Annotated in this window: 49 protein-coding genes (1 of these 49 only partly in view); 28 read left to right on the top strand and 21 right to left on the bottom strand. The window is 68.8% G+C overall.

The features are described 5' to 3' along the window. Nucleotides 1-120 precede the first annotated feature (120 nt). The 4 genes from NBRGI_RS35050 (at nt 121) to NBRGI_RS35065 (ending at nt 4,711) form a co-directional block, all read left to right on the top strand. Nucleotides 121-1,263, top strand: a complete 1,143-nt coding sequence (locus NBRGI_RS35050; protein ID WP_029901463.1) for an epoxide hydrolase family protein — start codon at nt 121-123, stop codon at nt 1,261-1,263. A gap of 340 nt (nt 1,264-1,603) precedes the next feature. Beyond that, on the top strand, nt 1,604-1,912 hold the full coding sequence (locus NBRGI_RS47795; protein WP_082031885.1) for a hypothetical protein: 309 nt from the start codon (nt 1,604-1,606) through the stop codon (nt 1,910-1,912). A gap of 492 nt (nt 1,913-2,404) precedes the next feature. Beyond that, a complete protein-coding gene (locus NBRGI_RS35060; protein ID WP_029901465.1) occupies nt 2,405-3,577 on the top strand; it encodes an acyl-CoA dehydrogenase family protein in 1,173 nt (390 codons plus the stop codon). Nucleotides 3,578-3,586: 9 nt separating this feature from the next. Further along, the gene (locus tag NBRGI_RS35065; protein ID WP_029901466.1) at nt 3,587-4,711 is read left to right on the top strand and encodes an acyl-CoA dehydrogenase family protein; all 1,125 of its coding nucleotides are present in this window, start codon (nt 3,587-3,589) and stop codon (nt 4,709-4,711) included. A 44-nt stretch (nt 4,712-4,755) separates the two neighbouring features. Here the strand turns inward: NBRGI_RS35065 and NBRGI_RS45680 are convergent, their stop codons facing one another. Then, entirely contained in the window at nt 4,756-5,280 is a 525-nt protein-coding gene (locus tag NBRGI_RS45680; RefSeq protein ID WP_051728264.1) for a hypothetical protein, read from the bottom strand. A gap of 292 nt (nt 5,281-5,572) precedes the next feature. Here NBRGI_RS45680 and NBRGI_RS49395 point away from each other — a divergent pair, with 292 nt between their 5' ends. Then, nucleotides 5,573-5,890: a hypothetical protein gene (locus NBRGI_RS49395; protein ID WP_235211207.1), complete on the top strand. Its 318-nt coding sequence runs from the start codon at nt 5,573-5,575 to the stop codon at nt 5,888-5,890. A 118-nt stretch (nt 5,891-6,008) separates the two neighbouring features. Continuing rightward, on the top strand, nt 6,009-6,842 hold the full coding sequence (locus NBRGI_RS45685) for a GNAT family N-acetyltransferase (protein WP_051728265.1): 834 nt from the start codon (nt 6,009-6,011) through the stop codon (nt 6,840-6,842). A gap of 7 nt (nt 6,843-6,849) precedes the next feature. On the opposite strand, the gene NBRGI_RS35085 is transcribed toward NBRGI_RS45685, so the two are convergent. From NBRGI_RS35085 to NBRGI_RS45690, 3 genes are read right to left on the bottom strand one after another with little or no spacing between them, the layout of a single operon-like run. Then, nucleotides 6,850-8,520, bottom strand: coding sequence for a serine/threonine-protein kinase (locus NBRGI_RS35085; RefSeq protein WP_029901469.1), 1,671 nt, complete (start codon nt 8,518-8,520; stop codon nt 6,850-6,852). Between the two features lie 53 nt (nt 8,521-8,573). Further along, nucleotides 8,574-10,376, bottom strand: coding sequence for a serine/threonine-protein kinase (locus NBRGI_RS35090; RefSeq protein ID WP_029901470.1), 1,803 nt, complete (start codon nt 10,374-10,376; stop codon nt 8,574-8,576). Then, the gene (locus tag NBRGI_RS45690; RefSeq protein ID WP_051728266.1) at nt 10,360-11,943 is read right to left on the bottom strand and encodes a serine/threonine-protein kinase; all 1,584 of its coding nucleotides are present in this window, start codon (nt 11,941-11,943) and stop codon (nt 10,360-10,362) included. The genes NBRGI_RS35090 and NBRGI_RS45690 overlap by 17 nt, the downstream gene beginning before the upstream one ends. Nucleotides 11,944-12,073: 130 nt before the next feature. Here NBRGI_RS45690 and NBRGI_RS35100 point away from each other — a divergent pair, with 130 nt between their 5' ends. The 6 genes from NBRGI_RS35100 to tuf all read left to right on the top strand — a co-directional run bounded on the left by NBRGI_RS35100 (nt 12,074) and on the right by tuf (nt 18,875). Next, nucleotides 12,074-12,844 carry a deoxyribonuclease IV gene (locus tag NBRGI_RS35100; RefSeq protein ID WP_029901472.1) on the top strand — a complete coding sequence of 257 codons (771 nt, stop codon included), beginning with the start codon at nt 12,074-12,076 and terminating at the stop codon, nt 12,842-12,844. Between the two features lie 300 nt (nt 12,845-13,144). Then, the gene (locus tag NBRGI_RS35105; RefSeq protein WP_029901473.1) at nt 13,145-14,074 is read left to right on the top strand and encodes a TauD/TfdA dioxygenase family protein; all 930 of its coding nucleotides are present in this window, start codon (nt 13,145-13,147) and stop codon (nt 14,072-14,074) included. Nucleotides 14,075-14,378: 304 nt separating this feature from the next. Then, entirely contained in the window at nt 14,379-15,599 is a 1,221-nt protein-coding gene (locus tag NBRGI_RS35110) for a CaiB/BaiF CoA transferase family protein (RefSeq protein WP_029901474.1), read from the top strand. A 151-nt stretch (nt 15,600-15,750) separates the two neighbouring features. Next, the gene (locus NBRGI_RS35115) at nt 15,751-16,674 is read left to right on the top strand and encodes a hydroxymethylglutaryl-CoA lyase (RefSeq protein WP_029901475.1); all 924 of its coding nucleotides are present in this window, start codon (nt 15,751-15,753) and stop codon (nt 16,672-16,674) included. Nucleotides 16,675-17,114: 440 nt separating this feature from the next. Next, the gene (locus NBRGI_RS35120) at nt 17,115-17,357 is read left to right on the top strand and encodes a hypothetical protein (protein ID WP_148311075.1); all 243 of its coding nucleotides are present in this window, start codon (nt 17,115-17,117) and stop codon (nt 17,355-17,357) included. Nucleotides 17,358-17,696: 339 nt separating this feature from the next. Next, nucleotides 17,697-18,875: an elongation factor Tu gene (tuf, locus tag NBRGI_RS35130; RefSeq protein WP_029901477.1), complete on the top strand. Its 1,179-nt coding sequence runs from the start codon at nt 17,697-17,699 to the stop codon at nt 18,873-18,875. 19 nt (nt 18,876-18,894) lie between these two features. Here the strand turns inward: tuf and cqsA are convergent, their stop codons facing one another. From cqsA to NBRGI_RS35150, 4 genes are all read right to left on the bottom strand, one after another. After that, the gene (gene cqsA, locus NBRGI_RS35135) at nt 18,895-20,118 is read right to left on the bottom strand and encodes an alpha-hydroxyketone-type quorum-sensing autoinducer synthase (protein ID WP_051728267.1); all 1,224 of its coding nucleotides are present in this window, start codon (nt 20,116-20,118) and stop codon (nt 18,895-18,897) included. A 222-nt stretch (nt 20,119-20,340) separates the two neighbouring features. Further along, complete coding sequence (gene fmdA / locus NBRGI_RS35140) at nt 20,341-21,594, bottom strand: formamidase (protein WP_029901479.1); 1,254 nt, start codon at nt 21,592-21,594, stop codon at nt 20,341-20,343. 17 nt (nt 21,595-21,611) lie between these two features. Next, nucleotides 21,612-21,890 (bottom strand): FmdB family zinc ribbon protein, encoded by a 279-nt coding sequence (locus NBRGI_RS35145; RefSeq protein WP_029901480.1) that lies wholly within the window; start codon nt 21,888-21,890, stop codon nt 21,612-21,614. A gap of 94 nt (nt 21,891-21,984) precedes the next feature. Further along, nucleotides 21,985-23,079, bottom strand: a complete 1,095-nt coding sequence (locus NBRGI_RS35150; protein ID WP_029901481.1) for a substrate-binding domain-containing protein — start codon at nt 23,077-23,079, stop codon at nt 21,985-21,987. Between the two features lie 51 nt (nt 23,080-23,130). On the opposite strand from NBRGI_RS35150, the gene NBRGI_RS35155 reads away from it, so the two are divergent. From NBRGI_RS35155 to NBRGI_RS35170, 4 genes are all read left to right on the top strand, one after another. Further along, the gene (locus tag NBRGI_RS35155; RefSeq protein WP_029901482.1) at nt 23,131-23,568 is read left to right on the top strand and encodes a MarR family winged helix-turn-helix transcriptional regulator; all 438 of its coding nucleotides are present in this window, start codon (nt 23,131-23,133) and stop codon (nt 23,566-23,568) included. Nucleotides 23,569-23,648: 80 nt separating this feature from the next. Continuing rightward, nucleotides 23,649-24,425, top strand: coding sequence for an ABC transporter ATP-binding protein (locus NBRGI_RS35160; RefSeq protein ID WP_051728268.1), 777 nt, complete (start codon nt 23,649-23,651; stop codon nt 24,423-24,425). Next, nucleotides 24,425-26,956 (top strand): ABC transporter permease, encoded by a 2,532-nt coding sequence (locus tag NBRGI_RS35165; RefSeq protein ID WP_029901484.1) that lies wholly within the window; start codon nt 24,425-24,427, stop codon nt 26,954-26,956. Before NBRGI_RS35160 ends, NBRGI_RS35165 begins: the two co-directional genes overlap by 1 nt. 215 nt (nt 26,957-27,171) lie before the next feature. Continuing rightward, entirely contained in the window at nt 27,172-27,942 is a 771-nt protein-coding gene (locus NBRGI_RS35170) for a phosphatase PAP2 family protein (protein ID WP_029901485.1), read from the top strand. Between the two features lie 255 nt (nt 27,943-28,197). Here NBRGI_RS35170 and NBRGI_RS35180 read toward each other — a convergent pair whose 3' ends face one another. From NBRGI_RS35180 to NBRGI_RS35195, 4 genes are read right to left on the bottom strand one after another with little or no spacing between them, the layout of a single operon-like run. After that, a complete protein-coding gene (locus NBRGI_RS35180; RefSeq protein WP_029901486.1) occupies nt 28,198-29,364 on the bottom strand; it encodes a VWA domain-containing protein in 1,167 nt (388 codons plus the stop codon). Continuing rightward, a complete protein-coding gene (locus NBRGI_RS35185) occupies nt 29,361-31,721 on the bottom strand; it encodes a DUF5682 family protein (protein ID WP_051728274.1) in 2,361 nt (786 codons plus the stop codon). Before NBRGI_RS35185 ends, NBRGI_RS35180 begins: the two co-directional genes overlap by 4 nt. Nucleotides 31,722-31,759: 38 nt before the next feature. Continuing rightward, on the bottom strand, nt 31,760-32,860 hold the full coding sequence (locus tag NBRGI_RS35190; RefSeq protein ID WP_029901488.1) for an ATP-binding protein: 1,101 nt from the start codon (nt 32,858-32,860) through the stop codon (nt 31,760-31,762). Then, nucleotides 32,857-35,730, bottom strand: coding sequence for an SWIM zinc finger family protein (locus NBRGI_RS35195; protein WP_029901489.1), 2,874 nt, complete (start codon nt 35,728-35,730; stop codon nt 32,857-32,859). The genes NBRGI_RS35190 and NBRGI_RS35195 overlap by 4 nt, the downstream gene beginning before the upstream one ends. Nucleotides 35,731-35,987: 257 nt before the next feature. Here NBRGI_RS35195 and NBRGI_RS44575 point away from each other — a divergent pair, with 257 nt between their 5' ends. From NBRGI_RS44575 to NBRGI_RS35230, 7 genes are all read left to right on the top strand, one after another. Further along, a complete protein-coding gene (locus tag NBRGI_RS44575; RefSeq protein ID WP_051728269.1) occupies nt 35,988-36,191 on the top strand; it encodes a hypothetical protein in 204 nt (67 codons plus the stop codon). Nucleotides 36,192-36,914: 723 nt separating this feature from the next. Continuing rightward, complete coding sequence (locus NBRGI_RS35205; protein ID WP_148311076.1) at nt 36,915-37,982, top strand: terpene synthase family protein; 1,068 nt, start codon at nt 36,915-36,917, stop codon at nt 37,980-37,982. A 47-nt stretch (nt 37,983-38,029) separates the two neighbouring features. Beyond that, nucleotides 38,030-39,073: a polyprenyl synthetase family protein gene (locus NBRGI_RS35210; RefSeq protein WP_029901491.1), complete on the top strand. Its 1,044-nt coding sequence runs from the start codon at nt 38,030-38,032 to the stop codon at nt 39,071-39,073. Between the two features lie 529 nt (nt 39,074-39,602). Further along, complete coding sequence (locus NBRGI_RS35215; RefSeq protein WP_081878362.1) at nt 39,603-42,095, top strand: AAA family ATPase; 2,493 nt, start codon at nt 39,603-39,605, stop codon at nt 42,093-42,095. Nucleotides 42,096-42,108: 13 nt separating this feature from the next. Continuing rightward, nucleotides 42,109-42,585, top strand: a complete 477-nt coding sequence (locus NBRGI_RS35220; protein ID WP_029901493.1) for a hypothetical protein — start codon at nt 42,109-42,111, stop codon at nt 42,583-42,585. Nucleotides 42,586-42,611: 26 nt separating this feature from the next. Further along, nucleotides 42,612-43,001 (top strand): YchJ family protein, encoded by a 390-nt coding sequence (locus NBRGI_RS35225; protein WP_029901494.1) that lies wholly within the window; start codon nt 42,612-42,614, stop codon nt 42,999-43,001. 16 nt (nt 43,002-43,017) lie between these two features. Next, nucleotides 43,018-43,293, top strand: coding sequence for a SelT/SelW/SelH family protein (locus NBRGI_RS35230; RefSeq protein WP_029901495.1), 276 nt, complete (start codon nt 43,018-43,020; stop codon nt 43,291-43,293). Nucleotides 43,294-43,311: 18 nt separating this feature from the next. On the opposite strand, the gene NBRGI_RS46875 is transcribed toward NBRGI_RS35230, so the two are convergent. Next, the gene (locus NBRGI_RS46875; RefSeq protein ID WP_370627900.1) at nt 43,312-43,560 is read right to left on the bottom strand and encodes an FmdB family zinc ribbon protein; all 249 of its coding nucleotides are present in this window, start codon (nt 43,558-43,560) and stop codon (nt 43,312-43,314) included. Nucleotides 43,561-43,683: 123 nt separating this feature from the next. On the opposite strand from NBRGI_RS46875, the gene NBRGI_RS35240 reads away from it, so the two are divergent. Beyond that, nucleotides 43,684-45,282, top strand: a complete 1,599-nt coding sequence (locus NBRGI_RS35240; protein ID WP_029901497.1) for a carboxylesterase/lipase family protein — start codon at nt 43,684-43,686, stop codon at nt 45,280-45,282. A gap of 9 nt (nt 45,283-45,291) precedes the next feature. Here the strand turns inward: NBRGI_RS35240 and NBRGI_RS35245 are convergent, their stop codons facing one another. The 4 genes from NBRGI_RS35245 to rfbD all read right to left on the bottom strand — a co-directional run bounded on the left by NBRGI_RS35245 (nt 45,292) and on the right by rfbD (nt 48,844). After that, a complete protein-coding gene (locus tag NBRGI_RS35245) occupies nt 45,292-45,624 on the bottom strand; it encodes a hypothetical protein (protein ID WP_029901498.1) in 333 nt (110 codons plus the stop codon). Between the two features lie 151 nt (nt 45,625-45,775). After that, complete coding sequence (locus NBRGI_RS35250) at nt 45,776-46,855, bottom strand: sugar phosphate nucleotidyltransferase (protein ID WP_029901499.1); 1,080 nt, start codon at nt 46,853-46,855, stop codon at nt 45,776-45,778. A gap of 182 nt (nt 46,856-47,037) precedes the next feature. Next, nucleotides 47,038-47,979: a glycosyltransferase family 2 protein gene (locus tag NBRGI_RS35255; RefSeq protein WP_051728271.1), complete on the bottom strand. Its 942-nt coding sequence runs from the start codon at nt 47,977-47,979 to the stop codon at nt 47,038-47,040. Then, nucleotides 47,933-48,844, bottom strand: coding sequence for a dTDP-4-dehydrorhamnose reductase (gene rfbD / locus NBRGI_RS35260; RefSeq protein WP_029901501.1), 912 nt, complete (start codon nt 48,842-48,844; stop codon nt 47,933-47,935). Before rfbD ends, NBRGI_RS35255 begins: the two co-directional genes overlap by 47 nt. A 259-nt stretch (nt 48,845-49,103) precedes the next feature. Between rfbD and NBRGI_RS35265 the strand changes: the two genes are divergently transcribed. From NBRGI_RS35265 to NBRGI_RS35275, 3 genes are all read left to right on the top strand, one after another. Beyond that, nucleotides 49,104-50,579: an LCP family protein gene (locus NBRGI_RS35265; RefSeq protein WP_436839292.1), complete on the top strand. Its 1,476-nt coding sequence runs from the start codon at nt 49,104-49,106 to the stop codon at nt 50,577-50,579. Between the two features lie 18 nt (nt 50,580-50,597). Further along, nucleotides 50,598-51,320, top strand: coding sequence for a TIGR03089 family protein (locus NBRGI_RS35270; RefSeq protein WP_029901503.1), 723 nt, complete (start codon nt 50,598-50,600; stop codon nt 51,318-51,320). A 201-nt stretch (nt 51,321-51,521) separates the two neighbouring features. Continuing rightward, complete coding sequence (locus NBRGI_RS35275; protein WP_029901504.1) at nt 51,522-52,829, top strand: cytochrome P450; 1,308 nt, start codon at nt 51,522-51,524, stop codon at nt 52,827-52,829. 48 nt (nt 52,830-52,877) lie between these two features. On the opposite strand, the gene NBRGI_RS35280 is transcribed toward NBRGI_RS35275, so the two are convergent. Next, nucleotides 52,878-53,576 carry a response regulator gene (locus tag NBRGI_RS35280; RefSeq protein WP_014987843.1) on the bottom strand — a complete coding sequence of 233 codons (699 nt, stop codon included), beginning with the start codon at nt 53,574-53,576 and terminating at the stop codon, nt 52,878-52,880. Further along, entirely contained in the window at nt 53,573-55,060 is a 1,488-nt protein-coding gene (locus NBRGI_RS35285; RefSeq protein ID WP_051728276.1) for a sensor histidine kinase, read from the bottom strand. The genes NBRGI_RS35280 and NBRGI_RS35285 overlap by 4 nt, the downstream gene beginning before the upstream one ends. A 190-nt stretch (nt 55,061-55,250) precedes the next feature. On the opposite strand from NBRGI_RS35285, the gene NBRGI_RS35290 reads away from it, so the two are divergent. Continuing rightward, a complete protein-coding gene (locus NBRGI_RS35290; RefSeq protein ID WP_029901506.1) occupies nt 55,251-56,618 on the top strand; it encodes a cation:dicarboxylate symporter family transporter in 1,368 nt (455 codons plus the stop codon). 64 nt (nt 56,619-56,682) lie between these two features. Here NBRGI_RS35290 and NBRGI_RS35295 read toward each other — a convergent pair whose 3' ends face one another. Both NBRGI_RS35295 and NBRGI_RS35300 read right to left on the bottom strand, forming a co-directional pair. Beyond that, nucleotides 56,683-56,898 carry a DUF4287 domain-containing protein gene (locus tag NBRGI_RS35295; RefSeq protein WP_029901507.1) on the bottom strand — a complete coding sequence of 72 codons (216 nt, stop codon included), beginning with the start codon at nt 56,896-56,898 and terminating at the stop codon, nt 56,683-56,685. A gap of 164 nt (nt 56,899-57,062) precedes the next feature. After that, nucleotides 57,063-57,192 carry the 3' portion of a DUF4267 domain-containing protein gene (locus NBRGI_RS35300; RefSeq protein WP_029901508.1) on the bottom strand. Its footprint extends 296 nt past the window's final position, so 130 of the gene's 426 nt are visible here — the last part of the coding sequence; the start codon falls outside the window, past its right edge; it ends in the stop codon at nt 57,063-57,065.

Consider the following 57,192-nt stretch of genomic DNA (forward strand, 5'->3'; position numbering starts at 1 on the left):
GACGCAACAGCGGCGGGGTGTCGTTCATGAATTCCAGAATTCCAGATAACTAGGACATGAATGGTCCTAGATGGCTCATACCGTTGTTTTCAGTTCGCACAACAGGCAAGGAGCCCCGCCATGACCGACAACATCGCCGTCCGCCCGTTCCGCATCGAGATCTCGCAGGCCGAACTCGACGACCTGCGCGACCGGCTGAGCCGGGCCCGCTGGTCGGCCCAGCTGCCCGGCGCGGGCTGGCAGCGCGGCGTGCCCGTCGACTATCTGCGGGAGCTCGCCGAATACTGGCGGACCGAATTCGACTGGCGCGCACAGGAAGCGGCGCTGAACGAGTTTCCGCAGTTCGTCACCGAGATCGACGGGCTCGACGTGCATTTCGTGCACGTGCGCTCGCCAGAGCCGGACGCGGTGCCGCTGATCCTGACCCACGGCTGGCCCAATTCGTTCGTCGAATTCAGCAAGACCATCGACCTGCTCGCCGATCCGCGCAAGCACGGCCTCGATCCGGCGCAGGCGTTCCACGTCGTGGTCCCGTCGGTGCCGGGCTTCGCCTTCTCGGATGCGCCGGTGGAAATCGGCATGACGCCACAACGGGTGGCGCAGATGTGGCTCGTGCTGATGGATCGACTGGGCTATCACCGATTCGGCGCACAGGGCGGCGATCTCGGCGCGTACGTCGCGCCCGAACTGGCCATCGCGGCGCCGGACCGGGTGATCGGCGTGCACCTCGACGGCGGTATCGGCATGCCGACCGCGGCCGACGTGCCGACCATGACGCCCGACGAGCGCGCCGAGTGGGACCTGATGCAGCAGTGGATGACCGGGGTGAATCACCACGAACTACTGAACGTGGCGCCGCAGACCTTCGCGCACGCGTGGACCGATTCCCCGGTTGGTCTACTGTCCTGGCTGATGCACAAGTTCAATGAGTTCACTCCGCTCGCCGACCTCGCGGAGGACGTCATAGAGCGCGATCACCTGCTGACCAACGTCAGTATCTACTGGTTCACCAACACCGCGGCCACGTCGTCCTGGCCGATGTACAACGGCCTGGGCGAGGACGGATTCGCTTGGCCCAAGGGGCAGAAGGCGGTGCCGACCGGGGTGTACGGCGGCGGGTCGGCGTTGATGCGGCGACTTGCCGAGCGCGACAACGTCATCGCGCACTGGCCGTCCGGCAATACCGGCAATCACTTTGTGGCGATGGAACTTCCGGAGATGCACACGGCCGACATCCGCGCATTCTTCGCGAAGGTGCGGTAGGTCGGGTGGATCAGTTGCCCGTCGCCGGCTTGCTGAACTCCCCGTGCACCGAGGTGCCTGCGGGCGGGGCCGGGGTGGTCGGTGCGACGGGAGCGGGGGCCGGTGCGGGCGCGGGCGCGGGTTCCGGCGCCGGGCGGCGGGCAGCGGCGCGGGTGCGGGCTGCTGCGCGGTGGTCGGTGCGGGCTCGGGTGCCGGGCCCGTCACGGTGCCGTTCGGGCCGGGGGCAACCACGCCGGGTGCGTTCGTGTCGGCCGGATTGGCCGGATGGCTCGCCGGCTGATCGGGCACCATGAACGTGCCGACGGTCGGCGTCATCACGCAGTGCGCACCCGGGTAGTCGATGATGCCCCACATCGAGGCGATGACGGTGCCGGGGCCGCTGCGCACGGTCTTGGACAGCGAGGGCAGCCCGTACTCGGTCAGGTCGTCGAGGGGATCGATGCCGCTGGCGCCGTTGTTGATGTTCACCCAGGCCACGACGAGCCCGGAGGCCAGCGGGATGCCCGAATGCGCGGGGGTGGCGCTGAAGCGCAGCGTGCCCGGCGCGACATTGAGGTCCTGGCTGTTGCCGACGCCGTCGGTGCTCGCGGCCGCGATGATCGTGGTGATCGGGCCGAGGCTGCCGCAGCCGAAAGTCGGTGCGGCATAGGCGAACGGGGTGAACGCGCTGGTGATGTGGCGCAGTGCGGCCACGTCGACGAGCTTGGTGTACTGGGTGAGCGCGCCGACCCCGGCCTGCACGGCCGGATCGGGACCCGCGGTCTCGGTGAGGTGGGTGAGTCCGGCGTCGAGTGGCGTCGGTTCGGGTTCGGCGGCGGCCGGGCCGCCGAGGGTGAGCGCGGCGCCGATGCCGAGAGTGGTCACGGCCGCGGCGGCGCGTGTGATGGTCCTGCCGTTCACTCGTTCTCCTCGATACCCAAGGCTCAGGGGTCCCCAACCCACGTGCAGCAACGTACCAGTTCGTCGGAAATATCGCCCAGGTAGCACCGCTGTTCACCTGCTCGCGTGGCGCCCGGCGTAACGGGTTGGCGGCAAAGCCGGAGGTGGCCGCGCGTGTCCCGGCACTGTGATCCACTCGACAGTCGAGTATTACCGAGGGGTAGTTTGGACTCGGACGTACGAGACACAGACGGAGCTGCGTATGAAAATAAGCCTGTCCCCAGACGAGGTCGCCTTCCGCGACGAACTGCGAAACTTCTACCGCACCGAGATCCCCGCCGAAATCCGCGAACGGTTCAAGTACGGGCGCGAACTGTCCCGCGACGACATCGTCCGCTCGCACAAGATTCTCAACGAGCACGGTCTCGCGGTGCCGAACTGGCCGGTCGAATGGGGCGGCAAGGACTGGACCCCGATGCAGCGCCACATCTGGCAGGACGAGATGCAGCTCGCCTCGGTGCCGGACCCGCTGACCTTCAACGCGCAGATGGTCGGTCCGGTGATCGCGCACTTCGGTTCGCAGGAGCTCAAGCAGCGCTTCCTGCCCGCCACCGCGGCCCTGGACATCTGGTGGTGCCAAGGCTTCTCCGAACCCGACGCGGGCTCGGATCTGGCCTCGCTGCGCACCACCGCGGTGCGTGACGGCGACTCTTACATCGTCAACGGCCAGAAGATCTGGACCACGCTCGCGCAGTACGCGGACTGGATCTTCTGCCTGGTGCGCACCGACCCGAACGCCCCGAAGAAGCAGGCGGGCATCTCGTTCCTGCTCTTCGACGTGAAATCGCCCGGGGTCACGATCCGCCCGATCAAGCTGATCGACGGCGGCTACGAGGTGAACGAGGTGTTCTTCGAGAACGTCCGGGTACCGGCCGACCAGCTGGTCGGCGAGGAGAACATGGGCTGGACCTACGCCAAGTTCCTGCTCGGCAACGAGCGCACCGGCATCACCGGCGTCGGTCGCACCAAGGTGAAGATCGGCGTCGCGAAAGAATATGCGGCGCAGACCAAGTCGGGCAGCGGCACCCTGCTGGAAGATCCGCTGTTCGCGGCCCGGGTCGCCGAACTGGAGAACGAGCTGCTCGCCCTGGAGCTCACCCAGCTGCGCGTGGTCTCGAATTCGTCGGAGGGCAAGCCGAATCCGGCCTCGTCGGTGCTGAAGCTGCGTGGCTCGGAGTTACAGCAGGCCGCCACCGAGCTGCTGCTCGACATCGCGGGCCCGGACGCCCTGCCGGTCGACGCGGACGAGATCGCTTCGCCCGGTTGGGCGCAGCGCAGCGGCCCCGGCTACCTGAACTACCGCAAGACAACCATCTACGGAGGCTCCAGCGAGGTGCAGCGCACCATCATCGCCTCCACGATCCTCGGATTGTGAGGCGCCGCCATGGATTTCGATCTCACCGATGAACAGGGCATGCTGCGGGACACGGTCCGCGACCTGCTCGCCCGCAACTACGATCCGGAGACCAGGCTGAAGGTCACCGACACCGAGCTCGGCTGGAGCCGCGAGGTGTGGCGTCAGCTGGCCGAACTCGGCGTGCTCGGACTGAGTTTCAGCGAGGAGGACGGCGGTGTCGGGGCCGGCCCGGTGGAGACCATGGTGGTGCTCGAGGAGGTGGGCCGCAGGCTCGCACCGGAGCCGATCCTGGACGCCGTGCTGGTGCCGGGCGGCTTGATCACCCTCGCGGGCAGCGCCGAACAGCGGCAGCGGGTACTGCCGGAGGTCGCGGCGGGCAACAAACTGCTCGCCTTCGCCCATGCCGAGCCCGGCGTCCGCTGGCCCGCCACCGAGCTCACCACCGCCGCTGCGGCACAGGGCGATTCGTACACGCTCACCGGTGTCAAGAATCCGGTCGCGCACGGTGACAGTGCGGACGAGCTGGTGGTCAGCGCGCTGCTGCCCGGCGGCGAAACCGGGTTGTTCCTGGCCGACGCCGGTGCGACCGGGGTGACCCGCAAGTCCTACCGCACGGTGGACGGCCAGCGGGCCGCGCAGCTCGAGTTCGTCCAGACGCCCGCCGAACTGCTCGGCACAGGGGACGCGGCGGAGGCGATCCGCACCGTGACCGTGCAGGCGCAGGCGAGCCTGTGCGCGGAATCGGTGGGCGCGATGGAAGAGGCGTTACGGCTCACCACCGACTACCTCAAGCAGCGCAAGCAGTTCGGGGTCACGCTGTCGAAGTTCCAGACGCTCACCCAGCGCGCGGCGAACATGTACGTGTCGCTGGAGCTGGCCCGCAGCATCAGCCTCTACGCCACCGCCGCGCTCGCCGACGGACAGAGCGATCCGCACGTGGCGTCGCGGGCGCGACTGCAGGTGAGCCGCTCGGCGCGGCACATCGGGCAGGAGGCGATCCAGATGCACGGTGGCATCGGCGTCACCGCCGAATACCCGGTGGGCCACTACGTCGCCCGGCTGACCGCGATCGAACGCACGCTCGGCGGCGCGCTGGAGCACCTGCGGGTGCTGAGCGACAAGGTCGGCGAGTACTCGCAGCCCGAGCTGTGAACCCGTGCGGTGGTGCGTGATCCACGCACCACCGCACGCGTTGCTCACTCGCCGTCGGGCAGGCCGGTCGATTCGTCGTGCGAATGCTCGGAGGACGGGTTGCCGCTCGGGCGCGGCCGGGTGGTCGTCGGCTCCGGCTCTTCCGTCGTCGTGGTCGGCCGGGGGCTGGTCGTGGTGGCCGGTCTGGTCGGGCGGGTGGTGGGGGTTTCGGACGGCTCCTCGGCCGAGCTGGTGCTCGACGCGCCTTCGCGGGCGGGGTGGCTCGGATCCTCCGGGGTGGGTTCGCCGGTGGTCGTGGTGGCGAATCCGGTGAACGGCGTCGCGTGCGGGGCCTGATACGGCGCGATCTGCCAGGTCGGCGAGGGCGGGATCGAAATCTTCGGCGCGGTCACGCTCGGGCCTTCGTGCTGCGCGGCGGCCGCGACCACGTTGGGGTCCGACTGCAACGGCGGCGGCGCGACATAGGTGTCCTGCTTGCCGACTCCGCAGGCGCCGATGAGGACGAGTCCGAGAGAAACCGCTCCTACGGCAATCGCCGGACCTGCGATCTTGGTCCTGCTGCGCTCCATCGGTGACACTCCTGATGCGGTTCGAGTGGGCCTCACCTTACTCGAGCGGGCACGGCCCGGCCAGGCGAAGCGGTCGCTGACAATGCGCCGGCGGGGCGCGTGTAAACGGTCCTCATTCAGATATCGAAATGGTCACTTCGGCGTGTCGTGGGCACGTGTCGCTGTCCTGTGGCCCGCTGTGGTCGTAGCGTGTGAGCAAAGTTACGCGTGAGACGCCTGTACCCAGATGAGAGAAGCGTTGTGTGATGAACGCGGCATTGGTTCTCTGATCGGCGTCATCGAGGAGTAGATGATGGGAGCTTACTCGACAACGTCGCAGCGGGAGTCGTCCGCAGCCGCCAAGGATGCGGTGTCGGCTACTCCGCAGCATCTCGTGTCGGACAAGCCAGCGCGCTCGCTGTCCACGATTGTTTCGCGGGCGGTCGCCTGGTTCATCTTCGTCGGCGGACTCGTCGGGGCAATCCTCGGCATCGCCGGCCTACACGTCGAAATCACCGTCGCCGGATTGATTCTCGCGTGCACCGCAGGGCTGGTCCTGCTCAAACTCCGTGCCGGTGGCGGCGACATCGAATCGGTGGTCGCGCAACCGGTTGCCGCCGAAGACGACTGACACCCGCGCCGCCGCGACCGAGCCGCCGGGCGACCGGGCGGTCGGTCGCCGAGCGGTAACTTGCTGGTCATCGAAAAATACGGGCGCCCAACGCTTTAGGCGCCTACCGTGGTGAGCTATGCGGATCGAGATCACCACGGACGCGGCCGAGTTCCGCGCACGCACCGAATCGTTCCTGCTCCGTGATCCGCTGCGGCACACCGTGATCACGTCGAGCGTCGCCGGCCATATCGCCGGTCTCGCATCCGGCACGAGCACGCCGAGATTCCTTTCCTTACACGCCGACGACGGCGCGGTGGCCGGGGTGGCCATGCGAGTCCAGGACCGCGACGTCTATCTGGGCGAGCTGCCGCACAAGGGCGCGGGCGAGGTGGCCGACGCGCTGGCCGAGGTCGAGCCGGAAGCCGCGGGAGTGGAAGGACTCCTCGGCGACGCGACCGAGTTCGCCGAGCGCTGGAGCGCCCGCTTCGACGTCGGCTTCCATGAGTCCTATCGCGCCCGGCTCTATCGGCTCGGAGTGCTGCGTGTGCCCGACGTGCCGGGAGCGCTGCGCCGGGCCACCGAGTCCGACGCCGAGCTGTGCCTGGAGTGGGCCGAGGCGATGTACGCCGACGGGGGCATGACCTGGCGGCCCACCGAATCCGACACCATCCGCCGTCGCGTCGGGGCCGGTCAGCTCTGGTTCTGGGAACGTGACGGACAGCCGGTAAGTCTTGCCGCCCACCAGATTCCGGTGTACAAGTGGTCGCGCATCGGCCTGGTCTATACACCGTCCGCGCTACGCGGTCGCGGCTACGCGAGCGCTGTCACCGCCGGCCTCGCGCAAGACCTGCGCGCGGACGGACTCGACGTATGCCTGTTCGCCGACGTCGCCAACCGCACCGCCGGCAAGATCTACCAGGCGATCGGCTTCCATCCCACCCACGAATTCGTGCACTACACCTTCGGCTGACGCAAGTTCAGATCAACGGCGCGCGGGCCCACCAGTCCATGAATTCGGCGTCGGTGGCGATGAAACCGGTGCAGTACATCAGCATCGAGGCGCGCTGCGGGTCCGCGGTGAAATCGGTGACCATGCGCGGGCGCTTGCCGCTGCTGTGCGGCAACGTGTAATTGGTGAACTCGCGACCGTGATTGACGCCCGTGCTGCGCTCGTTCGCGGGCAGGCCGTCGAGCGCGGCGCGAGCCTCGGCCGGTGAGGCATAAAGAAAGAAGGAGAAGATGGCTTTGTTCGGGCCGCCGAAGCAGCGCCACTTCACCAGCCAGTCGCCCAGCGGCGGGTCTTCGTCGTCCGCGGGCTCCGCGGTGGGATCCGAGGCGAAGCAGCCCGCCTTGTTGTAACCGGTTCCGGAATGCACCAGCTGCGTGGCGGTGGTTTTGGGCAGCATGCCGGGGAAGGCATCGCTGAGCGTAGCGGCGTATGCGCCGATCGCCGCTCTGTCGGCAGTGGTGGGCGGGGCAGTGGTGGGCGGGGCGGTGCCCGGCCGGGTCGGGGGCGCGGGCGGTTCGGGCGTCGACGTGGTGCCCGCCGGAGTGACCGTGGTGGGGGCCGCGGTTCCCGGTGATCCGTTGTCGCGCAGCGCGACCACGGCGATCGTGGCGATCAAGCCGAGCGCCAAGAGCAGGCCCAGGCCCATCCCGAGCGAACGCGAGCGACGGTTCGGGGCGGTGCCGTGGTTGCCCATCAGCTGACGGGGTTGTGTGTGCGGTCGGTGCTGCGCGTGCGCCTGTGGGGCCTGCGCGAATGCCTGCGATTGCGGGACGGGCTGGGGCCGCGAGAACAGTTGTGGTTGTGGCCGGCTCGGGGCGGGTCGGGTGAGTGCGTGCCCAGCGGCCGCGGCGAAGTCAGTGCACGAGCCGAACCGATCCTCGGCGCGCTTGGCCATCGCTCGCGCCAGCACCGCGTCCAACGCCGGTGGCAGGCCGGGACGGAACCGGCTGACCGGCGGCGGCGGCGCCTGCAAGTGCCCCTGGATCACGGCGACCGGATTGGCGGCATCGAACGGCACGGTGCCGGTCAGCAGCCGAAACAGCGTGCAGGCCAGCGAATATTGGTCCGAGCGGTGATCGAGCAGCGCTCCGGACAGCTGCTCGGGCGACGCGTAAGCCAGTGTGGCGGTGAACGTTCCGGTCTGGGTGAGCCGCCCGGTGTCGTCGCGGAAGCGCGCGATCCCGAAATCGGTGAGGAACACCCGGTCCTGCCCGCCGCCGGTGCCCTCCAGCAAGATGTTGGCGGGCTTCACATCTCGGTGCAACACGCCGCGGCTGTGCGCGTAGTCGAGCGCCTTCGCGGTCTCGGCGATGATCTGCACCGCGCGCTCCGGCGTCAGCGTGGCGGCGTCCACTGCGGCGGCGTCGGTGCCGTCGATGTACTGCATCGAGATCCACAGCTGCTCGTCCTCGACGCCACGGTCGTAGACGGTCACGATGTTCGGATGGTCCAGCCGGGCGACCAGGTCCGCCTCGCGCTCGAAGCGGGTACGGATCTCCTTGTCGTGGAACATCTCCGGGTTCAGCAGCTTCATCGCCGTCAAACGTGGCAGGCGGGGATGCCGGGCCAGGTACACCGATCCCATGCCGCCCCGGCCGAGCAGGCGTTCGATGGTGTACCCGGCGAATGTTTCTAGCATCGCGTAGCGATTCGATCAGGGGTGGTGGTCGGGCGACCGGTGCGCGGCACGGCTCAGTTCAGCGGCGCCGAGCGCCACCAGCGCAGGACCTCATCGATGGTTCCGGAACCATCGGTGAACATCAGGTACTGCGCGCGATCCGGGTCGCCGGTGAAGGCGGTGACGATCTTGGGGCCGCTCTCGTCGAATTTGTAGTTGGTATAGGACTGGCCACCGTTGGAGTCCATCGCCTTGGTGTTCGAGGGCAGCTTCGAGAGCACCGCCTGCGCGTCGGCCGCGGAGTTGTAGACATAGATCCGGTAGAGCGGGTCGGAGTTGGTGCCGCCGCCGTAGCAGCGCCACTGCCAGGCCCACGCGCCGAAGTCCGGATCGCCCGCACCGGGCGACGGGGTGTAGCTGGTGTCGGTCTCCCAGCATTTCGCGCCGTTGTAGCCGACCTCTTCGGTCTTGGACGCGGGCACCATGCGCGGGAACTCGGCGCTGATCGACTCCGCCGTCGCGTCGACTACGGTGCCGGGTTTCGTCGCACTGGTCGTCGTGGTGTCCGCGGTGGAACCGTCGTCGGTGACCGCGCCGATGATGCCGAGTACTACCAGGATCAGCACCACCACACCCACACTGATGCCGATGATCAGACCGGCATTGGACTTCTTGCGCGGTGGGCCCGCGGGCGGCCGCCCGGCGATCCCCATCGGCGGTCCGGGCGGCGGGGTGAAGTTGTATCCGGGCTGCGAACCCTGATACGGCGCGGTCGGTTGCGGATTGGGCCCCGTGCCCTGCGGACGGTCCATCGGCGCCGTGGGCTGCGGGAAGGCTTGGCCCGCAAGATGATTCGGGCCGCTGGTCTGCGGGGCGTGCGGGTGCTGGTACGGCTGGCCGGTCACCGGGATCGGCGGGGCGGTCGACGGAGGGGGGCCGGTCACCGGGATCGGCGGGGCGGTCGACGGACGCGGGCCGCTCATCGGGATCGGCGCAGCGGTGTACGGGCGCGGTCCGCCGGCCAGCGGCATGGACGGCGCGCTCGGCGCGTTCAGTGCCTGCTTGGCGGCGGCCGCGAAATCGGCACAGGTGGGAAACCGGTCGTCCGGGCGCTTGGCCATCGCCTTGGCCAGCACACCGTCCAAGGCGTACGGCAGACCCTGCCGGTGGGTGCTCAAAGCGGGTGCCGTGCCTTGCAGATGACCCTGGATGACGGCCGCCGGATTGGTCGCGGCGAACGGGCCCGACCCGGTGAACAGCCAGAACAGCGAGCACGCCAGCGAGTACTGATCGGAGCGGTGATCCAGCGACGCCCCGGTGAGCTGTTCGGGGGAGGCGTAGGCCAGCGTGGCGGTGAAGGTGCCGGTCTGCGTCAGGTGTCCGGTGTCGTCCCGGAACCGGGCGATACCGAAGTCGGTGAGATAGACGCGTTCGCCGCGGCCGCCGCCGGAGCGGGCCAGCAGGATGTTCGCCGGTTTCACATCGCGGTGCAGGACGCCGATGCCGTGCGCGTAGTCCAGCGCGTCGGCGGTTTCCTTGATGATCTGCACGGCGCGCTGCGGCGGCAGGGCCTGCGGTTGCACCGACGCGGCGTCGATACCGTCGATGAACTGCATCGAGATCCACAGCTGCTCGTCCTCGAGGCCGCGGTCGTACACCGTGACGATGTTCGGGTGATCGAGCTGGGCGACCAGATCCGCCTCCCGTTCGAACCGCGCCCGCACCTCCTTGTCGAAGAACATCTCCCGGTTCAGCAACTTCAACGCGGTCATCCGCGGTAGCCGAGGGTGTTTCGCCAGGTAGACCGAACCCATGCCACCGCGACCCAGTTGCCGATCGATGACATAGCCGGCGAAGACGTCACCGCTGGCCAGCATGTCTGCTCCACTTCCCGCCGCGCGCCGGGACCCACCGGCGAACAGGCGTACAGCATAAGTACGCGCGATCAGGCACTGGCCGGACCACGGAAAACATCGAAACCATAGCAGTTGTCGCAGGACCGTCGGCTTTGCGGCGAAAGCCGGTCGGCGCCAGCGATATTCGATAGCCAATCGCTATCGGTGGGGGCCGTGATTCCGGTGGCGGAGCCTGGGTGCGGCCCGCCGAACCGGGCCGCCGCGGCAGGTCGGGCAGCTCGATCGTCCCGCGCCGAACCGGCCGTCGCGGCGGCGGAAACGGCTGCGGGGGAAACGATCTCGGCGCCCGCGGCGCGCTCGCCGCCGAGGCGCCGTTCCCGGACTGTCCGTCCGGCGGCCGTTCGCCCGGTGCGCGATCGGCGCGCTCCCCGGACGTCTCGGCAATCGGCGTCGTCGCCGGAGGTTGCGGCGGTGGGCCCTGCGGCGGCGACTGTGGGTTTTGCCGGGCGGATTGCGGGTGCGGTGCGGGTTGCGGGTGCGGTGCGGGTTGCGGCGGCTGCGTGGCTCGCGGCGACGGCGGCCCGGTCGGCGGTGCGCCCGCGGTCCGGTCCGCGTGCATGGGCTGTTGCCGGGTGGGCGCGATGTGTTGCGGTGGGTGATGTAGTGGAGTCGGCAATGCTGCGGTGTGCCGAGGCTCCGGGCGCGTCGCGGGGGGCCGGGGTGCGTAGTGCGGGTAGGGCGGCTGGTGGTGCGGCCCGACGGCGAGGGCGTGCTTGGCTGCGGCGGCGAATTCGGCGCAGCTTGGGTAGCGGTCGGCGGGGTGTTTGGCGAGGGCGCGGGCGAGAACCCGGTCGAGGGCGGGCGGCAGGCCTGGACGGATGCGGCTCAGCGTGGGCACCGGCGCGTGCAGGTGGCTGTGCACGACCGCGGCCGGGTTGGCGCCGGGGTAGGGCGGCGCGCCGGTGAGCATCCAGAACAGCGTGCACGCGAGCGAATATTGATCGGCGCGGTCGTCGAGCGGCCGGCCGATCAGCTGTTCCGGCGCGCCGAACGCCAGCGTCGCGGTGATCGAACCCGACGAGCTCAGCGTGGTGTCACTGCCGCGCACGCTCGCGATCCCGAAATCGGTGAGCAGCACCCGTTCGTGCTGTCCGATCGGCGCCTTGGCCAGCAGGATGTTGGCGGGTTTCACGTCGCGGTGCAGCACCCGATTGGCGTGCGCGAAATCCAAGGCGTTCGCGGTGTCACCGACGATCTGCACGGCGCGTCCCGGCTCGAGTACGTTCACGTCGGCGCAGGAAGCGTCCGCACCCGGCACGTACTGCATGGAGATCCACAGCTGCTGATCCTGCGCCCCGCGGTCGAACACCGTGACGATGTTCGGGTGGTCGAGCCCGGCCGCGAGGTCGGCTTCGCGCTCGAACCGACGCCGGATCTCCAGCTCGGTGTACAGCTCGCGTTTCAACAGTTTGAGCGCGGTCAGCCGAGGTAGCCGCGGATGCTGTGCCAGGTAGACGGTGCCCATGCCGCCTTGGCCGAGGACGCGTCTGATGACATAGCCGGCGAAGACTTCGCCAGTCTGCAACACGGGTGTGCACCCCCTGGTCGGGTCGAGCGCGCGGATACTACCGATGTATCTCGCGGGGGCTCGGTGATGCAACAGACCGGGTCTGCGCATCCGCGGATTGCTGTCGGGGGTGGTCGTTAAGCTGGCCCCTATGCGCATTGGAGCACACGTCCGGCTCGACAGCGACCCGATCGGCTTCGGTGAGAAACTCGGCGCCGATGTCATCCAGATGTTCGTCGTCGATCCGCAGAGCTGGGACAAGCCCACACCCCACCCACGCACCGAAGAGATCGTGGCCAGCCCGATCGACGTGGTGGTGCACTCGTCCTATCAGATCAATGTGGCGAGCCTGAACAACCGGCTGCGCATGCCGTCGCGCAATGCCGTCGCCCAGCAGGCCAAGGCCGCCGCCGAACTCGGCGCCCTCGGTCTCGTCGTGCACGGCGGTCATGTGCGCTCCGACGCCGAACTCGACACCGGTATCGACAACTGGCGCAAGCTGTTCGAACGCCAGCAGGACAAGGGCGGCTTCGCCGTGCCGATCCTGATCGAGAACACCGCGGGCGGCAATCACGCCATGGCACGGCATTTCGATTCGATCGCCCGATTGTGGGACGCCGTAGGCGATTACGGCGCCGGGTTCTGCCTGGACACCTGTCATGCCTGGGCCGGGGGTGAAGACCTCGTCGGCATCGTCGAACGGATCAGGGCGATCACCGGCCGCATCGACCTGGTACACCTCAACTCCTCCCGCGACGAATTCAATTCCGGCGCCGACCGGCACGCCAACTTCGCCGACGGCACCATCGACCCGCAACTGCTCGCCGAAGTCTGCAAAACGGCGGACGCCCCGATCATCCTGGAAACCCCGGGTGACGGCGTAGCCGAGGACCTGGCCTACCTGCGCGAGCACGTGGGGTAGTACGGGGCTGCGTTCGCGCTTGCGGCGCAGTGGGTGTGCGCTGGCACGCGGGGCGCTGACGCTTGCCCCCAACAGGTTTCGTGGCAAGCGCCGTCGTGGGTGCCTGAGTCCGACGCCCGAGAAGGGGTGCATCGGATGACCCGATGCGCTTCGTGAGTTTGCCTCGCGCGGCAGACCGGCTCGCGCACTGGTTCTGAGTTCTCGCACGGGTTTTGGGTTCCCGCACGGGTTTTGGGTGGGTTGGGATCAGGGCGACGGAAAGGGTGGTCGGCGGCGAGGGTGGGTGGTGTGCTGATTTCCATGACGGTTGCATCTGCCCATTCCACTGTCGCGGTGACGAAACTCGGCGCACGTATCGGCGCTCGGGTCGACAATGTCCGGCTCGGGGGTGATCTCGATGCGACGACCGTCGCGGCGATCCGGCGAGCGCTGTTGGCGCACAAGGTGATCTTCTTTCGCGGACAGGACCACCTGGACGAGGACGGGCAGTACGAGTTCGCGCAACTGCTCGGCAGCCCGACGACGCCGCACCCCACGGTCACCTCGCACGGCGTCAAGAGTTTGGCGATCGACTCCGAGCACGGTCGCGCCAACAGCTGGCATACCGACGTGACGTTCGTCGACCGCATCCCGAAGGCGTCGATCCTGCGGGCGGTGCACCTGCCGACCTACGGCGGTTCGACCACGTGGGCGTCGACGGTCGCGGCTTACGAGTCGCTGCCGGAACCGTTGCAGCGGCTCGCGGAGAGCCTGCGCGCGGTGCACACGAATGTCTACGACTACGCGGCCCGCAACGTGGAACCCCTGCGCCCGAACACCCAGGCATACCGGGCCGAGTTCGAATCCAGCCACTACGAGACCGAACACCCGGTGGTCCGGGTGCATCCGGAGACCGGTGAGCGCGCGCTGCTGCTCGGTCATTTCGTCAAGCATTTCGTCGGCCTGTCCACCGGCGAATCGCAGGCCCTGTTCCGGCTCTTCCAGGATCGTGTCACGCGCCTGGAGAACACCGCGCGCTGGAACTGGGCGCCCGGTGACGTCGCGATCTGGGACAACCGCGCCACCCAGCACTACGCCGTCGACGACTACGACGACCAGCCCCGCAAACTCACCCGCATCACCCTGGCCGGCGATATCCCGGTAGCCGTGGACGGCACCCCTAGCAAGATCATCGCCGGAAATGCCGAGCACTACTCCGTACTCGACCAACCCACCCGCCTCGCCTCCTGATCGGTACCGGCCGCACCATCGCGCAAAGTCATCCACGCAGACCTGGACCGTCGCGCACACCCTGACCGTCGCGGACGCGGGCGGCTGTGGAGCTGTACCGCAGTGCTACGAGGTGGTGGTCGGGCTGCCGGCCGTGACTTCGCCGGCTGCCGGATCGGTCCGCAGACTCGTGCTCGGCCCCGCCGGCCGTCGAGCACGCCCGGCGGCAACCGTCCGCGCTTCGCGGCAAGGCAGCACCGGAACGCTTTACCCCTAGGGCCCCGGCGAGCTGAGCGGTGTCGTAGGGGACCTTCATACTGGTGCGATGAGTATTCGGCCGTTGGATGGGGTTCGCGTCCTGGAGCTGGGCAATTACATTGCCGCGCCGACCGCCGGGCGGATCCTCGGCGATTTCGGCGCGGAGGTGATCAAGGTGGAGCGGCCCAAGGCCGGCGACGAGCTGCGGAACTGGCGGCTCTACGGCGGCGACACGTCGATGCTGTATCGCACGGTGAACCGGAACAAGAAGTCGATCACGCTGGATCTGCGCAGCGAGGCCGGGCGGAACGTGGTGCTGGAGCTGCTGCGCCGCTCCGATGTGCTGCTGGAGAATTTTCGTCCCGGCATGCTGGAGAAGTGGGGGCTCGGCCCGGAGGTCCTCGACCGGATCAACCCGAACCTGGTGATCACCAGGATCTCCGGCTACGGGCAGACCGGCCCGCACGCGTCTCGTCCCGGTTTCGCCGCGGTCGCCGAGGCGGTCGGCGGATTACGCGAGCTGATGGGGGAACCGGATCGGCCGCCGGTGCGCACGGGCGTGTCCATCGGCGACTCGATCGCCGGGGTGTACGCCGCGTTCGGCACGGTGATGGCGCTGTTCCAGCGGGAACGGGTGTCCGCGGCGGCGACGCCGATCCCGTTGCGGGAGCGGATCATCGACGTCGCGCTGAACGAAACGATCCTGTCCATGATGGAATCGCTGGTTCCCGACTATCTGGCGTACGGTATCCAGCGTGAGCGCGTCGGCGGTCTGGTGGAGGGCATCGCGCCCAGCAACGCCTACCCGTGCAGCGACGGCGTCAGCATCATCATCGGCGGCAACGGCGACGCCATCTTCCAGCGCTATATGCAGGTGATCGACAGACCGGACCTGGCGGCCGACCCGGAATTGCAGGACAACGCGGGCCGCTGGCGCCACCATGAACGGCTCGACGCCGCGATCTCCGCCTGGACCAGTCGGCACACGCGCGCCGACGCGCTGAAATCACTGGAGGCCGCCGGCATTCCGTGCGGCCCCATCTACACCGCGGCGGATATCGTCGCCGACGAACAGTACAAGGCCCGCAACATGATTCAGCCCTTTTCGGTGGATGTCGGTGCGCCGGAACCGAAGACGGTCGGGTTCACCGGCATCGTCCCGGTGATCGGCGAGCAATCGCTGCCCATCCGCAACGTCGGCCCCGACCTCGGCGAGCACACCCGTGAGGTGCTGTCCGGGCTGCTCGGGATGAGCGATGCCGAGATCGACGCCCTGGAGGCCTCATGAGGAAAGGTCGCAGGCGGCCGCCGGGGCGCGGTCCGGGTGATCTGCGTTCGCCGGGCTTCACCCGCCCGACGGTGCATCCGAATCCGGCGGGCGGGCACGAAAAGCCTTGGGGCGGCGTGATGTGCGCGCCGCGGCAGGAACGAGACGAGCGATGACCGCCGCGCTGCTGCGGGACGTGACGTTGCGCGACGGCCTGCAGCTCACCGGCAAGGTGTTGCCGGTGCAGCGCAAGGTGGAGGTGGTCCGGCGGCTGCTCGCGCTCGGCGTGCCGGAACTGGAGATCGGCTCCATGGCGCGACCCGACCTGGTGCCGCCGATGGCGAACACCATGGAGTTGGTGGCCGCGCTGACTCCCGAAGAGCTGCAACGCTGTTGGGTGTGGGTGGCGACGCCGCGGCACGTGGAGAAGGCGGCCGCGGCGGGAGTACGTAACTTCCAGTACTGCTTCTCGGTCTCCGACGCGCACAACAAAGCCAATATCGGCCGCACCACCGAGGACAGTGTCGCGGCCATGCCGGACGCGGTGCGCCTCGCCGAGTCGGTCGGCGGCTCGATCCAGCTCTGCCTGGCAACCAGCTTCACCTGCCCGTTCGACGGCCCGGTCGATCCCGAGCGGGTGCTGGCCATCGCCGCCGATCCGCGCACGGCCGGCGCTGCGGATATCGTGATCGCCGATACCCTAGGTCAGGCCGGTCCGGCCGAGGTGGCCGCCTTGATTTCCGCGGTGCGCGCGCGAACCCCGCAGCGCCGCATCGTCTTCCACGGCCACGACACCTGGGGAATGGGTGTCGCGAATACGTTGGCCGCGGTGCGCGCGGGTGCCACAATGGTCGACGGTTCGCTCGGCGGCCTGGGTGGCTGCCCATTTGCTCCGGGCGCGAGCGGCAATACCTCCACCGAGGATATCCTCTTCGCCACCCGCCCCGAATGGTTCACTCCGCCGACGCTCGCGGCCCTGGTGGAATTGGCCGAGGGATTGTTGAGCGAGCTGGGCGAGCCGAACCGATCGCGCACCGCCGAGGGCGCACGTTCAAAAGCCGAGGCGTTCGCTTGGGTGATCCCGCAGTCCGGGTAGGCGCCAGTTCAGTGGCTTATCGACGCCTGTGCTGGAAACCGTGGTGGATGCTCGCACAGCGGGCCTTTCATCCCGGTTGAGGCATAGCCCGCCGCGCCCGAGATATTCGGCTGTGGACCACCGCACGCACTGTCTCCGGTTCGTCGAGCGTTCCGTTACGCGCGAGCCTTGTGACCCATGTCTCGTGTTAGCGACAAATTTGCCACTGCTGCTATCGAATGTCCCCACGGCCAACGTCCGGTGAACGGATGGGCGACCGGTATATCGCGGCCCACCGCCTGGGTCGGACTTTCCCGGGTAAGTATCCGATCGCATTGCAACCCTTTGGCTAACACCAATCTGGGCGGCCGTCCAACTGGGGCATTTCCCGCCCTCTGCGCATGGTATTTCTATCGGGTCGACAGCGAAGGACGTGTCGATCACCTATGAAGGGGAAGTTCTTGAAGAAGATCCGTACGTTCGGGCTCCTGTGTGTCACCGCGGCTTCCATCGTGCTGGCCGGCTCGGGCCTGGCCGCGGCTGAGGTCGCCGATATCCAGGGCGCCGGCACCACCACGCCGCCCGCCTCCTCCGGTTCGGGGACCGGTTCCGCTGCGCTGGTCGAGGGCATCGCCAAGCTGCTGGCCACCGGCAGCGCGGGCGGCCCGTACTGCCCCGGCGGCGCCGGCTGCCCGAAGCCGTAGTCAGCCGACTGAACCGATCCGGTCCCCGAGAGTTCTCGGGGGCCGGATTCTTTTATCGGCACGCACCGGCCGAAATTCGGTCGCGGTCGAGAACCTCCGGCATTTATCGTTTTCGGCATGTTCAGCTACGCCATCGCCGCATCGTCCGCAGTCGCGGGCGCGATGGCTGCTGTCCTGGCGGCGTCGGCACTGGTTGCCGCGCAGTTCGACGGCGCGCGAAGCTGACCTTCCCCGGGATGTCCCGGGACCTCGGACGGGGAAGGTCGCCCCGCCGCAGAGGTCCCGCTCGACACCGTCGGGCACATTCGCTCGTGCCCGCCAGGGAAACCAGGAAAGAACATGTCCAAGAAGGCTTACGTCCGCACCAAGCCGCACCTCAACATCGGCACCATGGGCCATGTCGACCACGGCAAGACCACACTCACCGCGGCGATCACCAAGGTGCTCGCCGAGCGCGGCGGCGGCAGTTTCGTGCCGTTCGACCGGATCGACCGGGCGCCCGAGGAGGCGCAGCGCGGCATCACCATCAATATCGCGCACGTCGAATACGAGACGGCCACAAGGCATTACGCGCACATCGACATGCCGGGGCACGCGGACTTCGTGAAGAACATGATCACGGGTGCGTCCCAGCTGGACGGTGCGATCCTGGTGGTCTCCGCACTAGACGGCGTGATGCCGCAGACCGCCGAGCACGTGCTGCTGGCCCGGCAGGTCGGCGTCGAGCACGTGGTCGTCGCCCTGAACAAGGCCGACGCGGGTGACCCCGAACTGCTCGACCTGATCGAGCTGGAGGTCCGTGAGCTGCTCACGGCCCAGGGCTATCCGGGCGCCGAGGCGCCGGTCGTGCGGGTGTCGGGGCTGCGGGCGCTGAACGGCGACGAGCGGTGGACCGCGGCGCTGGTCGAACTGCTGGACGCGATCGACACGTATGTGCCGATACCGTTCCGCTACACCGACGCGCCCTTCCTGCTGCCGGTGGAGAACGTCCTCACCATCACCGGTCGAGGCACGGTCGTCACCGGTGCGGTGGAGCGCGGCCGGGTGCGCCTGGGCGACCGGGTGGCGGTGGCGGGGTTCGGCGACGAACTCACCTCGGTCGTCACCGGCGTCGAAACCTTCGGTCGCACCATGGATTACGCGGAGGCGGGCGACAACGTCGCCTTGCTGCTGCGCGGGGTCCAGCGCGACCAGGTCCGGCGCGGTCACGTCGTCGCCGAGCCGGGCAGCGTGACCGGGCACACCGGCTTCACCGCACGCGTCTACCTGCTCGGTGCGGCGGAGGGCGGTCGGCGCACGCCGATCGGCACCGGTTACCGCCCGCAGTTCTACATCCGCACCGGTGACGTGGTCGGTGACGTGTCGCTGCCCGGCGACGTGCGGCTGGCGATGCCCGGGGAGACGGTCGAACTGACCGTCCGCCTGGGTCGTCCGGTTCCGCTCGAGCCGGGCCTCGGCTTCGCGATCCGCGAGGGCGGGCGCACCGTCGGCGCGGGCACCGTCCTGGCCGTCGGTTAGCCGCCCCGCCCGGCGGACGTCATGGACGACCGGTCGATCCCACCGCCGCAGTCGGGATCGGCCGGGAGTCCATGGGCGGCGTAGCGCCGAAGTGGGTGCGGACATCGGCGCAGGCCGCCATGATTCGATCGACCTGCGCATCGGTGAGCCCCGCATGCAGGCAGAGCCGTACCAGCGTGCGATCGCGGGAGGTGGCCGGTGGGCACAGCAGCGCGGCGAAAATGCCCCGGGACTCCAGGAAGTCGCGGATCGCGGCACCACGCAGATCGGGTCCGGCCTGCAGCGCGACGATATGGCTCGCCGAGCCTTCCAGGTCGAATTCGAGTGCGGTCAGCGCCCGCCGGATCGTGGTGGCGAGTTCGCGTAGTCGCTGCCGTCGCCAGTTGTCCAGCCGGATCACCTCGAGTGTCGCTGCCAGCCCGGCGATTTCGTGCGGTAGCAGGGTCGAGGAGAACATCGAGGGATGCGACTCCATCTTGAAGTAGTCGACGAAGTCGGGGTTGTTCGCGGCGACGAAACCGGCCCGCCCGGCAAAAGCCTTGGACAGGCTGATGATTCGGTACGGCACCCGGTCGGTGAGGCCGAGCGCGGCGACCATGCCCGCGCCCGCGGGCCCGTCGGTGCCCGCCGCGTGTGATTCGTCGACGATCAGCACGCTGTCGGTCTCGTCGGCGATCTCGCAGAACTGGGTCAGCGGGCAGCGGCTGCCGTTGCTGCCGTAGACGGCGTCCACCGCGATGATCCCCGGCCCGTGCGCGCGAATCAGCTCGCGCAGGTGTCCGGGGAAGTTGTGCCGGAACGAATAGGTCGGCGATCCGGTGACCCGCGCGCCGTGCCACAGCGACATATTCGCGAACTGATCGATGTAGACCGGTGTTTCGGCGTCCGAGATCGCTTGCAGCAGGCCGACGCTCGCGTCCCAGCCGGATTGGCAGAGCACGCCCGCGGGCGCCCGGAGATGTTCGGCGAGCGCTCGCTCGAGCACCACCTGCGGGTGCGCGCCGTGCAGGAAGACGCTCGGGGTGGCGCCGCAGGTGGGCGCGGAGCGCAGCGCGGTCCGGATCGCGTGCGCGATGCGGGGGTCGCCGGTGAGCGCCAGATAGTCGTTGCTGCGCAGCACGATATCGCCATATCTGGGACTTCGGCTGTGCAGTATGTGCCGCCCGCCCCAGCGACCGGCGATTCGGTCCGAGTGAAAGCTGTCGACGCGCAGTTGGATCCGTTCGGCGATGGTCAGATCCATGAAACTCCTTTCGCTAGCACTAGCTACTTCAGAGCACACGCAGTTCGATTGAACCACCGCGTTATCGTTGCAGGACCGTAATCGATAACTTGACAGATGACCACTATCGTCCGCGCGAGCGCGCGGACTTCCGCAATGCTTCGGCAACGAGCGAGCCGGTCGGTCCGCAAGGCCGGTTGCGCGGCAATCTGAAACGCAACCGGCTCAGCGTATCCGGCCAGCTCAGCGGGTGGCGTGCGGCGCTCCGGCGCCCGGGTCGATCCGGGTCGGACCCGAGGCCGAGGGCAGTACCGGGAAGTCGAAGATCGCGGTCGGGATGTACACCGTGGCGCACGAATTGGGGATGTCGACAACACCGGAGAAGCGACCCTCGATGGGCGCCGCGCCGAGCAGCAGGTAGGCCTGCTCCGGCGTGTAGCCGAACTTCGTGAGGTAGTCGATGGCGTGCAGGCAGGCCCGTTCGAAGGACAACTGCGCGTCCAGATAACGCTGCTCCCCGCCGAGGGTGACCGAGGTGCCGGAGAAGGCGAGGTACTCCGAGTAGGTGGGCCCCGAATTGCCCGGCACGAAAATGGCGTTCTCGGCCACGCCGTAGAGCTCCATGCCGTTCTTGATGAGATCGACGCGTAGATCGATGAAACCGCCCATCTCGATGGCGCCACAGAAGGTGATCTCGCCGTCGCCCTGGGAGAAGTGCAGGTCGCCGACCGAGAGGTGAGCGCCGTCCACGAACACCGGATAGAACACCCTGCTGCCCCGGGTGAAGTTCTTGATGTCCTGGTTGCCGCCGTTCTCGCGCGGCGGCGCGGTGCGCGCGGCCTCGGCCGCGGCGCGATCGAACTCGGCGCCGGTGAGGCTGCCCAGGATGGCGTCGCGCGGTTCCGGCGGTAGCGCGAGCGGCGGTACCCGCTGCGGGTCGGTGGCGATCAACGCGCCCTCGCGGGCATTCCATTTCGCCAGCAGCGCGGCCGACGGGGCGGTGCCCATCAGGCCGGGATGGGTCATGCCGGTGAACTTCACCCCGGGGATGTGCCGTGACGTGGTGGTCTGCCCGCTGAAATCCCAGATCGCCTTGTAGGCGTCGGGGAAGTGCTCGGTCAGGAAGCCGCCGCCGTTGTCGGTGGGAAAGATGCCGGTGTAACCCCAGCCCTGCCCGGCCAGCGGCCCCGAATCCTCTTGGGGGATAGGGCCGATATCCAGGATGTCCACGATCAGCAGATCGCCGGGCTGGGCGCCTTCGATCGCGAACGGCCCGGACAGGCAGTGCACGGTACTGAGCGGCGCGTTCAGGACGTCCTCGGCGGAGTCGTCGTTGTGGATGGCCCCGTCGAACCATTCGCGCACGTGTACCCGGAACTCGTCGCCCGGTTTGACCGTCACCGCGGCGGGGATGTCGGGGTGCCATCGGTTGTGGCCGACGAGCTTCTGATCGGTGAACCGTTTGGTGGAGTCGAGCGGAAACAGCAGTTCGGGCACAGTCTCGTCCTTCGAGGTCAGGGGCGGGGTAGCTGGCGATGCAAGGGGTTTCGGCTCACGGGTGCCGATCGGCGCGGGGGTGGCGCCGCGACGACGGCGGGTTCGGCGGCGGTGCGTCGGGTGGCGTCGAGCAGCCGCGTCGCCGCCGCGCCGGGGCGGATCAGCGCGCCGCCGCCGAACTGTCGTTTGCTGTCCGCGGCGCAGGCCGGGCAGGACGCGGCGGCGGGGACGTCGGCCATGGCGAAGGCGCGGTCGAAGCCGCCGCACGCCCGGCAGTGGAACCGATACAGGGGCACGGGTACCTCTTTATTTTCATATGAATATGTTTCGTATGACGACGATACAAAGGCCGCGAGGTCGCCGCAGCGAAACCGCGTCGTGAAGTTCGTGTTACGAGTTCGACGAGCTCAACTCGGCCCGCACGCTGAATTCGAGCGCATCGGCATCGGCCAGATAGACCGGTTGGGTGGTGTGCGCGCCGCGCACCCGCACCTCGCCGCGCGGCCCGCCGTAGCTCACCCGGGGCGCGTGGCGTTCGATGGCGCGCAGATCGAGACTGCGCGCGGATTCGGCCAGCGACGCGAACAGCAGCAGGCCCTCGTAGCAGGATTCGCCGATGTTGTTCAGCGCGGGCGCGGCGGGCCCGAACTCCTGGAGATAGCGGGCCCCGAAATCCATCCCGGCCGAGGACACCACACTCTCGAAATAGCCACTGGCGGTGAACAATCCGCGGGTGCTGCCGGCGCCGCCGGCGTACAGCACGTCTTCGCCGATCATCATGCTCAGCCGCACCCGGCCGTCGTCTAGCCCGGCCTTGGCGAAGGCGCGATTGAACGCCGCGCAGTCCGCGCCGACCATGAACAGCAGCACGCCCTGCGCGGGCGAGCTGCGGACCAGGGCCAGGGCGTGGCGAAAGTCCCGCCCGCCCAACGGCACGAAGGTCTCGCCGACGATGCCGATATCGGTGGTCGCGGCGAATTCCCTGGCAGCCCTGGCGGTTTCGCGCGGCCAGACGTAATCGTTGCCGATCACGCACCAGCGGCGGATGCCGTACTCGGCGCGCAGCCAGCGCAGCGCCGGAAACAGCTGCTGCTCCGGCGTTTCGCCCACCATGTAGACGCCGTCGGAGTCCTCGCCGCCCTCGTAGAACGTCGTATAGACATAGGGCACCCGGCCCGCGGTCTGGGGCGTTATCACCTTGCGCGCGTTGGACAGATGCCAGCCGACGACGCCGTCGACCAGCCCGGCGCCGACCATGCGATCGATCGTCGCGGCGAGCACCGGCAGCGGTGCGCCCGCGTCCACCGGATGCAGCCGCACCGGGCGATCGAGAATGCCGCCCATGGCATTGAGATCGGCGACGGCGAGGCCGGCGCAGGCCTCACACGAGGGGCCGAACATCCCCGCCGGTCCGCTGAGCGGCACCACGAGCGCGATGTCCACCGTGGCGCGACGAAAACCCGAGAGCGGCAACGGAATCACCACCGTATATTTCCACTTGAATATTTACTGCGCGGCGTTGGATATAGTGCTCCGGTGGACGATAGCACCGCCCCCGCCGCGCTGGAGGAGTTGGCGCGACTCGTGCGCCGGGCGTCACAGGAACTCGACCGGGCCATCGCGACCTGTCTCGGTGAAGCCTCGGTCGCGCGCTGGCACGTCCTGTCGACGGTGGCAGACGGTGCCGGCCACCCGATGTCGCACCTGGCCGAGGCCACCCTGCTGACCGGTGCCAGCCTCACCCGCCTGATCGACGGCATGATTTCCGACAACCTCGTGCACCGCAAGGTCGACGAGGTCGACCGGCGCCGGGTCCTGGTGTTCCCGACCCGCCGCGGACTGCTCGCGTATCAGACGATGAACAGCGCGGTCGCCGACAGCGGGCTCGACGCGCTCGCCGAGTCCAAAGGGCGTTTGGCCAAGTCGCTGGTCACTTTGATCGGCCAGTTGCACGCTCAACCCGTCGTGCATTAGCACCTGCGGCGCATCGATACTCGGGGTTTCGGGGAATTCCCTGATGGCGCGGGGGCCCGAACGGGGTAAGACTGGTGTGCATGACTTCGCAAGCTTTGGGCGCCGACGCCGCCGACGTGGCGGTTCCGGCCTCCGTCGCGGCCCGCGCTATCGACCTGGTCAAGGTCTATGGGTCAGGAGATACGCAGGTCCGCGCGCTGGACGGGGTGTCGGCCGAGTTCGCGAAGGGGGAATTCACGGCGATCATGGGCCCTTCCGGCTCCGGCAAGTCGACGCTGATGCACTGCCTGGCCGGACTCGACAGCGCCAGCGCCGGCACCGTGCGCATCGGTGACACCGATCTGGCCGGGCTCTCGGACAAGCAGATGACCCGGCTGCGCCGGGACCGGATCGGCTTCGTCTTCCAGGCGTTCAACCTGGTGCCGACGCTGACCGCGCTGGAGAACATCACGCTGCCGCTGGACATCGCGGGCCGCAAACCGGATCAGGACTGGCTGGACACCGTGCTGAAGCGGCTCGGCCTCAACGACCGGCTCACCCACCGGCCCAGCGAACTGTCCGGCGGACAGCAGCAGCGGGTGGCCTGCGCGCGCGCCCTCGCGGGCAAGCCGGAGATCATCTTCGGCGACGAGCCGACCGGCAACCTGGACTCCCGTGCCTCCGGGGAGGTGCTGTCCATTCTGCGGGCCGCGGTGGACGAGTTCGGGCAGACCGTGGTGATCGTGACGCACGAGCCGCACGCCGCCGCCTACGCCGACCGGGTGGTGTTCCTCGCCGACGGCCGCCTGGTCGACGAACTGCGTGACCCGACCTCCGATACCGTGCTCGACCGGATGAAGGCACTGGAGCAGGCGTGATGGCCGCAAGTCCGATGCGCAAGGTTGCGCTGCGCAACCTGGCCGCGCACAAGGTGCGGCTCGCGCTGACCCTGCTGTCGGTGGTGCTCGGCACCGCGTTCATCGCCGGCTCGTTCGTCTTCACCGACACGCTGCAACGCACGTTCGACGGCATCTTCGCCGGGCAGGCCAAGGGTGTCGACGTGCGGGTGAGCCCCAAAGAGCGGCAAGGGCTGGGCGTTCCGAACAACATCGTCGACGAGTTGGCCAAGTATCCCGGCGTGCGGACCATCGCGCCGAGCGTCAACGGCGTCCTCGTGCTGCTCACCCCCGACGGCAAGAAGGCGGTGCAGACCGGTGGCGCGCCCACGTTCGGGCAGTCCTACGTACCGCCGGAGCGGGCGGTCGCCGAGCCGAACAAGTTCGTCGCCGGGGTGCCGCCGACCCAGCCCGGCGAGATCGCGATCAACGCAGGCGGTGCGGAGCGGGCCGGGCTGAAGGTCGGTGACCGCACCAAGATCCTGGTCCCGTCCGCGCGCGATCCGATCGACGTCACGGTCACCGGCCTCTACCAGATGCCTTCGGACACCGGCGGTTTGATCAGCCTGCTGTTCGACGACACCCAGGCGCGCAAGTTGTTCACCGACGGACTGCACGTGGCCTACGTGGATATCGCGGCTACCGGCATCCCCGGCGACGAACTGCGCGACAACCTGGCCAAGGCGTTGCCGAGCTTGAAGGTGCAGAACGGCGATCAGGTGCGCGAGGACCTGAAGAAGGAGATCTCCAACGCGCTCAACTTCATCAACTACTTCCTGCTCGCCTTCGGCGCGATCGCGCTGATCGTCGGCACGTTCATCATCTACAACACCTTCTCCATGATCGTGGCGCAGCGGCTGCGCGAACTCGCGCTGCTGCGCGCGGTCGGAGCGAGCAGACAGCAGGTGGGCCGATCCGTGGTCGCCGAGGCGTTCGTCATCGGATTGATCGGCAGCGCACTGGGTTTGGCGGGCGGTATCGGGCTGGCATACGGGCTGGCGGGGGTGCTCAACGCGTTCGATCTCGGCCTGCCCACCGGTTCGATGGCGGTGCTGCCGCGCACCATCGGCGTCGGGTTGCTGGTCGGCCTCGCGGTCACGATGGTCAGCGCCTACGCGCCCGCGCGCCGGGCCGCGAAGATTCCGCCGGTCGAGGCGATGCGCGAGGAATTCGCCTCGGCCGGTGACTCGTTGCGGGTGCGGACGCTGGTCGGCGCGCTGCTCGCGGTGGCCGGGACCGTCCTTGTCGTGCTCGGCGCGCAGTCCACCGGCGGCAACGCCGCGCTGACCGTCGGGATCGGCGCGCTCGCCCTCATTCTCGCGGTGCTGCTGTGCGCGCCCGCGCTGTCGCGGCCGGTGGTCGCCGGGCTCGGCGCGTTCGTGCGGCCGTTCGGGCCGATCGGCCGGATGGCGCGCAACAATGCCGCGCGCAATCCGCGGCGTACGGCCGCAACGGCTTTCGCGCTCACCCTGGGGTTGATGCTGGTGACCGCGATCGGCATGCTCGGCGCCTCCGCCAAGGCGAGTGTGGGCGTGCTGGTGGACAAGGGCGTGAAGTCCGAATACGTGCTGTCCAGTCAGCAATTCATCGGTGTGCCCTTCGGCGCGGCCGAGGCGGTGCGCAAGTCGGTGCCCAATGTGGCGGACGTGATCGGGATCCGCGGCGTCGGTTTCAAACTGGGCGAGGACGATCAGATCGGCGGCACCTCACCGGACGGCAGGCTCGATCGGGCGTTGAACTACGAGATCCTGCGCGGCACCGACACGCTCGGTGACAAGGACATGCTGGTGTCCGAGGACGAGGCCGACGAGCGCGGCTGGAAGGTGGGCCAGGAGGTCACGCTCACCAGTTTCGACGGTAAGAAGGTGCCGCTGACCGTCACCGGCGTCTACCGCAAGACCCCGCTGCTCGGCGCGCTGGTGGTGTCGCCCGCGATCTACAAGGACGTGGTGCCGGTCAGCTTCCAGAGCAATGTGGTCGTGCTGGTCACCGCGCAACCGGGCGCGGATCTGGCACAGATGCGCATGGATCTGGAGCGGGCGGCCGAGCCGTTCCCGGTGGTCCAGGTGCAGGATCACGAGCAGTTCAAAGGCGCGCAGGGCAAACAGATCAACACGCTGCTCGCCATTCTGTACGGGCTGCTCGCCCTGGCGGTGGTGATCGCGATCCTCGGCATCGTCAACACCTTGGCGCTGTCGGTGGTGGAGCGCAGGCGCGAGATCGGCATGCTGCGCGCCGTCGGCATGCAACGGGCGCAGGTGCGCCGGACCATCTACCTGGAGTCGATGTTGATCGCCGTGTTCGGCGCGATCGTGGGCATGCTGCTGGGGTTGGGTCTGGGCGTCGGCTTCCTGCGTACGCTGCGTGATCTCGGACTCGACCAGATCGCGATCCCGTGGTCGCAGCTGGTGCTCGTCCTGATCAGCTCGGGGGTGGTGGGTGTGCTGGCCGCGCTCTGGCCCGGCATACGGGCGGCGCGCACGCCGCCGCTGGCGGCGATCGCCGACCTCTGATCCGACTCCCCGCGGCGGGCCCCGATTTTCGGGGCCCGCCGTTCTCGTGTGTCGACGCGCGCGAAAACTGCTGGGAGGGTGAGTATTCGGCGGCTGTGTCGGTCTGGTCACAGGAGCGTGGGGTGAACCGGGGATGATGCTAGGTTAAACGGAGGTTATAACTCCACTTAATTGCCGGGTACCGGCCTGTTCGGATGGGGAAGGAGCCGCAGGCGATGCTGGCTGTGGGTCTCGCGGCGGTACGCGGTCGCGGTCGGGAAGCGATCGGGCAACTCGCGCTGATCACCGTGCTCTATCTCGGCTATCGCGTCGGGCGGCTCTACACCGCCGACGACACGGTGCGCGCCGTGGACAACGCGCGCGAGCTGCTCGGGCTGGAACACCGGCTCGGCATGTCCAGCGAGCGGGTGGTGCAGTCGATCTTCGTGGACCGCGAGTTCTTCGCGGTGCCCGCCAATGTCTATTACGCCACCGCGCATTTCACCGTCGCGATCGCGGTGCTGCTGTGGCTGTGGGTGTTTCGGCCGGAGCACTATCGGTGGACCCGGAACCTGATGGCGGCCTTGACCGGCGCCGCCCTGGTCGTGCACATGCTCGTGCCGCTCGCGCCGCCGCGCATGCTGGCCGAGTACGGCTTCGTCGACCTTGCCGCGCAGTACGGCCCCTCGGTCTACGGCTCCGCCGAATCCGGCGGACTGTCCAACCAGTTCGCCGCGATGCCGTCCCTGCACGTCGGCTGGGCGCTGCTGCTCGCCGTCGCGATCGTGGCCGCGGCCCGAACGCCGTGGCGCTGGCTCGCCCTCGCCCATCCGGCGATCACGACGGTGGTCGTCGTCGGCACCGGCAACCACTACTGGCTCGACATTCTCGTCGCCGTCGGTTTGCTGGCCCTCGCCGCGCTGCTGCATCCCAAGCTCGTCCCTGCGGCCGCGACCGCTTGGGGCAGCATGGGTCCCGCGCCGCGGAAACCGGTGATGACCAGCTGAGCAGCCGACACGAAACCGTGTCGCCGAACCCGATCTCCCGCGCCGCACCCCTGTCGTACGATCTGCTGAGCTGTCCGGTCGCCCGTTCAGATAGGAGTTCCATGGAGCTGCTCAGCTCGCTCAGTACTCTGCTCGGCATCGCCTCGAATCTCATCGGCCTGATCCAGGGCATCGCCACCCTTTCCGGCTGAGCCCGGCCGTTCGTCCAGGCGGGCGATGCCGGTCATGCGCACGCCGGATGCATGACCGGCATCGCTAAACCCGGCCGGTGGCGGCGTCGGCCCACGACCGGAGGTCGCCGCGGTCCAGCGCGACGGCCAGCAGATCCGGGAATTTGTCCGGGGTACAGGCGAAGGCGGGCACGCCGAGCGCGGCCAGGGCGGCGGCGTTCTCGTGATCGAAGGCGGGCGCGCCTTCGTCGGAGAGCGCGAGCAAGGCGACGACCTGGACACCGGATTCCTTCATCGCATTGATCCGCCGCAACATCTCGTCCCGGACGCCACCCTCGTAGAGGTCGGAGATGAGCACGAACAGGGTGTCGGCGGGGCGGGTGATCAGCGATTGGGCGTAGGCGATGGCGCGGTTGATATCGGTCCCGCCGCCGAGCTGCGTGCCGAAGAGGACCTCGACCGGATCGTCGAGTTTGTCGGTGAGATCGACGATTTCGGTGTCGAAGACCACCAGGGAGGTGCGCAGCGAGCGCATCGAGGCGAGCACCGCGCCGAACACCGAGGCGTAGACCACGCTCGACGCCATCGAACCGGATTGATCGATGGCGAGCACCACATCGCGTTGCACCGCTTGGGCTTTGCGGCCGTAACCGACCAACCGCTGCGGTACGACCGTGCGCTGCTCGGGTAGATAGTTGGCCAGGTTCTTGCGAATGGTGCGGTCCCAGTCGATATCGCGCAGTCGAGGCCGGGCCACCCGGGCGGCCCGGTTCAACGCGCCCGAGACGGCGGCGACGGTGCGTGCGGCGATGCGCTGTTCGATCTCGCGCACCACCTTCTCCACCACCAGACGCGCAGTGGCCTTGGTGGTTTCGGGCATCACCCGGTTCAGACTCAGCAGGGTGCCGACCAGGTGCACATCCGGTTCCACCGCCTCCAGCAGCTCCGGCTCCAGCAGCAACTGGGTGAGGTTCAACCGCTGCACCGCGTCGCGCTGCATCACCTCGACGACGGTCGACGGGAAGTAGTTGCGGATATCGCCGAGCCAGCGGGCCACCCGGGGCGCGGAACTCTGCAGACCGCCGGATCGCTTACCGGAGGTGCGGTCCTGCTCGTCGTCGTTGTACAGCGCCGACAGCGCCCGGTCCATGGCGACGTCATCGGCCGAGCCGAGCCCGCCGAGACCCGCTTCGGCGGCGGTGCCGAGCACCAGACGCCAACGGCGCGCCTGAGTTTCATCGACCGCGTTCATCGCTCGGCCTCCTGCTGGTAGGGGATCGGGACGCCCAGGATCGCCGCGGCGGTGGACAGTGCGCGGGTGCCGCGCTCGACATCGAAATCCCCGCCGGCGCCGGCGCCGGCCGCGACCGGACCGCCGTCGCGCACCGCCTGACCGATCGCCCGGCGCTCGCCCGATTCGAACGCGGCGAAGGTCCGGCGCAGCAGGGGCAGGGTCTCGACGAACTGGTCCTCGCGTAGCTCGCGCAGCCAGTCGTCGATGCTGCGCAACAACTCTCGGTCGTGCACCAGCAGCAGCCCGCGGCCGCCGAGGAACCCGTCGATCCACGCCGCCTTGGCAGCGGCGGTGTTGCCGACGGACAGCGCGGCGGCGAGCCGGCGCGCGGACTCGGTGTCATCGATGATGCCCCCGTCGCAGAGCAGCCGGACCGCGCGGCCGACGAGCGCGCCGTGCACGTCGTCCCGATCGGCGAGGCGGCGTAGCGCGCTCAGCCACTCGCCGGTGGCCCAGCCGTCGTCGCGGGTGTTGATCGCGGTGTGCGCCGCGTCGAGCAGCGTGCGGAATTCGGTGGCCGCGTCGGTGTCCAGACCGGTCACCGCGCCGGGCAGGCCCGCGCAGATCCGGACCAGCAGGCCGTCCGCGACGTGCGCGAGCGCCTGCACGTCGGTGCCGCGCACATCGCCGTAGCGCAGGGTCCGGATCAGACCGGGCAGTGCCGCGAGCAGATGGGTGACGTCGTGATCCAGCGCGGCGACCGAGGCCAGCCGGGCGATCAAACCGTCGGTGGCGTCACCGAGGTCGGCCAGCAGCGCCACCTCCAGTGCGGCGGTGAGGTCGCCGACGCCGCTGTCCGCGCGATTCGCGGTGTCGAGGATCTTCGCCGCGGCGGCGGTACGCACGGTGGTGCCCCAGCGCGAGGCCTCGATGATCGAAACCGCGTAGTCCGGCCGCCATTGCAGCGTCCAGGTCTCCCGGAAGGTGCCGGTGCTGCGCACCTCGCTGGTGGTCAAAGTGCCCCAGGGGATCTCGAGCACCCGCAGCCGATGCAGCAGCCGGGAACGTTCGACCTCGCGCTCCTTGCGCAGGTCGAGGTCGATGGTGCGGGCCGAGGGTTCCTGTTTCATCCGCAGCGTCCGGATCCGCGCGCGCAGATCCGCGTCCAGCGGGACGGTCGGCGTGCCCTCGGGCACGGTGCCCAGGGCCTCGCCGACGACCAGTTCCTCGACCACCCAGCGCAGCATCGTCTCGTCGCCCCCGCACATCACCGCGCGGGTGGCCTCGGTGACCTCGGACAGCCCGGCCAGCGGACGGCCGCGCAGGCCGGCCAGCGTATCGGCGAGCCGGACCGCCTCGATGATGTGCGCGCTGGAGACCGGCAGGTCGTGCGCGCGCAGCACGCCCGCCACCTTGGTGAGCCAGCGGACGATCGGGCGCTCGGTTTCGGCGAACAGATGGTGATACCAGCCCGGCGAGGTGATGCCCGCGCCGTAGCCGGAACGGCTGGACAGGCGCGAATGTGTCCACGGCACCCAGGTCAGCGTGGCCTTCGTCTTCGGCAGACCTTTCAACAGCCGGGTGTCGGCGGCCGCGGGACCGAGCTTGCCCGCCAACGCGGGTGCGTGCCAGGCGCCGCAGACCACCGCGAGCCGCCGCGAACCTTCTTTCACCGCCTTGCGCATGGTCTGACGCATGTAGGCCTCGCGCCGCAGGGTGTGCGCATCGATCCGGGCGGGTTCGAGCGGCGCGGGGTCCGGGTCGAGCACGTCGGCGATCGCCTCGTCGACCGAATCCGCTTCGGCACGTTCGGTTTCCGCCGGCCACAGGTCGAGCGCCGGCGTCTCGGCCCGATCCGCCGCCTCGCGCAGCGCGCCCATCGCCTCGGTGATCGCGTCGAAAGCGTCTGCGTCCGGCGCGGATTCGACCACCGCGTCCCACCACCGCTCGGCATCGTCGTAGCCGCCCGCCGTGGCCAGCGCGGTGAGCGGGTCGAACCGCTCGCCCGGCTCATCCTCGGCGGCCAGCACCGTGGTGGCGGGCAGATCGCAGAAACGAACGGGCACTTGATGTTCCGTCGCGTACGACAGTGCCTGCCACTCCGGCGAGAATACCGCGTACGGCCAGAACGCGGCCTTGGCCGGCGCGTCGGGCACGTAGGCGAGCAACGCGACCGGCGGCGCCATCCCCGCCGCGGCGACGTAGCCGACCAGGGGATCGGCGTCGGCCGGGCCCTCGATCAGAATGGTGTCCGGCCGGAATTCGGTCAGCGCCGCGCGCAGCGACCGCGCCGAGCCCGGCCCGTGGTGCCGGATGCCGAACACCCGCGTGACCGGATCGGCTGCCGCGCCGTCGGTCTGCGCGCCGCTGGTCATCGTGTCGCCTCCGGTCTCGCCGGTCGAATCTCGCACGCCTACCCGCTGATCTCGCGGCAGGCGCGATAGAAGTCCGACCACTCCGGTCGTTCCCGGACCACGGCTTCCAGGTACTCGGTCCACACGACGGCATCGGCGATCGGGTCCTTGATCACCGAGCCGAGCACCGCGCCCGCGATATCGGCGGCGCGCAGCACCCCGTCGCCGAAGTGGGCCGACAGCGCGATCCCATTGGTGATCACCGAGATCGCCTCGGCGGTGGACAGGGTGCCGGAGGGCGATTTGAGCTTGGTCCGGCCGTCGGCGGTGATGCCGGAGCGCAGCTCGCGGAACACGCGCACCACCCGGCGCACCTCCTCGGCGGCGGCCGGCACCGTCGGCAGTTCCAGCGCGGCGCCGAGCTGTGCCACCCGGCGGCTCACGATCTCGACCTCCTCGTCCTCGCCGGCGGGCAGCGGCAGCACCACGGTGTTGAAACGGCGACGCAGCGCCGAGGACAACTCGTTCACGCCGCGGTCGCGATCGTTGGCGGTGGCGATGACGTTGAAGCCCTTCGCCGCCTGCACCTCGGTGCCGAGTTCGGGGATCGGCAGGGTCTTCTCGGACAGCACCGTGATCAGCGCGTCCTGCACGTCGGACGGGATGCGGGTGAGCTCCTCGATGCGGGCGATGGCGCCCGTGCGCATCGCGGTCAGCACCGGCGACGGCACCAGCGCGCCCTCGCTCGGGCCCTCGGCGAGCAGCCGGGCATAGTTCCAGCCGTACCGGATCGCCTCTTCGGCGGTGCCCGATGTGCCCTGGACGAGCAGCGTCGAGGCGCCGCTGATGGCGGCCGAAAGATGTTCGGAGACCCAGGTTTTCGCCGTGCCGGGGACGCCGAGCAGCAGCAGCGCGCGATCGGTGGCCAGGGTCGCGACGGCGACCTCCATGAGCCTGCGCGGCCCCACGTACTTCGGGCTGATCACGGTGCCGTCGTCGAGGGTGCCGCCGAGCAGGTAGGTGACCACCGCCCAGGGCGAGAGCCGCCAGGACGGCGGGCGTGGCCGGTCGTCGGCGGCCGCGAGGGCGCGCAATTCCGCGGCGTAGGACTGTTCGGCGTGGGGGCGCAGCAGATCGGGCGCCAAGTTGTCGGTGGTCACTGCAACTCCTCGAGCATCATCGAGCGGTGGTTGAGGTCATCGGCGAGTTTCTCGAAGGCCCGCTCCCAGGCGGTGTCGCCGCAGCGCCGCGCCGAGACGCTCGCCGCGCCGGTCGCGGAGACGGGCAGGTGCACCGCTGCCGCGGACAGCAACGACCGGTGCGCGCTGGGGCTGGTGCCGTGCGTCTCGGGTCGTCGCGCCGCCGCGCGGGCCCGCTCGAACAGCAGCAGGATCATGTGCTGCGCCAGCGCTTGCGGCCACGGGTGTCCCATGGCGGGCAGCAGGGCCTCGATTTCGGAGAGCCAGGATCCGTCCAGGTCGAGCAGATGCCTGGTCCGGTCGGGCAGCGGCAGCAGCGCGAACAGCTCGCGCCGGCGCAGCATGGCGAGATCGGTCGGCACCCCCGCGTCGAACAGGGCCCGCGCCCAGGTCGAATCATGCTGTGCCAGTGCGGCGTCCACCCAGCCGTCGAAGATCGGCTGACGGAATCGGTCGTCGATCTTGGCTTTGACGACCTTGCCCGGGCTGCCCAGCACGCTCGCCCAGTGCGCCAGCGGCGTCGCGGCGACCAGCTGGCGGAGCCGGCCGGCGGCGCTGTCGGGCGCGCCGCCCCACCGGTAACTGAACTCGACCGCGCGGTCGCTGATGCCGTCACGCTGCGCCGCCTGATCGAGCGTCTCCGGCAGAGCGACCACGAGTTCGGTGTGCAGCAGCCGGTGCTCCACCCGGATCCACGCACCCGCGCGCCGGGTCATGCGCTGGGCGAAGGCCGAATCGGGCAGCAGCGCCAGCAGCCCCGCCGCGGTGCGGCGCACATCGGCGCGCCGGTCGTCCAGTCCCGCCTCCAGCAACGGCTCGTCGGCGCGCGCGAGGCCCTCGGCCAGCACCGCGAGCAGTTCGGCTTTCAGCGGTCCGGACTCCTTGGGCCAGGCCGCCGCGAGCGTCTCGCGCGCCGCGTCGGCATCGGTGCGGCGGAGTTCGGCCAGCCAGGCCAGGCGTTGCGGCGGTTGGCCGTACTGCCAGAGTTGTGCCGTCGATGTCGCAGCGGGCTGGGCGCTCACCAGGTTTCGCCATTCCGGATGCTGGTCGGCGAGCCATCGTCCACGGGCGCCCGCGAGACGCAGCAGCGGCTGCCGGAGTTCGGTGTTGCTCTTGGCTTGATCCAGCAATTGGGCGCACAGCGCGTCAGGGGCGCGGTAGTCGTGCGGCGTGGCGGCGGCGAACCATTCGGGCAGGAAGGGGGAGCGCTCGCGCAGCATGCGCGCGAGGCGGGCCGCCGCCGGGTGCGGCAGCAGGGATCGGGTGTCGTCGGCGGCGGGTTCGGGCGCGGCCGCGGTGCTCGCCCGCGCGCCACCGCGCGCGAAAACATCCTGGAGTGCGGCGGATTCGAGCAGGCGCACGGCCGGGTCGGTGGGCAGGTGCGCGGCCATTGCGGCGACCGGTGCGGCGAGCTGGGCGAGGTCGGGCGCCCGCCGGGCGGTGCCCAGCAGTGCGACCGACGTGAGGTCGCTACCGCTCGCACCCTGCGGTACCGGGGTATTCGTCGCCCCGCGACCGGCGGGGTCGATTCGCGCCAGATCGAGGACCTCGCCCGCCGTACATACCGAGATCGGCGTCAAACCGGCGGCGGTCCATTCGGCGGCCACGGTCACCGGGTGCCCGCCGGAGACGCCCAGCAGCCGCCACGGCTGCTCGGTACTCGACACCGGTAGTGCCGCCCCGTCGGATCCGACTATGTACCAACCACTTTCGGTATGTACCGGCACGACGTCGACGAGCAGCACCGGCCAGCCGCGCAGCCAGGGGTCGGCGCCGAGCGCCGCGGCGTGCTCGGCCAGTGCCGCCGCGATGGTGCCCGGCCGATCCGGGGAAACCGGCAGGGTCGTGAAAGGCTCTGGCGCACTGTGCCGTTCACCCCACAGCGCGCGCAGCGGGGCGGCGCTCGGGTAGAAGTGCAGCTCCGCGTCGGCGAGCAGGCCGAGCGTCGGCACCTCGGCGGAAAAGGCGGGCGACCCGAACGAATGGTCCACCAGCAGTGCCCAACGCCGCGACGCCCGCCCGTACAGCCAGGTGCGCCGGGTGTAGAGGCGCTCCTCCTCGCTGATGCGGACGCCGAGCACCATCCACCGGTCCCGGACCGCCGGTTCGGCGCGCACCGACTCGGCCGGGTTCGGATAGCCGATGTGGGTGCGGACGCTGGCCTGCAGTGCGGGGGCCAGTTCGTCCAGCCGGCGATGGGCGGCGATCAGCAGATGCAGCCGCGCGTATTCGCGCAGCACCGCGTCCGGCCAATCGGGCTCGGTCACCACGGTGACCGGCAACTGGCGCAGCGCGGCGGCGACACCGGGGGCCTGGGCGTCGACCATGCGGGCGGCGATCGTCTCGAACGCGCGGAACGAGCGGTCGGTCTGGGCGAGCCCGGTGCGGACCTGGTCGCCGAGCCAGACCTCTAGTTCCTCCAGCCCTGCGGTGACCCGCACCCGGCGCTGTTCGGCGGTCGCCGGATTCGCCGTGCGGGCGGTGCCGGCCGACGCGGGTCGCGCGACGCGGGCCGCCCGGCCGTCGATCCACGCGGCCGCGAAATCGGCGGGCTCCGGCACGTCCTCGATCCGGCCCGCCGCCCATTCGAGCAACAGCGAAAGCGCGTGCTTGCACGGGAATTTACGACTGGGGCAGGAGCATTTATAGGCGGGGCCGTCGAGGTCGACGACGGTCTGATACGGCTTGGCGCCGCTGCCCTGGCACAGCCCCCACAACGCGGTGTCGTGCCGCCCCGTACCGCGCCAGCGCCCGGCCAGCCCGCGCGCGGCGGACAGCGAGCTCGCGTCCGGTGCGAGCGCCGTGACCTGGTCCTCGCTCCAGCGCGGCATGTGTTCCCCCGTTCCTCGGTTGACGGATTTCTACCGCAGCCCACCGACAAGTGTGCCCTCGCCCCGGCGGCGGTTCGCGCGGGCGCACGGCGGCCTGATCAGGTTGTCTCCCATTGGCGTTGATCGATCAGTCCTGCATAGCAGGGCTGATCGTGCAACACGGTTCCCGTGGCGACGCTCGCGGGTGATCGGTATCAGCTGCTGACGGACAAGCAAAGGGAGCTGCTCGAGCTGCTGCGACCGAATCTGAAGGACACGTGGGTCGTAACTTCATCAACAATCGCCTGGTGGTTGAGGGGATGCTGTGTCGGCTCGGCACCTGGGACCGGATGTTCACCACCGTAGTCGTGTTGGCCGATTCCACCGGCAACCTGGACTGGGTGGTGTGGGTCGACTCGACCATTGTGCGAGTACATCAGCACGGCGCTGGCGCGTCCGAGGACTCGGTGACAGGGTTATGAACCCGCCGATCACGCGATCGGGCGGTCCCGCAGCGGACTGACGAACAAAGTTCATCGGCCGCCCACAGGCACGGTCGTTGCCTGGCTGTGCTGTTGACGCCCCGGTAGGCCAACGACTCACCGATGCTGGCGCCGCTGCTCGATGTCGTCGCGGTACCCCGATGCAACCCGACGCGTCGTGATCGCCGACCGCGCCTAGTCCGCAGTGCCTAATCGAACCCTGTTGCGCCGCAAACGCATCCGGGTCGTGATCCTCGGACGCCGTGACCAGATCGCCAATCGCAACCGTAAGGGCCGCGCCGGTGGGACACCGAGCTTCGACCCGGGACCTACGAACGACGCAACGTCGCGGAATGGGCCTTCAACAGAGCCACACACTTGCGTGCAGCGGTCACCCGATACAACAAGTTTGCAATCAGCTGCCGAGCCGGACTCGTCCTCGCCCTCATCGTCGAATGGCTCGAGTCATGGGGGCCACCACTAGGGCGGTGCAATGCGTGTCAGGTATTCGGTGGACAGACAGGTGGGTGGTCAATTGACATAATGTTGTTGTCAGAAAATTGGAGCGCAGCCGAGATATTCGTCGGAGTGCGATCCAGCGGCGAGAATGGTAACTCCATCTGGTGGGCATTAGTAGACATTAGTAATTGCCAGCCTTGGCGGTCGATGCGGTGTCTCGGCGGACCGGGCGCACCAGAATCGCGGCCTAGCGCGGTCATGCAGGTGTCCGCCATCGTCGATGTTCGCGCGTTGGCAGTATTTGAATTCATTAGATCGATCATAGGAAAAGGCGTGGACGTTATTTCTTCTGACGATGCGGACAAGCGCTACCGCGATTCGGTCTGCCTCACTTTCCCGTTCCCGTCGCAGATCAGCCCCTGGGCGGACATAGTCGAAGAGAACGCCGAAAGGTGGTCTGCCGGAATGGGACTACTTCGTGACGAGGAGCACTCCCGCCGGACCCGCATGGCGGCATTTGGCGAGTACGCATCTCGGCAGTATCCAGCGGCGACTCGGCAAACGATCGAACTCGCTGCCTACCTCACCCACTACATGTTCCACTTTGACGATCACATGGCGAGGCTGGCCGAAAGTGGCGGCTCCGTGGCACAGGCGGAATGCGAAGTTGACCGGATCAGACGATCATTTCGGCACGGCGCGGACTCTGACTTCACTCCCGACGGAAATTTCTCAATCGCTGGACGTGATCTGCGAACGAGGCTGGGGTCCAGGCCCATAAGTGACTACTGGCTAGAACGAATCCTTGAGCATATCGACCTCTACCTGCAGGCGCATGTTCTGGAAGCTGCCAATCTTTACCACGCGGCAGCACCAACCTTGGCCGACTACATCGAACTGCGTCGCCATCTCGGAGCCCCGCTTGTATTCACCGATCTATGCGAGATCGTAGCTGATACGCCCCTTCCCGTCGAGATATATAGATCTCCTGAGTGCCAGAAGATGCTGACGGCTTGGAGTGACATCGCACTCTGGACGAATGACATGGCGTCATTCTTAAAGGAAAAGGACGCCGGAGATTGTCACAACCTCGGAATTCTGATCATGCGCGAGACGGGCGTCTCGCCGCAACAGGCTTTGCGGTACGTCGCGGAACGCATCAAGGTCAGGCTTGATGAGTACGTCGAGTATGTCGAAGCCTTCTCTCACTTGACTCGCGGCCACGCCCGGCTGAATGTTACAGGTACCGAGCGTTACCTATCGACACTCGGAACATGGCTTTCTGGACATCTGACGTGGCACATGAATACGTCGCGGTATCAGTTCCAATGAGGCAGGTATTGCGGAGTGACAACCGCTATCGGCAGTCAGGATATCGAATGAGTATTCGAGATACGGTATCTGCATCAGTGACCTCGCGCAAAGAGGCGCAGGCGGTGGCCGAGGCCCGGGCTGGCGTGGCTCCGTTGTTGCGGGCCGTGGTCCAGCGACTGCCGGAGACTATGTGGCAGGTCTGCGGGTATCACTTCGGGTGGCTTGACGCTGCCGGCCTACCAAGTGACGCAGACGGCGGTAAGGCGATCCGTTCCGGCCTGGTGCTCGCATGCGCGCGTGCTGTGGGTGGAAACGTCGCCGATGCGCTACCCGCGGCGGTGGCTGTGGAGTTGGCGCACAATTTCTCGCTGCTGCATGACGACGTTATGGACGGCGACCACACCCGCCGACATCGACCAACCGCTTGGTCTGTGTTCGGAGTTCCTGCGGCGGTCCTTGCCGGTGATGCGTTGCTGTCGATGGCATTTGACGTTTTGGCTGCTGCATCCGGAGGCGATGCGGCGGCTCGGGTATTGGCTGCGGCAGTGGTCGAACTGACCGAGGGGCAGGCTGCGGACTTGGCCTTCGAACGACGAACTGACGTCCAACGCGACGAGGCGCTACTTATGGCGGAACAAAAGACCGGGGCGCTGATGAGCGCGGCGTGCATGCTGGGAGCAATGTCGGCGGGCGGGTCGGCTGCACGGATCAAGGCGTTTCGGGGCTTCGGCATGCAGCTGGGCGTTGCATTTCAGTGTGTAGACGACCTGCTGGGGATCTGGGGTGATCCCGCCGCCACAGGCAAGGTTGTCTACGCCGATCTGGTGCGCCGAAAGAAGTCGTTGCCGGTCGTGTCTGCAATGAGCTCTGGTTCTATTGCGGCAACGGAATTGGCTCGCCTGTACAGTATCGAACGGCCACTCAGCGACCTCGAACTGGTCGAAGCCGCCCGTCTGATCGATTCCGCCGGAGGCCGGTACTGGACTCGCACTCAAGCTCGTCTTCGGCTCGAGGAGGCCTTCATTTTCTTGGACGCCGCAGAGCCAGCCGAGCCAGCAAAAGCGGATCTAACGGCCCTAGCACGCCTGATCACCGACCGTGATCACTGATTGCAAGCAACGAAGAAACCTCGGCGACCTTGATACGGTAGCTCGGTTCCTCGAATTGGCGGCAGCCTTGGCGTCGACATGACGTACGCGGGCATTGCATGCTTGGCGTTGTCGACTGTGGCTACTGGGCCCTGGCGAACCTGGCCGTTAGTAGACTCTGTTCGCCCAGTTGGCTGGCGGCACGGAAAATACTGTGCCGTCGATGGATTCGATACCCAAAACATCTTGCACAGGTGGGGGTTGTCTGGCATTCTGTCCTGTTCGGCTCGACCGAGCCACCCAAATCGGGTGTTACACCATCGAGCTGCCCGCCGGGGCTGGCGAGGGGTGGACATCGAAGCGCGGCCCCAGCCGATTCGATGGCCATATCCATCCCCGCGGGCAGATTCGCACCAGGTTCGCCACCGCCGTCTCCGGTGGGCGAAAGCGGCCCGATCGGGTAGCGTTTCGCACAGCTTCGACAGTGCGCCGCCGGAAGCGCTTGCGCGTCAGGCGGGCGCACGGGATCGAAAGGACCTGTAGCGGCTCGGTGGTGGAGGGGGTTCCCGACGAGATGCGTCCCGACGCCGATCCGGTGCCGCGGCTGAGCGAGGTGGTCACCCGCAGGCTCGCCGCGGACCCCGCGGTGACTCCTTCGGTGGCACGCACCGTCCTGCGCGCCCTCGGTGGCAGCGAAAACGACGACCGCGCAACGGTATTCGACGATTGCGGGATATTTCTGCGGGCCATCCGGGTGCGCGGTTTCCGTGGGATCGGCCCGGAGGCGGAACTGCAGTTGCCGCCGGGACCCGGGCTCACCCTGGTCGTGGGCCGCAACGGCAGCGGTAAATCCAGTTTCGCCGAAGCCGCGGAACTGGTCTTCACCGGCGGAAACCGGCGCTGGGACGGCCGGTCGGCGGCCTGGCGCGAAGGGTGGCGCAACCTGCACGCCGGCGAGTCGGCGCGCATCGAGGTCGAGTTGCTCAGCGCCGGCAGTCAGCCGCAGCCGGCCCACCCGTCACCCGACCGCCACCCCCCACGGAATCGCTCCGCGATGCTGACGATCGCCAAGGAGTGGGCCGCCGACGCGGACCTGTCCGAGGCGCACTGGACCGAGCAGCATCCCCCTGCCGCGCCAACGGAATTCGACATCGATCGCTGGGCGGGGCGGCTGGAGCTGTATCGCCCGTTCCTGTCCTACAGCGAACTCGGCGCGCTGGTCGACGGCAAACCGAGTGACCTGTTCGACGCGCTGCACCAGCTGCTCGGCCTCGACGAATTGACGTTGGCGCAGGAGCGGATTCGGATGCGCCGCCTGGAATTGGAACGCGCCGTGCGGGATTCCCGGCAGGAGCGGCTCGAGCTGCTGGAGGCGCTGGACGGGGTGGCCGACGACCGCGCGGTGCGGGTCACCGGCCTGCTGCGGCCCGCGCAGCCGGATCTCACCGCGGTGGGCAACGAGGTGATCGGCACCTTCGACGACCCCGGCGGCCCGGCCGGACTGCGCGCGATCGTGCGGCTCACCCTGCCCAGCGCCGCGGAGGTGGCGGCGGTGGCCACCCGGCTCGCCGAGTGCGGCACCGCGCTGACCGAGGGCACCACCGCCGACGCCGAGGCCGATCTGCGGGTGCTCGAGCTGCTGCGCCGGGCCCGGGCGCACCACGCGGCGAGCGGTGCGTGTCCGTGCCCGGTGTGCGGTCGCGGTGCGCTGGACGACGCGTGGCTGGCGCAGGCCGACGATTCGATCGCGACGCTGGCCGCGCGGGTCGACGCCTTGACCACCGCGCGCGCCGAGCTCGGCCGCGCGTTGCAGGCCGCGCGGTCACTGCCCGATCTCGTGCCGCCGGAACTGGATTTCGATCCGCGCAACCCGCCCTCGGTGGACACTTCGGCGGTGCGCCGGGCCTGGGCCGACTGGGCCGCGCTCACCGCAGCCGACTACAGCGCCGAGCTGCCGGACCGGCTGCGCGCCGCGCACGCCAGGCTGGTCGACGAACTCGAGCAGGTGCAGCAGGGCACCCGCAAGGAGCTCGACCGGCTCGACGAGGTGTGGACCCCGCTGGTGCCGCGCATCGTGAGCTGGCTGGAAGGCGCGCGCGAGGTCGCCGCGCACGCCGCGGAACTGCGCACCACCAAGAAGGCCGAGGAGTGGCTCAAGTCGGCCACCGCCGGCCTGCGCGGGGAGCGCATGACGCCGTTGGAGACCACGGCGCGCTGGGTCTGGCAGACGCTGCGCCAGCAGAGCAACGTGGAACTCGGCGCGATTCGCTTGCAGGGCAACGCCGGAACGGCGCGCCGGGTGCTGCTCGACGTCACCGTCGACGAGGTGGACGGCGCCGCGCTCGGCGTGATGAGCCAGGGGGAGTTGCACGCGCTCGGCCTGTCGTTGTTCCTGCCGCGGGCCACGGTCGAGGAGAGCCCGTTCCGTTTCGTCATGATCGACGACCCGGTGCAGGCCATGGACCCGGCCAAGGTGGACGGCCTGGCCCAGGTGCTCGCCGCGGTCGCCTGGACGCGGCAGGTGGTGGTGTTCACCCATGACGAACGGCTCGCCGAGGCGGTGCGCCGGATGGAGCTCGACGCCACCGTGCTGGAGGTGCAGCGGCGCGATCGGTCGGTGGTCGAGGTGCGCGTGTCCAGCGATCCGGTCCGCCGCTATCTCGACGATGCCCGCGCGCTCGTGCGCACCCCGCAGCTGCCGCAGGCCATCGCCGACGAACTCGTCGCCACCTGCTGCCGGTCGGCGGTGGAGGCGGCCAGCCTGTCCCGGGCCCGGCGCACCCTGCTCGCCGACGGCATGAACCACCGGGAAGTGGAGCGCTACATCGACTCCGCCCACTCCACCCGGGCGAAGGTCGCGCTCGCGGTGATGGGGGTCGGCGGCAAGGTGGACGATCTCAACAAGCATCTCGTCGCCCGCGAAGGCAAGTGGGTGGTCGAGGCGCTGCGCGACGCCACCGCGGGCGCGCACGTGCCGATCGGCCGCAGCATGCGCGAATTGATCACCGAGACCGAACGTTTCGTCGCCTGGCTGGCTCGATGACGGGGGCGTGCCGATGACCGAGCGGCGCACCCCGCGCGGCCCGCGGCGGGGCCCGCGCCGCAATGGCAAACCGGGACAACCGAAGCCGAGGCCGCGGCCGTCGGTGGCCGAGCGACTGGACACCGTCGACAAGCTGCTTTCCGGCGCAGTCACCGACGCGGGCGGACTGTGGTCGCGGGCCACCGCGTGGATCTTGCGTATCGCGTTGGAACAGTCCGTGGACGAGCTGTGGGCCCGGGCGGCGCCCGCCCTGATGCGCTGTCCGATGCGCGCCCAGCTGATCGCGTTGCGGGCCTTCGCCGGACCGGAGGTGGCGGCCCGGGTGGGTGTGCTGTGGGCCGCGCTGTCGCGCGCCGCGCACCACCACGATTACGAACTCGCCCCGAGCGTCACCGATCTGCGCCGCTGGCGTGAACAGACCGTGGCGCTCGCCGCCGACCTGGCCGCGGCCGGTGCGTCCGCGTCGAGGCCACCCCGGGGTGAGCTGTGATCAGGGTGACGCGCGAGAATCAAGGGATGAGTGGGACGCGGATGTGTCCGTGTGGCCGAGGCGAAGCCTTCGACGACTGCTGCGGGCCGGTGCTGAACGGGAAACGTGCGGCGGCGACCGCCGAGGCGTTGATGCGTTCGCGCTACACCGCATTCGCGGTGGGAGACACCGAATATCTGAAGCAGTCATGGCATCCGCGGACCCGGCCGGCGGAGGTGGACCTGGATCCGGGGCAGCGGTGGCTGTTCCTGGAGATCCTGCGCACCGCGGACGGCGGACTGTTCGACGAGTCCGGGCTGGTCGAGTTCGTCGCGCACTACCGCGCGGACGGCACCCGCGGCTCGCTGCACGAGGTGAGCCGGTTCCTGCGCGCCGACGGGGCCTGGGTCTACCTGGACGGCGAGATCGAGGCCTGAGGGTACGGTGACCGGCATGCCGCGTGTCGCGATCGAATACTGCACCCAGTGCCGCTGGTTGCTGCGTGCCAGTTGGATGGCGCAGGAACTGCTGACCACCTTCGCGGCCGAACTCGGTGAGGTGGCGCTGGTTCCGGGCACCGGCGGGGTCTTCCGGATCACCGTCGACGACGCTCAGGTGTGGGAACGCAAGGCGGACGGCGGTTTTCCCGATATCGCGGTGCTCAAGCAACGGGTACGCGATCGGGTCGCGCCCGAACGTGATCTCGGCCACGCCGATCGCCGCGACTGAACCGCCGCCGCGCCGGGTTCAGGCGCAGCAACCGCCGCCGCAGCAGCCGCCGGACGGCCCCGGCGCCGGACTCGGCGTCGCCGCCGCGCCACCCCGGCTGACCGTGCCAAATGTGGTCAGCAGCTTGACTGTGTCGGCGTGGCCGCTCGGGCAGGACGCCGGCGCCGACGACTCCGCCATCGGGCGGTTCATCTCGAAGGTGTCCCCGCAACTGCGGCACCGATAGCTGTAACTCGGCATCGGTAAAGCGTACCGCCACGGTCTCATAATGGTGCGTCGCACGTTTACACCGTCAGGATGGACGTACTCTCGAAGAAGAGATCACGAGGTGCGGGACCCGCTGGAGCAAACCGGCAGCACACCAACGGGTCGCTGGTGGGAGGTGCGAACATGGGCACACAGTTCGAGACAGCACCGGACTGGGAGGTGCGCGGCGCCGAGCCAGTGGTCGCCACGGCCGCGGGAAAAGTGCGCGGACGCTGGGACGGACCGGTCGCCTACTGGCGCAGCATCCCCTACGCCGCCGCGCCGAGCGGGGCCGACCGCTTCCGGCCGCCGCTGCCCGCGCCGAGCTGGGACGGTATCCGCGACTGCGCCGCGTTCGGTGAGATCGCACCGCAGACCATGGGCAATATGGTCCCGGTCGATTCGGACCTGCGGATGGGCGAGGACTGCCTGTGGCTGAACGTGTGGGCGCCCCGGCGCGCGGACGGCGAGGCGATCGAGCCGTTCGATTCGGGTGAACCGCGCCCGGTCCTGGTCTGGCTGCACGGCGGCGCCTACTGCCTCGGCACCGCGGCCCAGGGCATCTACGACGGCCGCAAACTCGCCGAGACCGGTGACGTCGTGGTGGTCACGGTCAACTATCGGCTCGGTGCGCTCGGCTTCCTCGATCTGTCCTCGCTGCCCGGTCCGTTCACCCCGAATCTCGGTCTGCACGATCAGATCGCCGCGTTGGCCTGGGTGCGCGACAACATCGCCGCGTTCGGTGGCGACCCGGGCAACGTCACGCTGTTCGGCGAATCCTCCGGCGCGGGCTGTGTCACGGCATTGCTCACCTCACCGAGCGCGGCCGGGCTGTTCCACAAGGCGATCGTGCAGAGCCCGCCCGCGACCACGGTGTTCGGCAAGGATCGCGCGGCCGGGGTGGCCCGGCGCTTCCTGGAACTGCTGGAGCTGCCCGCCTCGCGCGCGGTAGAACTGCTCGACTGGCCGATCGAGAAGATCGTCGAGGTGGCGGGGATCCTGCTGGACGAGATTCCGCTGAAGGAGCCGGGCCGGCTGGCCGCGGCGCCGGTGGTGGACGGCGACCTGCTACCGACCTACCCGATCGATCGGTTCCAGCACGGCCGCTCGCATCGGGTGCCGCTGATGATCGGCACCAACAAGGACGAGGCATCGCTGTTCCGGGTGTTCCGCTCGCCGATCATGCCGGTGACCCCGGACGCGGTGAACGCGATGCTCAACGACGTGGCGGCCGCTCACCCCGAATGGTCACACGAGCGGATCGCCGAGATCACCTCGGCCTACCCCGATCTCGACAAGACCCGGGGCGCGCTGGCCATGTCCGGCGACGCCGCGTTCCGGATGCCGGCGCACTGGGTCGCCGACGCGCACGCCCAGCACTCGCCGACCTGGATGTACCGGTTCGATCATGCGACGCCGATGCTGCGCGCGGCCCGGGTCGGTGCCGGGCACGCCACCGAATTGCCTTATGTGTTCGGCAATTTCGGCTCGTTCAATCATGATCCGACGTTCTGGCTCGGTGGTCGCAAGGTGGCCATGGAGGTGTCGGGGCGGATGATGCGGCGCTGGCTCGCGTTCGCCACGCACGGCGTCCCGGCCGCGCTCGACGGTTCCAAGCATTGGCCGCCGTACCGTCCGTCGACGCGGACCACGCTGCTGATCGACACCGTCGACCGGGTGGTCGACAACCCGGACCGCGACCTGCACACCGCGTGGGGCGAACAGGCCGTCGGCTTCAGCTGAGTTCGCCCGCTACGCGGGCAACTGGCTGTACCCGAACACGTTGATGAAGTAATTGCCCGGGATCAGCTGGTTCATGGCGTGCCATTGGCCGCCGGGATCGCGCTGGTAGTAGCTCACGCCGAGGGAACCCGCGTCATAACAGACGATGTCGGCGGTGCCGAACGGGCTCCAATACGTGCTCGTGCCCGGGCGGCCGAATTCCAGCGGCGTGCTGAACAGGTGGCTGCACGGGGTGATGCTCGGTTCGTAGATCGAGGGCGCCGCCACGGCGGACGGCGCGAATCCTATTGCACAGCCCGCGAATACGGCGGCGGCCAGCACGCGGGGGGCGAATTTCCTCATCGAAATCTCTCCTCGGCTCTTGCGATCGGTGAACAGTGCGCACACGCGGTGATCCCGCGGCGCGCGCCACGAGACCCCGCGCTGCACCCTGCCAGACCGGTCGTCGCCGCGGAAGGCGGTTCGCCCGGTAGCTTTTCGGGCCGGCGGACGCTCAGACGTCGGTGGAGAAGCGGATACCGCCGTCGGGAATCTCGACGCCAGGCCAGACCCGGGCGCCGCGTAGTAGCTCGCAGCGGGCACCCACCTGCGCGCCGTCGCCGATGACGCCGTCGCGCACCAGCGCGCGCGGACCGATCCGGGCGCCGAAGCCGATGATCGAGCGCTCGACCGTCGCCCCCGCTTCGATGACCGCGCCGTCGAAGATGACCGCGCCGTCGAGCCGGGCGCCCGCGCCGACCTCGGCCCCGCGACCGACGACGGTGCCCCCGATGAGCAGCGCGCCCGGTGCGACGCCCGCGCCCGGGTGGACGAGCGATTCGCCGCGCTGGCCGGGCAGCGCGGGCGACGGGGCGATACCGCGGACCAGATCGGCGGAGCCGCGCACGAAGTCCTCGGGGGTGCCCATATCGCGCCAGTAGGAGGAGTCGACGTGCCCCTGCACGCGCGCGCCCTCGGCGAGCAACGACGGGAACACCTCGCGCTCCACCGACACCGGGCGTCCGGACGGGATCTTCTCGATGTATTCGCGCCGGAAGACGTAGCAGCCCGCGTTGATCTGATCGGTCGGCGGATCCTGCGTCTTCTCCAGGAACGCGGTGACCCGGCCGTCCGCGTCGGTCGGCACACAGCCGAAGGCGCGCGGATCACTGACCCGGACCAGGTGCAGCGTCACGTCGGCATCGGTGGACTCGTGCGTGTCGAGCACCGCGCCGAGTTCGGTGCCGCCGAGCACGTCGCCGTTGAACACCATCACGGTGTCGGCGCGCAGCTTGGGCAGCACGTTGCGGATGCCGCCGCCGGTGCCGAGCGGCTCGGTCTCGGTGACGTATTCGATGTCGAGGCCGAGCTCGGCGCCGTCACCGAAATGCTCCTCGAACACCTCCGCCTTGAACGAGGTGCCGAGCACGACGTGGGTGATGCCTGCGTCCGCGATGCGGGCGAGCAGATGCGTCAGGAACGGCAGCCCGGCCGTCGGCAGCATCGGCTTCGGTGCCGAGAGGGTCAGCGGGCGCAGCCGCGTCCCCTGCCCGCCCACCAGGATCACGGCGTCGGTGCCTGCATTTCCTGCCATTCAAGGTCCCCTGTTCACAGTGGATCGAATATTGCGCGCGCCGAGGTTCGGCCCGCCTGAGGTGCACCGGGCCGCCGTGCACGACGGCCCTGCGCCATTGTCGCTCAGCAACCGCCGAATCGATGAGTTTTCCCAGGTCTGCCGCTCAGCTGCCCGGTATCGGTATACCCGTTTCGCGCGCTCTAGACCGGGTGGCCCGCTTCCCGCGCCTGTTGGCGCAGCGCCGATCGAACCGCAATCCGGGAGCGCACCGCAAGTCCGGCGCGCAGCGCCAGCCGCAGCGGCAGCTGCCACCAGTGCGGGTGCCGGTCGGCCTGGAAGCGGTAGGCGCTGGCGTGGTGGGCGGGCAGCATCTTCTCCGGGTGCCGTCCCGCGGCGTGCCCCTTGGCGTGGGTGACCTCGGCCGAGGGCACGAACACGTTGTGCCAGCCCGCCTTGCCCATCCGGTCGCCGAAGTCGACGTCCTCCATGTACATGAAGTAGCGCGAGTCGAAACCGTCGATCGAATCGAAGGCCGCGCGCCGCACCAGCAGGCAGGAGCCGGACAGCCAGCCGACCGCACGCTCGGAGATCTCCTCGTTCTCCTGCCGGTAACGACGGGTCCACGGGTTCGTCTTCCACACCGTGCCGAGGATCGCGTGCCCCGCGCCGTCGAGCAGTCCGGGCACCCGGCGCGCCGACGGGTAGACGCTGCCGTCCGGTTCCAGCACCAGCGGGCCCACCGCGCCGGCCCGCGGCCAGCGCTGCGCGGCCGCGAGCAACTGGTCGATGGCGTCGGTGCCCCAGCGGATGTCGGGGTTGGCGATCACGATGAATTCGATGGCCGGATCGATCTCGGCGACGGCGCGGTTGATCGCGCCGCCGTAGCCGATGTTGCCGCCGGTGCGTAGCAGTCGCACGTGCGAGTTGGCCTCGGCGACCAGCTCCGGCACTCCGTCGGTGGAGCCGTTGTCGGCGAGGATCACCTGTGGCTTCTCGGTCGTGGCGTCGGCGAGCGTGGTGATGAAGTGCTCGAGGTGTTCGCCGGGTGAATAGGTCACCGTGACGACGGCCAGGCCCGCGCTGGCGGAATCGGAATCACTCACGGCCGCTGAGCCTAGTGGTCGCGGCCGGACCCAGTCCATCGGACGAGCGGGACAGCGCCTCGTCCAGCGCGGCTCGCCAAGGACGCAACGGGGTGAGCCCCGCGTCGTGCCAGGCGCGCGGCGACAACACCGAATATGGCGGGCGCCGTGCGGGTCTCGGATACGCCGACGAATCGCACGGGCGCACCCGGGCCGGGTCGGCGCCCACCGCCGCGAACACCGCGCGCGCGAGCTCGAACCAGCTGGCCTGTCCGGCGTTGGTGGCGTGCAACAGGCGCGGGGCGTCGGGCCGTCCGGCCAGTTCCAGCAGCGCGGCGGCGAGATCGGCGGCGTAGGTGGGGGATCCGAGTTGGTCGTCCACCACGTCGACGGTGTCGCGTTCGCGTTCCAGCCGCCGCATGGTGGCGACGAAATCGCTTCCGTGCCCGGTGTATACCCAGGCGGTGCGCACCACGTGCGCCTGCGGCGCGAGCGTCAGCACGGCCTTCTCACCCGCGAGTTTGGACTGTCCGTAGACCGTGACCGGCCCGGTCGGGTCGGTCGTCTCGTAGGGGCGCTCGCCGGTCCCCGCGAAAACGTAGTCGGTGGAGACGTGGATCAGCCGCGCCTCGGCCCTGGCGCAGGCGGCCGCGAGCACGGCCGGTCCGGTCTCGTTGCCCGCGAACGCCGCGGCGACCTCGGTCTCGGCCTGATCGACCGCGGTGTAGGCGGCGCAGTTGAGCACCACCGACCCCGGCGGGAGCGCGGCGGCGACCGCGTCCGGGTCGGTGATGTCCAGATCGGCGCGGCTCAGGCCGCGGGCGCCGGGTGCGAGCCGGAGCAATTCCCGCCCGAGCTGTCCGCGGGCTCCTGTCACGACCAGACTCGCGGGTGCGACGGGGCCGGGCGGTGTCGAGGTCGTCACAGTTGTCAAGTCTGGCACGCGGGCAGGGGCACGCCGCCACACCTGCGGATTGCCGGTCGGACCGGCGGGATTCGTTAGCCTTCGAACAGGCGCCCCCGACTCGCGTGCGTGGCGCGGCGATGTTTGCCAAATGGTTGCGGGGGTTATGGAAAGGTGGGGTGGTCGAGCACACCGCGTGGCGGAAGCAGACCCAGAGCGTGTCGAAAGGATGTCGAGTTGTCGAGAGGTTGCAGGTTAGCCGCGGCGCGGAAGGTGCACGGTGACCCGGCCGCGCGGCGCTGAATCGCCGCTGCCCGCCGGTGGTCCGCTGCGCGCGCTGGCCGCGGCGGTCGCCGTCGTGGTGTTCGTCATCACCGGTTTCGCCTGGCACAGCGTCGACAGTCTGATCTCCAATATCGAGCGCATCGGCGGGCTCGGACTCGGCGGCGGCCGGGACGGCGCCGTGGACATCCTGCTCGTCGGCGTGGACAGTCGCACCGACGCGCACGGCAATCCGCTCAGCGACCGGGAACGCGCGATGCTGCACGCGGGCGACGAGGTGGGCACGAACACCGACACCATCGTGCTGATCCGGGTGCCGAACGACGGACGCTCCGCGACCGCGATCTCGATCCCGCGCGACTCCTACGTCGACATCCCCGATCTGGGCAAGGGCAAGATCAATTCGGCCTACGGCGCCACCAAGGAGACCCAGCGGCTGAAGCTGATCAACCAGGGCGTCGCGGAGGACGAGGCGGACAAGCAGTCCACCAAGGCGGGCCGCCAGGCGCTGATCAAGTCCGTCGCCAATCTCACCGGCATCAGCGTCGACCACTACGCCGAGGTGAGCCTGCTCGGTTTCGTGCTGCTCACCGATGCCGTCGGCGGCGTCGAGGTGTGCTTGAACAACCCGGTCGACGAGTGGATGTCGGGTGCCGACTTCCCGGCCGGGCGCCAGCGCCTGGACGGTCCCGCGGCGTTGAGCTTCGTGCGGCAGCGGCACAATCTGCCGCGCGGCGACCTGGACCGGATCGTGCGCCAGCAGGTGTTCATGGCCCAGCTCGTCGGGCAGGTGCTCAGCGCGAAGACCCTCAGCAATCCGGGACGGATGAAGCAGCTCAGCGACGCCGTCGGGCGCACGGTGGTGCTCGACGACGACTGGGACGTGCTCGCGTTCCTGCAGCAGTTGCAAGATCTTTCGGGCGGTCAGGTGAAGTTCGAGACCATTCCGGTCACCGATCTGAACTACATGACCTCGGGCGGCGAATCGGTGGTGCGGGTCGATCCCGCCGCGGTCAAGTCGTATGTGTCGTCGCTGGTCGACGGCAAGGCCGACGAGACGGCCGCCGAGCCCGCCCTGGATCCGGCCACGGTGACCGTCAGCGTGTACAACGCCAGCGGTATCGGCGGCCTGGCGGGCAAGGTGGCACAGGCGTTGACCGGCAAGGGCTTTCACGAGGGGCTGGTGGGCAATTACACCGGCCCGAACGTGACGGGCAGCCGGGTGCTCGCCGCGAACACCGGCGACGCCAAGGCCAAGGCGGTGGCGAAGGCGCTCGGCGGCCTGCCGGTGCTCACCGACTCCACCCTGTCCCCGGATTCGGTGAGCGTCGTGCTGGCGAACGACTATTCTGGTCCGGGCTCGGCGGCTGGGAGCATGTTCGACTTCTCCGGAACGTCGAGCGCCACCGCCACGCCAGTCCCGCCCGCCCCACCGATCGACGCAGGCCAGAACGGACCGAAATGCGTGAACTAGACAGGCGTGAATCAGTCGATGCGTGAATTCCAAGAGTCGCTCACCCTGACCGAGCGGGTGCTCGACCCGATTCTCGAGCGTGAGCCGGCCGGCCCGCGCGTCACCTACTACGACGACGCCACCGGCGCCCGGATCGAACTGTCCGGGCTGACCCTGGCGAACTGGGCCGCCAAGACGGCCAACCTGATCAGGGACGAATTCGGGCTCAGCCCCGGCGCCCGGATCGCGGTGCTGCTGCCCGCGCACTGGCAGACCGCCGCCGTGCTGCTCGGTTGCTGGTGGGCGGGTACCGAGGTGGTGCTGCGGCCCGACGACGACGCCGAACTCGCCCTGGTGACGCCCGACCGGCTCGACGACACCCAGCAGGTCGCCGAGGTCGCGGCGCTGTCGCTGGACGCGCTCGGCGCCCCGGTGCGCGATCTCCCGATCGGCGTGACCGACTTCGCCACCTCGGTACGCGTGCACGGCGACCAGTTCCGGCCCGCGGGCGCGGGCGCGGCGCTCGACGGCATGACCGTCCCGGAGGTCCTCGCCGAGGCGAAGAAATCCGCTATGCGCCAAGGCATTTCCGAAGGCGACCGGGTGCTGTCCAGCACGTCGTGGGACACCCCCGCCGAGCTGATCGACGGTTTCGTCGCCGTACTGGCCGCGGGCGCGAGCCTGGTCCAGGTCGCCAATCCCGATCCGGCGCTGCGCGAGCGGCGCATCGAATCGGAGAAGGTCACCGCGCAGCGCGGGTGAGCCCGGCGAGCACCGGATTCGGCCGGACCGGTGCGCGGCGCCGGGTGGGCGCAGTACTTTGGTTTGGTTCTGCGGGATCTGGCGCTCTGCGGTCGACGGACTCCTACCGCGGTATAGGTCGAAGTCCGACTGGAGCACGTTCCACATTCTGACCGGGTTCCGTACGGTGGTCATCAGGCACAACGACGGAGTTGGTGAACTATGAAGCCGCAGTATTGGTTCCGCTGGTTGTCCGTGCAGGGCGCGCCCCGCCTGGTGCTACGCAGGCAGGCCAAACGCGGCGAGCCGTTCGCCGAACTGCTCGGCGGGCCCACCGGCTTCGGCAATCCGTATCCGCTGATCGAGCAACTGCGCGGCGAGGGCCGGATCATCCGCACCGCGCTGTCCTGGGCCACCTTCGACTACGAGCTGTGCCGAGGCGTCCTGCGCGACAGCCGATTCGGCGTGCGCACCACCGAGAACTTCGACATCCCCGGCCCGATCCAGAAGCTGGCCAAGTATTTCCCGCTGCCGCCGAACCCGGTGGAGCCGCCCTCGATGCTGGTGATCGACCCGCCGGAACACACCCGGATGCGCAAACCGGTGGCCTCCGCGTTCACCCCGCGCGCCATCGCCAGGCTGCGCGAGCGGGTCGAGACGGTCACCACGGAGCTGCTCGCGACGCTGCCCTCCGGCGGGTCCGCCGACCTGATCAGCGCGTACGCCGCGCAGGTGCCGATCGCGATCATCTCCGAGATGCTCGGCTTCCCCGACAAGGACCGGGAACTGTTCCTGCGCTGGGGCGATCTGACGACCCCGCTGCTCGACCTCGGCATCTCCTGGCGCGCGCACCGGCGCGCGATGGCGGCGATGGAGGTGATGAACAGCTACCTCGACGAGCACATCGCCCGGCTGCGCCGCACGCCCGGTGACGACATCCTGAGCGCGCTGGTGAGCGCGGGCGAACTGAACAACCTGGAACTCAAGGCCACCGCGAGCCTGCTGATGGGCGCGGGCTTCGAGACCACGGTCAACCTCATCGGCAACGGCGTGGTCCAGTTGATCGCCCACCCGGACCAGCTGGCACGGCTGCGCGAGGAGCCGCAGCTGTGGCCCAACGCCGTCGAAGAGGTGCTGCGCTTCGACGCCCCGGTGCAGACCACCGCCCGCACCGCGGTGCGCGACGCCGAGGTCGGCGGCGTGCCGATCCGGGCGGGCGAGACCATCGTGCTCTCGCTCGCGGGCGCGAACCGCGATCCCGCGATGTTCACCGAACCGCAGCGCTTCGATGTCGGCAGGCCGAATGCCAAGGAGCACTTGACCTTCAGCAGCGGCATCCACGTCTGTCTCGGCGCGAGCCTGGCCAGGATGGAAGGCGTGCACGCCCTGCGCGCCCTGTTCGAACGCTTTCCCGACCTGCGGCTGGACGGCACGCCGCAGCGCAGGGAGCTGTTCACGCTGCACGGCTACGAGCAGCTGCCGGTTCGCCTCGGCCGCAGCGTTTCCGCCACGGAACCCGCGACGGTCTGAGGCCGATCGAGCAGGCACGTCGCGCCGGTCTCGTCGGCGAAACCCCGTTCAGGTCTTGGATTTCCAGACGTAGCGGGTCTTGGGGCGGCCCGCGCGGCCGTAGTCGGAGCGGCGGGTCACCAGGCCGTCGTCGGCGAGCTTCTCCAGGTAGCGCCACGCGGTGATGCGGGAGACGCCGATGGTGGTCGCGGTGTCCGCGGCGGTGATGCCCTCCGGGGCCGCGCGCACGGTCCGGGAGATCTCGTCGAGTGTCTGCGGCGCAACGCCTTTGGGCGTGGTCGCGCGCTGGTCCGGGGTGCGCAGGGCGCTGAGGGCGCGGTCGATGTCGTGCTGGGACACCGCGGTCTCGCCGGCGGGCAGCGCGGTGCGGAATTCCCGGTAGCGGTCCAGCTTGTCGCGAAAGGCCGCGAAGGTGAACGGTTTCAGCAGATACAGCACCACGCCGTGCGATACCGCGGTGCGCACCATCGCGAGGTCGCGAGCGGAGGTGATGGCGATGACGTCCGGACGCGGCGCGAGGCCGGTCAGCGCCGCCGCGACATCGAGGCCGCTCGCGTCGGGTAGGCCGATGTCCATGAGCACCAGGTCGATCGGGGTGCCCTCGGCCGCGTTGTCGGCGGCGGCCCGCATCGCCTCGCGGCCGGTGTGCGCCACACCCACGGGGACGAAGCCCTCGATGCGGTCGACGTAGGCGCGGTGCGCCTCGGCGATGAGGGGCTCGTCCTCGACGATCAGCACTCGGATCACTGTGCGTCCTTTCGCGGAATCGTCACGGTAACCGCGCTTTCCGGATCTAGGTCGGTACGAATGGTCCCCCCGTGCCGGGCCACCAGGCGGTGCACCAGCGCGAGGCCGAGTCCGTGATGGTCGGCCTTGGTCGAATAGCCGCGCTGGGACGCGCGGTTGAATATCTCCTCGGACATGCCGGGGCCGCTGTCCGCGACCCGCAGGTACAGTGCCGAATCTTGTTGCCGCAGGGTGACTTCCACCCAGCCGTTCGGACTCTCCGCGGCCGCGTCGATGGCGTTGTCGGTCAGGTTGCCGACCAGGGTGACCATTTCCTGCGGCGAGAGCGGCTCGATCGAGTCGAGCGCGGTCTCCTCGGTGACGGTCAATTCGATGCTGCGCTCGTTGGCCTGGTTCACCTTGCCGAGCAGCAGCGCGGCCAGCGCGGGTGCGCCCACCGCGGCGAACAGCCGGTCGATGAGGGTCTGGGAGAGTTCGAGTTCCGAGGTGGCGAACGCGACGGCCTCGCGGTAGCGGCCGAGCTCCACCATGGTGACCACGGTGTGCAGCCGGTTGGCCGATTCGTGCGCCTGCGCGTGCAGCGATTCGGCGAAACTGCGCACCGAATCGAGTTCGCCCATCACCTCCCGCAATTCGGTGTGATCGCGGATCGTCATCACGGTGCCGATCGGCCTGCCCTCCCAGGTGACGATGTCCTGGTTGATGAGCAGGATGCGGTCCCCGGTCACGTGCATCTCGTCGCGCACCACGCCCCAGCTCATCTGCTGCATGGAGACCGGCAGGTCGCCGCGGCGTACCTCGCCCTCCGGCAGCCCGAGCAGCTCACGGGCCTGGTCGTTCACCACCTCGGCGCGTTCGCCCGCCATGCCGAACACCACGAGGCCCTCGTGGATCGAGTGCAGTACGGCGTCGTGCTGTTCGTAGAGTGCGCGCAGTTCCGCGGGCGCGAGTCCGTGGGTCTGCCTGCGCAGCCTGCGGCTCAGCAGAAAGGACCCGCTGCCCGCGACGATCAGCCCCGCCGCGGCGACGCCGAGGATCAGCGGCAGCTGCGTGGCGACCTGATCGCCGATCTTGGCCCGGGTCACCCCGGCCGACACCAGCGCGACCACCCGGTTGCCGTCGTAGACCGGCGCCACCGCGCGGATCGAGGGGCCCAGTGTGCCGGTGAACGTCTCGGTGAAGGTCTCCCCGGCCAGCGCGCGATCGATGTTCCCGCTGAACGGCTTGCCGATCATGTCCGGGTTGGTGTGGGTGTACCGCGTCCGGTCCGGCGCCATCACCACGATGAAGTCCATTCCGGTCGCCCGCCGGATCCGCTCGGTGACCGGCTGCAGTAACCGGGGCGGGTCGGTGGTGTAGACGGCGGAGAGCGTGGACGGTGCCTCAGCGATGCTCACCGCGACATCCCTCACCTCGCGGGTGGTGGTCACGTCGCTGTGATGGCGCGCGTCGACGACCGCGAGCACCGCGCCGACGATGACCATCAGGGTCAACACGATCAGCTGCAGCGCGAAGGCCTGACCGGCCAGGGATAGCCGACCGCGTCTCAATTACTGCCTTCCGCCGCTGAACGTAATGCACCAAACCGTGACCGGTGTCACCTGCACGGCCATCATTCTGCCTGGGGGTCGTGAGGCACCTCACGTCGGCACCACCTCGGAGGACACCAATCGCATGACAGAAGCAACACCACAAGCAGCACCGAAGAAGCGCGACCGCACCCACTGGCTGTACCTGGCCGTCATCGTGGCGGTCGTCGCGGGCGTTCTCGTCGGTTGGCTGGCACCCAGCTTCGGGGTGGCTGTTGCTCCGCTCGGCAGCATCTTCGTGAACCTGATCAAGATGATGATCGCGCCGGTCATCTTCTGCACCATCGTGCTCGGCATCGGTTCCATCCGGACCGCGGCCACGGTGGGCAAGGTCGGCGGGCTCGCCATCGGGTACTTCCTGGTGATGTCGACCTTCGCGCTCGGCATCGGGCTGGTCGTCGGCAATCTGCTGCAGCCGGGCACCGGTTTGGATATCGACAAGACGGCGAAGGCGGGCCAGGATTCGGTGAAGGCGGCCGAAAAGGCCGGTGGCACCTGGGAATTCATCAGCGGCATTGTGCCGAAATCGCTGCTGTCCTCGTTGACCGACGGCAATGTGCTGCAGGCGCTGTTCGTTGCGGTGCTGGTCGGCTTCGCCCTGCAGGCCATGGGCAAGACCGGCGAGCCGATCCTGCGCGGCATCGGGCTGCTGCAGAAGCTGGTGTTCCGCATCCTGGTGATGATCCTGTGGCTGGCGCCGATCGGCGCGTTCGGCGCGATCGCCAACGTGGTCGGCAAGACCGGGCTCGACGCCGTGGTGAAGTTGGGCACGTTGATGATCGCGTTCTACCTGACCTGTTTGGTGTTCGTCTTCGGTGTGCTCGGCGTCGTGCTGTGGTCGGTGTCGCGGGTATCGGTGCTGAAACTGGTCCGCTACTTGGCGCGTGAGTACCTGCTGATCGTCGCGACGTCGTCCTCCGAATCCGCGCTGCCTCGGCTGATCGCGAAAATGGAACACATGGGCGTCGAGCGGACGACCGTGGGTGTGGTTGTGCCGACCGGGTATTCGTTCAATTTGGATGGCACTGCAATCTACCTGACCATGGCCTCTATTTTCATCGCCGACGCGATGGGCAAACCGCTCAGCATCGGCGAGCAGATCGGCCTGCTGCTGTTCATGATCATCGCCTCGAAGGGCGCCGCCGGCGTCACCGGCGCGGGGCTGGCGACGCTGGCCGGCGGGTTGCAGAGCCATCGGCCCGAACTGCTGGACGGCGTCGGTTTGATCGTCGGCATCGACCGCTTCATGTCCGAGGCTCGTGCCCTCACCAATTTCTCCGGTAATGCCGTGGCCACCGTGCTCATCGGTACCTGGACCAAGACCATCGACAACGATCGCGTGCGTGAGGTACTCGACCGCAAGCTGCCGTTCGATGAACAGACCATGGTCGATAACGACCACGGCGCGCAGCCGCAGCAGGAGCCCGACACCAAGGACCTGGTTCGCGCATAGCTGCACTGTGGAACACGAAGGGCCCGCAGGATCTGCGGGCCCTTCGCGCTGTTCGGGGGTGGGTTCAGGAGGCCCACTTCGCCGGATTGAGGTGGTACTGGGCGAGCGCGGTGGCGTGGCCGTGGCCCATGGCGTGCTCCGACTTCAGCCATTCGACCAGGGCCTTGTGTGCGGTGATGCCGGAATCGCGGATGGTGCTCAGCCACTCGTCGATGGTGCGGCCGTATTTGGCTTCGATCGAGGGGAAGTAGGACGCGGGGCCGTGCGGCTTGGTTGCCATGGTCTCTCCTGGGCTCGTGCGGTGCTCGAAGGTATGGACGGGGGAGGTCTGCGGAATTCATCGCCGGGCCGTGGATTGTGGTGCTGGTCACCAGGGCGGCGAATGATGTTCTGCGCGAGCACAACAGCCCGGCACCGCGCGGTACCGGGCTGTTGTGCTCGGGGTCAGGCGTTGACGAGTGCGCGCGCCGGGGCCGAGCGGTGCGCGAGCCGGTGCTCACGCAACAGCAGCGCGCCGGTGGCCGCGACGAAGACGGCGGTGAGACCGTGGATGCCGAAGGCCGCCGCCGTGGAA

The sequence above is a fragment of the Nocardia brasiliensis IFM 10847 genome, from assembly GCF_000710915.1.
Lineage (GTDB): Bacteria > Actinomycetota > Actinomycetes > Mycobacteriales > Mycobacteriaceae > Nocardia > Nocardia brasiliensis_A.

Excerpts from the sequence above, each read along its gene's own strand:
- NBRGI_RS35210 (WP_029901491.1), top strand. The coding sequence starts at position 38,030 with ATGAGTATTCGAGATACGGTATCTGCATCAGTGACCTCGCGCAAAGAG.
- NBRGI_RS35230 (WP_029901495.1), top strand. The coding sequence starts at position 43,018 with ATGCCGCGTGTCGCGATCGAATACTGCACCCAGTGCCGCTGGTTGCTG.
- NBRGI_RS47795 (WP_082031885.1), top strand. The coding sequence starts at position 1,604 with ATGATGCCCCACATCGAGGCGATGACGGTGCCGGGGCCGCTGCGCACG.
- NBRGI_RS35180 (WP_029901486.1), bottom strand. The coding sequence starts at position 29,364 with ATGAACGCGGTCGATGAAACTCAGGCGCGCCGTTGGCGTCTGGTGCTC.
- NBRGI_RS35195 (WP_029901489.1), bottom strand. The coding sequence starts at position 35,730 with ATGCCGCGCTGGAGCGAGGACCAGGTCACGGCGCTCGCACCGGACGCG.
- NBRGI_RS35160 (WP_051728268.1), top strand. The coding sequence starts at position 23,649 with ATGACTTCGCAAGCTTTGGGCGCCGACGCCGCCGACGTGGCGGTTCCG.
- NBRGI_RS35290 (WP_029901506.1), top strand. The coding sequence starts at position 55,251 with ATGACAGAAGCAACACCACAAGCAGCACCGAAGAAGCGCGACCGCACC.
- NBRGI_RS35115 (WP_029901475.1), top strand. The coding sequence starts at position 15,751 with ATGACCGCCGCGCTGCTGCGGGACGTGACGTTGCGCGACGGCCTGCAG.
- NBRGI_RS35110 (WP_029901474.1), top strand. The coding sequence starts at position 14,379 with ATGAGTATTCGGCCGTTGGATGGGGTTCGCGTCCTGGAGCTGGGCAAT.
- NBRGI_RS35090 (WP_029901470.1), bottom strand. The coding sequence starts at position 10,376 with ATGCTGGCCAGCGGTGACGTCTTCGCCGGCTATGTCATCGATCGGCAA.
- NBRGI_RS45685 (WP_051728265.1), top strand. The coding sequence starts at position 6,009 with ATGCGGATCGAGATCACCACGGACGCGGCCGAGTTCCGCGCACGCACC.
- NBRGI_RS49395 (WP_235211207.1), top strand. The coding sequence starts at position 5,573 with ATGGGAGCTTACTCGACAACGTCGCAGCGGGAGTCGTCCGCAGCCGCC.
- NBRGI_RS35065 (WP_029901466.1), top strand. The coding sequence starts at position 3,587 with ATGGATTTCGATCTCACCGATGAACAGGGCATGCTGCGGGACACGGTC.
- NBRGI_RS35285 (WP_051728276.1), bottom strand. The coding sequence starts at position 55,060 with ATGGTCATCGTCGGCGCGGTGCTCGCGGTCGTCGACGCGCGCCATCAC.
- NBRGI_RS35185 (WP_051728274.1), bottom strand. The coding sequence starts at position 31,721 with ATGACCAGCGGCGCGCAGACCGACGGCGCGGCAGCCGATCCGGTCACG.
- NBRGI_RS35255 (WP_051728271.1), bottom strand. The coding sequence starts at position 47,979 with ATGGACTGGGTCCGGCCGCGACCACTAGGCTCAGCGGCCGTGAGTGAT.
- NBRGI_RS46875 (WP_370627900.1), bottom strand. The coding sequence starts at position 43,560 with ATGAGACCGTGGCGGTACGCTTTACCGATGCCGAGTTACAGCTATCGG.
- NBRGI_RS45680 (WP_051728264.1), bottom strand. The coding sequence starts at position 5,280 with ATGGAGCGCAGCAGGACCAAGATCGCAGGTCCGGCGATTGCCGTAGGA.
- NBRGI_RS35105 (WP_029901473.1), top strand. The coding sequence starts at position 13,145 with ATGACGGTTGCATCTGCCCATTCCACTGTCGCGGTGACGAAACTCGGC.
- NBRGI_RS35240 (WP_029901497.1), top strand. The coding sequence starts at position 43,684 with ATGGGCACACAGTTCGAGACAGCACCGGACTGGGAGGTGCGCGGCGCC.
- NBRGI_RS35170 (WP_029901485.1), top strand. The coding sequence starts at position 27,172 with ATGCTGGCTGTGGGTCTCGCGGCGGTACGCGGTCGCGGTCGGGAAGCG.
- NBRGI_RS35220 (WP_029901493.1), top strand. The coding sequence starts at position 42,109 with ATGACCGAGCGGCGCACCCCGCGCGGCCCGCGGCGGGGCCCGCGCCGC.
- NBRGI_RS35250 (WP_029901499.1), bottom strand. The coding sequence starts at position 46,855 with ATGGCAGGAAATGCAGGCACCGACGCCGTGATCCTGGTGGGCGGGCAG.
- NBRGI_RS35165 (WP_029901484.1), top strand. The coding sequence starts at position 24,425 with ATGGCCGCAAGTCCGATGCGCAAGGTTGCGCTGCGCAACCTGGCCGCG.
- NBRGI_RS35270 (WP_029901503.1), top strand. The coding sequence starts at position 50,598 with ATGCGTGAATTCCAAGAGTCGCTCACCCTGACCGAGCGGGTGCTCGAC.
- cqsA (WP_051728267.1), bottom strand. The coding sequence starts at position 20,118 with ATGGATCTGACCATCGCCGAACGGATCCAACTGCGCGTCGACAGCTTT.
- tuf (WP_029901477.1), top strand. The coding sequence starts at position 17,697 with ATGTCCAAGAAGGCTTACGTCCGCACCAAGCCGCACCTCAACATCGGC.
- NBRGI_RS35245 (WP_029901498.1), bottom strand. The coding sequence starts at position 45,624 with ATGAGGAAATTCGCCCCCCGCGTGCTGGCCGCCGCCGTATTCGCGGGC.
- NBRGI_RS35050 (WP_029901463.1), top strand. The coding sequence starts at position 121 with ATGACCGACAACATCGCCGTCCGCCCGTTCCGCATCGAGATCTCGCAG.
- NBRGI_RS35085 (WP_029901469.1), bottom strand. The coding sequence starts at position 8,520 with ATGCTAGAAACATTCGCCGGGTACACCATCGAACGCCTGCTCGGCCGG.
- NBRGI_RS35225 (WP_029901494.1), top strand. The coding sequence starts at position 42,612 with ATGAGTGGGACGCGGATGTGTCCGTGTGGCCGAGGCGAAGCCTTCGAC.
- NBRGI_RS35060 (WP_029901465.1), top strand. The coding sequence starts at position 2,405 with ATGAAAATAAGCCTGTCCCCAGACGAGGTCGCCTTCCGCGACGAACTG.
- NBRGI_RS35100 (WP_029901472.1), top strand. The coding sequence starts at position 12,074 with ATGCGCATTGGAGCACACGTCCGGCTCGACAGCGACCCGATCGGCTTC.
- NBRGI_RS35275 (WP_029901504.1), top strand. The coding sequence starts at position 51,522 with ATGAAGCCGCAGTATTGGTTCCGCTGGTTGTCCGTGCAGGGCGCGCCC.
- NBRGI_RS35295 (WP_029901507.1), bottom strand. The coding sequence starts at position 56,898 with ATGGCAACCAAGCCGCACGGCCCCGCGTCCTACTTCCCCTCGATCGAA.